This is a genomic window from Stenotrophomonas sp. YJH_SMC_53 (genome assembly GCF_059369995.1).
The window spans coordinates 1-55396 of the sequence record NZ_JCAFTF010000001.1; the positions used below are offsets into that span (position 1 = coordinate 1).

54 protein-coding genes, 2 tRNA genes and 1 pseudogene (1 of these 57 cut by a window edge) are annotated in these 55396 nt (G+C 66.3%); 29 read left to right on the forward strand and 28 right to left on the reverse strand.

Features of this window, described 5'->3' with window-relative positions; genetic code table 11:
- Positions 1–310 precede the first annotated feature (310 nt).
- Positions 311–2416 (reverse strand): phosphoglycerol transferase I, encoded by a 2106-nt coding sequence (locus AC5P7X_RS00005; protein ID WP_346607566.1) that lies wholly within the window; start codon positions 2414–2416, stop codon positions 311–313.
- Between the two features lie 245 nt (positions 2417–2661).
- A pseudogene (locus tag AC5P7X_RS00010) lies at positions 2662–4308 on the reverse strand (ABC1 kinase family protein); the annotation flags it as partial.
- 207 nt (positions 4309–4515) lie between these two features.
- On the opposite strand from AC5P7X_RS00010, the gene AC5P7X_RS00015 reads away from it, so the two are divergent.
- Positions 4516–5442, forward strand: coding sequence for a DUF808 domain-containing protein (locus AC5P7X_RS00015; protein ID WP_053497730.1), 927 nt, complete (start codon positions 4516–4518; stop codon positions 5440–5442).
- Positions 5443–5537: 95 nt separating this feature from the next.
- Here AC5P7X_RS00015 and AC5P7X_RS00020 read toward each other — a convergent pair whose 3' ends face one another.
- A complete protein-coding gene (locus AC5P7X_RS00020) occupies positions 5538–7076 on the reverse strand; it encodes a GGDEF domain-containing protein (protein ID WP_005419936.1) in 1539 nt (512 codons plus the stop codon).
- A gap of 105 nt (positions 7077–7181) precedes the next feature.
- Between AC5P7X_RS00020 and AC5P7X_RS00025 the strand changes: the two genes are divergently transcribed.
- Positions 7182–7817, forward strand: a complete 636-nt coding sequence (locus AC5P7X_RS00025; protein ID WP_346607568.1) for an NAD-dependent epimerase/dehydratase family protein — start codon at positions 7182–7184, stop codon at positions 7815–7817.
- On the forward strand, positions 7817–8524 hold the full coding sequence (locus AC5P7X_RS00030; protein ID WP_346607569.1) for a helix-turn-helix transcriptional regulator: 708 nt from the start codon (positions 7817–7819) through the stop codon (positions 8522–8524). Before AC5P7X_RS00025 ends, AC5P7X_RS00030 begins: the two co-directional genes overlap by 1 nt.
- Before the next feature lie 55 nt (positions 8525–8579).
- On the opposite strand, the gene AC5P7X_RS00035 is transcribed toward AC5P7X_RS00030, so the two are convergent.
- A complete protein-coding gene (locus tag AC5P7X_RS00035; protein WP_235642975.1) occupies positions 8580–9443 on the reverse strand; it encodes a S1 family peptidase in 864 nt (287 codons plus the stop codon).
- On the reverse strand, positions 9416–10051 hold the full coding sequence (locus AC5P7X_RS00040) for a hypothetical protein (protein ID WP_235642976.1): 636 nt from the start codon (positions 10049–10051) through the stop codon (positions 9416–9418). Before AC5P7X_RS00040 ends, AC5P7X_RS00035 begins: the two co-directional genes overlap by 28 nt.
- 339 nt (positions 10052–10390) lie before the next feature.
- On the opposite strand from AC5P7X_RS00040, the gene AC5P7X_RS00045 reads away from it, so the two are divergent.
- Entirely contained in the window at positions 10391–10777 is a 387-nt protein-coding gene (locus AC5P7X_RS00045; protein ID WP_053497723.1) for a VOC family protein, read from the forward strand.
- A gap of 36 nt (positions 10778–10813) precedes the next feature.
- Here the strand turns inward: AC5P7X_RS00045 and AC5P7X_RS00050 are convergent, their stop codons facing one another.
- The 5 genes from AC5P7X_RS00050 to pdhA form a co-directional block, all read right to left on the reverse strand.
- Entirely contained in the window at positions 10814–11578 is a 765-nt protein-coding gene (locus AC5P7X_RS00050) for a hypothetical protein (protein WP_235642977.1), read from the reverse strand.
- A gap of 449 nt (positions 11579–12027) precedes the next feature.
- Positions 12028–13422: a dihydrolipoamide acetyltransferase family protein gene (locus AC5P7X_RS00055; RefSeq protein WP_138952243.1), complete on the reverse strand. Its 1395-nt coding sequence runs from the start codon at positions 13420–13422 to the stop codon at positions 12028–12030.
- A complete protein-coding gene (locus AC5P7X_RS00060; protein ID WP_005411349.1) occupies positions 13419–13772 on the reverse strand; it encodes an SH3 domain-containing protein in 354 nt (117 codons plus the stop codon). Before AC5P7X_RS00060 ends, AC5P7X_RS00055 begins: the two co-directional genes overlap by 4 nt.
- A 1-nt stretch (position 13773) precedes the next feature.
- Positions 13774–14841 (reverse strand): alpha-ketoacid dehydrogenase subunit beta, encoded by a 1068-nt coding sequence (locus tag AC5P7X_RS00065; protein WP_005419896.1) that lies wholly within the window; start codon positions 14839–14841, stop codon positions 13774–13776.
- The gene (pdhA, locus tag AC5P7X_RS00070) at positions 14834–15916 is read right to left on the reverse strand and encodes a pyruvate dehydrogenase (acetyl-transferring) E1 component subunit alpha (protein WP_014038763.1); all 1083 of its coding nucleotides are present in this window, start codon (positions 15914–15916) and stop codon (positions 14834–14836) included. Before pdhA ends, AC5P7X_RS00065 begins: the two co-directional genes overlap by 8 nt.
- A 335-nt stretch (positions 15917–16251) precedes the next feature.
- On the opposite strand from pdhA, the gene AC5P7X_RS00075 reads away from it, so the two are divergent.
- From AC5P7X_RS00075 to AC5P7X_RS00090, 4 genes are all read left to right on the forward strand, one after another.
- On the forward strand, positions 16252–17127 hold the full coding sequence (locus AC5P7X_RS00075) for a tryptophan 2,3-dioxygenase (protein ID WP_005419892.1): 876 nt from the start codon (positions 16252–16254) through the stop codon (positions 17125–17127).
- Positions 17128–17308: 181 nt separating this feature from the next.
- Positions 17309–18808: a peptide MFS transporter gene (locus AC5P7X_RS00080; protein WP_005419890.1), complete on the forward strand. Its 1500-nt coding sequence runs from the start codon at positions 17309–17311 to the stop codon at positions 18806–18808.
- 19 nt (positions 18809–18827) lie between these two features.
- The gene (locus AC5P7X_RS00085) at positions 18828–19433 is read left to right on the forward strand and encodes a thioredoxin family protein (RefSeq protein WP_053497714.1); all 606 of its coding nucleotides are present in this window, start codon (positions 18828–18830) and stop codon (positions 19431–19433) included.
- A 231-nt stretch (positions 19434–19664) separates the two neighbouring features.
- Entirely contained in the window at positions 19665–20804 is a 1140-nt protein-coding gene (locus tag AC5P7X_RS00090; protein ID WP_053497713.1) for a hypothetical protein, read from the forward strand.
- A gap of 31 nt (positions 20805–20835) precedes the next feature.
- Here the strand turns inward: AC5P7X_RS00090 and AC5P7X_RS00095 are convergent, their stop codons facing one another.
- The gene (locus AC5P7X_RS00095; protein ID WP_235642978.1) at positions 20836–21891 is read right to left on the reverse strand and encodes a PDDEXK nuclease domain-containing protein; all 1056 of its coding nucleotides are present in this window, start codon (positions 21889–21891) and stop codon (positions 20836–20838) included.
- A gap of 379 nt (positions 21892–22270) precedes the next feature.
- Positions 22271–22762 carry a MarR family winged helix-turn-helix transcriptional regulator gene (locus AC5P7X_RS00100; RefSeq protein ID WP_005419884.1) on the reverse strand — a complete coding sequence of 164 codons (492 nt, stop codon included), beginning with the start codon at positions 22760–22762 and terminating at the stop codon, positions 22271–22273.
- 129 nt (positions 22763–22891) lie between these two features.
- Between AC5P7X_RS00100 and hppD the strand changes: the two genes are divergently transcribed.
- Positions 22892–24004, forward strand: coding sequence for a 4-hydroxyphenylpyruvate dioxygenase (gene hppD, locus AC5P7X_RS00105; RefSeq protein ID WP_181453257.1), 1113 nt, complete (start codon positions 22892–22894; stop codon positions 24002–24004).
- A gap of 85 nt (positions 24005–24089) precedes the next feature.
- Positions 24090–25388 carry a homogentisate 1,2-dioxygenase gene (gene hmgA / locus AC5P7X_RS00110; RefSeq protein ID WP_495214305.1) on the forward strand — a complete coding sequence of 433 codons (1299 nt, stop codon included), beginning with the start codon at positions 24090–24092 and terminating at the stop codon, positions 25386–25388.
- Positions 25389–25472: 84 nt separating this feature from the next.
- On the opposite strand, the gene AC5P7X_RS00115 is transcribed toward hmgA, so the two are convergent.
- Positions 25473–26006, reverse strand: a complete 534-nt coding sequence (locus tag AC5P7X_RS00115) for a hypothetical protein (protein WP_138952250.1) — start codon at positions 26004–26006, stop codon at positions 25473–25475.
- A 125-nt stretch (positions 26007–26131) separates the two neighbouring features.
- Between AC5P7X_RS00115 and AC5P7X_RS00120 the strand changes: the two genes are divergently transcribed.
- Together AC5P7X_RS00120 and AC5P7X_RS00125 are read left to right on the forward strand one after the other, a co-directional pair.
- Positions 26132–26788 (forward strand): hypothetical protein, encoded by a 657-nt coding sequence (locus tag AC5P7X_RS00120; RefSeq protein WP_138952252.1) that lies wholly within the window; start codon positions 26132–26134, stop codon positions 26786–26788.
- Positions 26789–26860: 72 nt separating this feature from the next.
- Positions 26861–27826 carry a sodium:calcium antiporter gene (locus AC5P7X_RS00125; RefSeq protein WP_138952254.1) on the forward strand — a complete coding sequence of 322 codons (966 nt, stop codon included), beginning with the start codon at positions 26861–26863 and terminating at the stop codon, positions 27824–27826.
- A 135-nt stretch (positions 27827–27961) separates the two neighbouring features.
- Here AC5P7X_RS00125 and AC5P7X_RS00130 read toward each other — a convergent pair whose 3' ends face one another.
- The 8 genes from AC5P7X_RS00130 to AC5P7X_RS00165 all read right to left on the reverse strand — a co-directional run bounded on the left by AC5P7X_RS00130 (position 27962) and on the right by AC5P7X_RS00165 (position 35763).
- Complete coding sequence (locus AC5P7X_RS00130; RefSeq protein ID WP_005419868.1) at positions 27962–28351, reverse strand: Na+/H+ antiporter subunit G; 390 nt, start codon at positions 28349–28351, stop codon at positions 27962–27964.
- Positions 28348–28632 (reverse strand): K+/H+ antiporter subunit F, encoded by a 285-nt coding sequence (locus AC5P7X_RS00135; RefSeq protein ID WP_005411334.1) that lies wholly within the window; start codon positions 28630–28632, stop codon positions 28348–28350. The genes AC5P7X_RS00130 and AC5P7X_RS00135 overlap by 4 nt, the downstream gene beginning before the upstream one ends.
- Complete coding sequence (locus AC5P7X_RS00140; protein ID WP_005419867.1) at positions 28629–29135, reverse strand: Na+/H+ antiporter subunit E; 507 nt, start codon at positions 29133–29135, stop codon at positions 28629–28631. The genes AC5P7X_RS00135 and AC5P7X_RS00140 overlap by 4 nt, the downstream gene beginning before the upstream one ends.
- Positions 29132–30667 (reverse strand): monovalent cation/H+ antiporter subunit D, encoded by a 1536-nt coding sequence (locus AC5P7X_RS00145; protein WP_495214307.1) that lies wholly within the window; start codon positions 30665–30667, stop codon positions 29132–29134. The genes AC5P7X_RS00140 and AC5P7X_RS00145 overlap by 4 nt, the downstream gene beginning before the upstream one ends.
- A complete protein-coding gene (locus AC5P7X_RS00150; RefSeq protein ID WP_005419863.1) occupies positions 30664–31056 on the reverse strand; it encodes a Na+/H+ antiporter subunit C in 393 nt (130 codons plus the stop codon). Before AC5P7X_RS00150 ends, AC5P7X_RS00145 begins: the two co-directional genes overlap by 4 nt.
- Positions 31056–33884, reverse strand: a complete 2829-nt coding sequence (locus AC5P7X_RS00155) for a monovalent cation/H+ antiporter subunit A (RefSeq protein ID WP_329841869.1) — start codon at positions 33882–33884, stop codon at positions 31056–31058. Before AC5P7X_RS00155 ends, AC5P7X_RS00150 begins: the two co-directional genes overlap by 1 nt.
- A gap of 331 nt (positions 33885–34215) precedes the next feature.
- Positions 34216–34701 (reverse strand): Mpo1 family 2-hydroxy fatty acid dioxygenase, encoded by a 486-nt coding sequence (locus tag AC5P7X_RS00160; RefSeq protein ID WP_053497697.1) that lies wholly within the window; start codon positions 34699–34701, stop codon positions 34216–34218.
- A 135-nt stretch (positions 34702–34836) separates the two neighbouring features.
- Positions 34837–35763, reverse strand: coding sequence for a phosphoribosylaminoimidazolesuccinocarboxamide synthase (locus AC5P7X_RS00165; protein ID WP_032954595.1), 927 nt, complete (start codon positions 35761–35763; stop codon positions 34837–34839).
- Positions 35764–35904: 141 nt separating this feature from the next.
- Between AC5P7X_RS00165 and AC5P7X_RS00170 the strand changes: the two genes are divergently transcribed.
- From AC5P7X_RS00170 to AC5P7X_RS00215, 10 genes are all read left to right on the forward strand, one after another.
- The gene (locus AC5P7X_RS00170) at positions 35905–36234 is read left to right on the forward strand and encodes a J domain-containing protein (RefSeq protein WP_005419845.1); all 330 of its coding nucleotides are present in this window, start codon (positions 35905–35907) and stop codon (positions 36232–36234) included.
- Positions 36235–36264: 30 nt separating this feature from the next.
- On the forward strand, positions 36265–36942 hold the full coding sequence (gene rpe / locus AC5P7X_RS00175; RefSeq protein WP_053497695.1) for a ribulose-phosphate 3-epimerase: 678 nt from the start codon (positions 36265–36267) through the stop codon (positions 36940–36942).
- Positions 36943–36954: 12 nt separating this feature from the next.
- A complete protein-coding gene (locus AC5P7X_RS00180; RefSeq protein WP_053497693.1) occupies positions 36955–37437 on the forward strand; it encodes a GNAT family N-acetyltransferase in 483 nt (160 codons plus the stop codon).
- Positions 37438–37691: 254 nt separating this feature from the next.
- Positions 37692–38627: a lipid kinase YegS gene (gene yegS, locus AC5P7X_RS00185; protein WP_346607575.1), complete on the forward strand. Its 936-nt coding sequence runs from the start codon at positions 37692–37694 to the stop codon at positions 38625–38627.
- A 200-nt stretch (positions 38628–38827) separates the two neighbouring features.
- Positions 38828–40303, forward strand: coding sequence for an anthranilate synthase component I (trpE, locus tag AC5P7X_RS00190; protein WP_065178876.1), 1476 nt, complete (start codon positions 38828–38830; stop codon positions 40301–40303).
- A 67-nt stretch (positions 40304–40370) separates the two neighbouring features.
- Positions 40371–41150: an SIMPL domain-containing protein gene (locus AC5P7X_RS00195; protein ID WP_053497688.1), complete on the forward strand. Its 780-nt coding sequence runs from the start codon at positions 40371–40373 to the stop codon at positions 41148–41150.
- A 2-nt stretch (positions 41151–41152) separates the two neighbouring features.
- Complete coding sequence (locus AC5P7X_RS00200; protein WP_053497686.1) at positions 41153–41740, forward strand: anthranilate synthase component II; 588 nt, start codon at positions 41153–41155, stop codon at positions 41738–41740.
- A 16-nt stretch (positions 41741–41756) separates the two neighbouring features.
- The gene (trpD, locus tag AC5P7X_RS00205) at positions 41757–42788 is read left to right on the forward strand and encodes an anthranilate phosphoribosyltransferase (RefSeq protein ID WP_005419829.1); all 1032 of its coding nucleotides are present in this window, start codon (positions 41757–41759) and stop codon (positions 42786–42788) included.
- A gap of 74 nt (positions 42789–42862) precedes the next feature.
- Positions 42863–43657: an indole-3-glycerol phosphate synthase TrpC gene (gene trpC, locus AC5P7X_RS00210; protein ID WP_005419828.1), complete on the forward strand. Its 795-nt coding sequence runs from the start codon at positions 42863–42865 to the stop codon at positions 43655–43657.
- Positions 43654–44370, forward strand: coding sequence for a haloacid dehalogenase-like hydrolase (locus AC5P7X_RS00215; RefSeq protein WP_005419826.1), 717 nt, complete (start codon positions 43654–43656; stop codon positions 44368–44370). Before trpC ends, AC5P7X_RS00215 begins: the two co-directional genes overlap by 4 nt.
- Before the next feature lie 118 nt (positions 44371–44488).
- Here AC5P7X_RS00215 and AC5P7X_RS00220 read toward each other — a convergent pair whose 3' ends face one another.
- A complete protein-coding gene (locus tag AC5P7X_RS00220) occupies positions 44489–45250 on the reverse strand; it encodes a sulfite exporter TauE/SafE family protein (RefSeq protein ID WP_206619933.1) in 762 nt (253 codons plus the stop codon).
- A gap of 134 nt (positions 45251–45384) precedes the next feature.
- On the reverse strand, positions 45385–46074 hold the full coding sequence (crp, locus tag AC5P7X_RS00225; RefSeq protein WP_010482649.1) for a cAMP-activated global transcriptional regulator CRP: 690 nt from the start codon (positions 46072–46074) through the stop codon (positions 45385–45387).
- Between the two features lie 149 nt (positions 46075–46223).
- Between crp and speD the strand changes: the two genes are divergently transcribed.
- Both speD and AC5P7X_RS00235 read left to right on the forward strand, forming a co-directional pair.
- Positions 46224–47018, forward strand: a complete 795-nt coding sequence (speD, locus tag AC5P7X_RS00230; protein ID WP_005411315.1) for an adenosylmethionine decarboxylase — start codon at positions 46224–46226, stop codon at positions 47016–47018.
- Positions 47019–47186: 168 nt separating this feature from the next.
- Positions 47187–47507 (forward strand): DMT family transporter, encoded by a 321-nt coding sequence (locus tag AC5P7X_RS00235; protein WP_005419816.1) that lies wholly within the window; start codon positions 47187–47189, stop codon positions 47505–47507.
- A gap of 82 nt (positions 47508–47589) precedes the next feature.
- Here the strand turns inward: AC5P7X_RS00235 and coq7 are convergent, their stop codons facing one another.
- Complete coding sequence (gene coq7, locus AC5P7X_RS00240) at positions 47590–48234, reverse strand: 2-polyprenyl-3-methyl-6-methoxy-1,4-benzoquinone monooxygenase (RefSeq protein WP_005419813.1); 645 nt, start codon at positions 48232–48234, stop codon at positions 47590–47592.
- Between the two features lie 196 nt (positions 48235–48430).
- Between coq7 and rplM the strand changes: the two genes are divergently transcribed.
- Together rplM and rpsI are read left to right on the forward strand one after the other, a co-directional pair.
- Entirely contained in the window at positions 48431–48859 is a 429-nt protein-coding gene (rplM, locus tag AC5P7X_RS00245) for a 50S ribosomal protein L13 (protein ID WP_005414692.1), read from the forward strand.
- A gap of 2 nt (positions 48860–48861) precedes the next feature.
- Entirely contained in the window at positions 48862–49254 is a 393-nt protein-coding gene (gene rpsI, locus AC5P7X_RS00250; protein WP_005411311.1) for a 30S ribosomal protein S9, read from the forward strand.
- Between the two features lie 325 nt (positions 49255–49579).
- Here the strand turns inward: rpsI and AC5P7X_RS00255 are convergent.
- Positions 49580–49654: transfer RNA gene (locus tag AC5P7X_RS00255), tRNA-Gln, on the reverse strand.
- A 55-nt stretch (positions 49655–49709) separates the two neighbouring features.
- Positions 49710–49786: transfer RNA gene (locus AC5P7X_RS00260), tRNA-Met, on the reverse strand.
- 121 nt (positions 49787–49907) lie between these two features.
- Here AC5P7X_RS00260 and AC5P7X_RS00265 point away from each other — a divergent pair.
- From AC5P7X_RS00265 to bfr, 3 genes are all read left to right on the forward strand, one after another.
- Positions 49908–50531: an RNA pyrophosphohydrolase gene (locus AC5P7X_RS00265; RefSeq protein ID WP_005419809.1), complete on the forward strand. Its 624-nt coding sequence runs from the start codon at positions 49908–49910 to the stop codon at positions 50529–50531.
- A gap of 204 nt (positions 50532–50735) precedes the next feature.
- A complete protein-coding gene (locus AC5P7X_RS00270) occupies positions 50736–50945 on the forward strand; it encodes a (2Fe-2S)-binding protein (protein ID WP_053497678.1) in 210 nt (69 codons plus the stop codon).
- Positions 50946–51087: 142 nt separating this feature from the next.
- Positions 51088–51558 carry a bacterioferritin gene (gene bfr / locus AC5P7X_RS00275; RefSeq protein ID WP_005419804.1) on the forward strand — a complete coding sequence of 157 codons (471 nt, stop codon included), beginning with the start codon at positions 51088–51090 and terminating at the stop codon, positions 51556–51558.
- 1 nt (position 51559) lies between these two features.
- Here the strand turns inward: bfr and AC5P7X_RS00280 are convergent, their stop codons facing one another.
- Positions 51560–53794, reverse strand: a complete 2235-nt coding sequence (locus tag AC5P7X_RS00280; RefSeq protein WP_495214309.1) for an ATP-binding protein — start codon at positions 53792–53794, stop codon at positions 51560–51562.
- A gap of 1 nt (position 53795) precedes the next feature.
- A protein-coding gene (locus AC5P7X_RS00285; RefSeq protein ID WP_032954585.1) for an EAL domain-containing protein crosses the window boundary here: on the reverse strand, positions 53796–55396 show its 3' portion. Its footprint extends 289 nt past the window's final position; 1601 of the gene's 1890 nt are visible here — the last part of the coding sequence; its start codon lies beyond the right edge, outside the window — the gene reads right to left on this strand; it ends in the stop codon at positions 53796–53798.

A 55396-nucleotide genomic window follows, 5' to 3' on the forward strand; every position in this document is an offset into this window, starting at 1 on the left:
GCTGCTTACATCCACGGCTTCTACAATCCAGCCCGGCTACACTCGGCGCTGGGCTACCACTCGCCTAACAACTACGCCCGGCAGCTCCGGGCTGCCGCCTGAAACGGCTTCATGGCGTCCGTTTTCAGGGGGCCAGATCAGTCAGCCGCATGGATGCGGCTGCCAAGCCTCCAGGGACGGATTTACGGCGTCCCCGCACTCCGACACCGCACCACCCAACCACGGAATGCACGCTGTTGCTGTTGCTTCTGAGGTTGCCGGCCAGCGGCCGGCACTACTGCGGGTGCAGGGCGCAGCCCTGCAAAGAACCCTATCCTCGTGGTCGGCTGCGCGAGGGCACCAGTGCGAACGTATCCACCGCCAGCTTCTCGGCGTGGTTCAACCACGCGCGGATCTCCAGATCGTCCACTTCGTGATCCAACCCGAACGACACGTTGATCTTGCCGTTGGCATCGGGCTGTACCCACTGCTGGGCCAGTACCACCTTGCGCTGCGAGGACACCGCTTCGATCCAGAAACCGCGGTCCGGGCGCGTGCTCGCCACCAGTTGCAGCATGTACTGGCCGGCACGCGTACGGCGTCCCTTCTGGGTGATCATGTGTGCCTGGCGCACGCTCGGGCGCGGGCCCTGGAGCGTATCCAGCGGTGCATCCACCGCGATGCCACCGCGCAGGTCGTTGTCGCGGTACAGCTTGAAGCCGTTGTCGCGGTTGACGAGCAGGGCGCACCAGTCACCATCGGCCGAGCCGTCCTCGAACGCGGTGCAACGGTCGACGTAGGCCAGGGTGTTGTCCGGGTCGGCATCATCGAACTGGCGCGAGGTGTTTTCCAGGTACACCGACTTCAAGCCCCACTCCTTGTCGTACTCCAGCAGCACCGGCGGCTGCACGTGCTGCAGGCCAACGACCACCTGATCATCGCCATCGATCTTCAGTTCGCGGGTCGGCTGGCCCAGCCACAGCGAACGGGCGAAGGCCAGGTACTGCGGGTAGTCGCGGCCATCATCGCGCCGCGCGGCCACGCTGGCACTGGGCGCGCGCTGCGGGTCGATCAGCGAGCGGCCAAAGCCCATCGTCTTCAGGTTCGGGTCCAGCAGGCCGAGCAGGGTCGCACCGGAATCCAGGGTGGTGCCAGCGTCGGCACTGAGCTGCTGCGGGGCAATGCCGTCGCCGAGGAACAGCAGCAGGTTCTCGCGCTTCTGCTTGGCCAGCACGTGGCTGAGGTCGTTGGGCATCGCCAGGTGGTCGGAGGCGATCACGATCAGCGTGTCCTTCCCATACGGGCTGGCCTGGATACGCTCGACCAGCTGTGAGATCAGGCGGTCGGTGCACTTGAGTGCATTGAGCAGGCCGATGTTGCCGTACCCGCTCCGGTAGCGCTCGCCCTTGCACGACACCGGCAGGTGGCCCGCCGGGTGGTGGGTGTCCATGGTCAGCGTGGTCAGCATGAACGGTGAACCGGCGCGTGAGAGCTGCTCGAAGCGCTGGTAGGCGGTGTCCAGCAGCACGTCGTCGTGCACGCCCCAGGCCGAGTAGTGGATGCGGCCGATCTTCTTCTGCTGCTTGAACCATGCCAGGTCATGCACTTCGTCAAAGCCATGGCTGGCCAGGAACTGGCCCTTGCCGGCGAACTGGCCGTTGGCGCCGCCCAGGTAATGGTTGGTGTAGCCCTGCTGCTTCAGGTAGTCGCCCAGGCACACCGCCTTGGGCAGGAAACTGCCCATGCGGTCCATGCTGTTCTCGTCGCCCTGCGAGGTGGTCAGCGGCACGCCACACATTGACGACACCAGGCCGGCGATGGTCCAACCGCTGCCTTCGGCCGAGGCCAGGCCACGCACGTCCAGCGACTCGGACGCCAGGCGGTTGAGGTTGGGCATCAGGCCGGGAAACACGGCCTCGTCCAGATAGGTGCGTTCCAGGCTCTCGCCGTAGATCCATACGATGTTGCGCGGGCGCTGCAACGGCTGCGTCGGCACCTGGTACTCGGGGGCGATGCGGGCGAAATCGACCGGGCGCAGCTGCTGGTAGAGGCGTTGGCCGTCACGGGCCAGCGGACTGATCAGGATCGTGGCCACCCACACGGTCGCGAAACCGGCAAACAGCGCACCACCGTGGCCGGGCCGGCGCCAGCGCTTCACCCGCGTGGCAAACAGCGGCAGCAGCGAGACCAGCGCCAGCACGATGAAGCCGGCGATGTAGCCCTTGAAGTCGGAGACACCAGCGCCTTCCATGTCGGCGCCGAGGTGATAAAGCGTGGCGGCGTTGAGCCCATCCCCGGACAGCTTGTCGATCAGCCACCACGCGCTGAGCATCAGCAGTAGCAGCGAGAATGCACCGGCCTTCCACCACACCCACTTGTCGGACGCGAGGAACAGCCAGCACAGCAGCAACAACGACAACAGCAGTATCCAGAGCATAGGCAGCTTCGGCAGTGACGGGGTGGTGGTGATGGACGTCGTACCGACGCGTGTCCATCCGACCGGCGCTGCTGCAAGCACATCCACATGACAGGCCGATGACCCGATAGTGCATGCACGAACCTGACTGAAATGTTTGTTGGAATGACGCGCGCGCGATCACGCCGCGAAGGTAAAACGAGCGTGAAAGGCTTCATTGGATTGCATTAAAAACCGCATGAATACGCGGCTTTTTCGCCAATGCATCAGCGGTGCCCGCGTTCCTCGCGTGCCCGCGCGCGGCGATCGAACAGCAATGCACTGGTGACGATGCCCAGTCCCAGCACCACGCCGATCAGCAGCAGTATCAGTGCGATCAGGGGATAGCCGAACAGGTGCCAGCCGGTGTCGATCTTCATCATCATTGCCGCAGCCATGATCAACGCGGCGCTGATGATGCCGGCCGCCACGCGGTTGGCGATCTTCTGCAGGTTCTCCATCAATCGCGATTCTTCCAGCCCGGTCACCTTCATCTGCAGGCGGTTCTCGGCCAGCAGCGCCATGATGTCCGACAGCTTGCGCGGCCCATCGCGCAGTAGCTGCTGCAGCTCCATCGCCTCGCTGGCGATGTTGGCCGCCGACAGGGATTTCTTCAGGCGCGCGCGCATCACGTGCTGCAGCTGGCGCTCGACGATGCGGCGCGTGTCCAGCTCCGGTGCCAGCAGCCGGCACACGGTTTCCAGGTTGAGCAGGGCCTTGCCCAGCAGGCTCAGTTCCGGCGGCGTGCGCAGGCCGCAGGCGGTGGCGATGCGCACCATGTCCAGCACCACGCGGCCTTCGGAGAAGCTGCCACTGGCGGCGTAGCGCGCGATCAGCTGGCCGGTCTCGCGCAGGTAGCGCTCTTCGTCGAAGGCCTCCAGCCGCGTGCTGATGCTGATCAGATCGTCGGCCACTTCTTCGCCGCGGCCATCGACGGCGGCGAACAGGATCTTCAGCAGCCGCTCGCGCAGGCGCGGCGGCATGTGCGCGACCATGCCCAGGTCGAAGATCGCCAGCCGGCCATCGGACATCACCCGCAGGTTGCCCGGGTGCGGGTCGGCATGGATCTCGCCATGCACGAAGATCTGGTCCAGATAGCCGCGGATCAGCGCCGCTGCCAGCGGATCCATGTCCTGCTCGGTGCGGCGCACGCCAGAGATCGCATCCACGCGCACGCCGGTGGCGAGCTCCATGGTCAGCACGCGCTGGCTGCTGTAGTCCCAGATCGGCTGCGGTACCCACAGGCGGCGGAAGGGCCGCAGATGCCGTCCGAAGCGTGCCAGGTTCTCGGCCTCGGCGTGGTAGTCCAGCTCCTGCATCAGGGTCTTTGCGAACTCGTTGAGCCAGTCGCGCAGGCGCACGCGGCGGCCCACCTGGGTCAGGTGATCGGCGGCCAGCGCAAAGCTGCGCAGCGCCTCCAGATCCGAGCGCAGCTGCGCGGCCACCTCGGGCTTCTGCACTTTCACCGCCACCTGGCGGCCATCGTGCAGTACCGCGCGATGTACCTGCGCGATCGACGCACAACCCAACGGCTCGGGATCGAACGAGGCAAACAGCTTGCTAACCCCCACGCCCAGCTCCTGCTCGATGATGGCGTGGATGCGCTCGACCGGGATCGGCGCCACCTTCTCTTGCATGCGCTCCAGGGCGGTGGCGAACTCCACCGGCACCATGTCCGGGCGGGTGGACAGCATCTGGCCCAGCTTGACGAAGGTCGGCCCCAGGGCCTCCAGGTCACTGACGAACTGTTCCGGGTTGCCATCGGCGGGCACGTCGGCCTGGTTGCTGGCGGCGTCCAGGTTCATGCCGGAGAACACGCCCGAATGGCGGTAGCGCAGCAGCAGGCGCAGGATCTGGCTGCGCCGGTTCATGCCTTTGACCAGCGGAGGATTGCCATTGGCGGTGGGCGGATTGCTCAAGCGGAACTCCCATGCGGCAAGGACGGTAGTGCCGGCCGCTGGCCGGCAATGTCCGGATTCGGCAGTGTCGCCGGGGGAAGGTGGGCATGCGGTGAACCCCGCAGCTATCGCAGAGGCCGGCGGATCGGTCAGAATCCGCTCATTCCCATTCTTGGACGCCCCATGGCCGGTGCCAGCCTGTTTGCCCTGCTCGACGATATCGCCTCCCTGCTCGACGATGTCTCGGTGCTCACCAAGGTCGCCGCGAAGAAGACCGCCGGTGTGCTGGGCGACGATCTGGCGCTGAACGCGCAGCAGGTGACCGGGGTCAACGCCAACCGCGAGCTGCCAGTGGTGTGGGCGGTGGCCAAGGGCTCGCTGGTCAACAAGGTGATCCTGGTGCCGGCGGCCCTGGCGATCAGTGCGTTGGAAGCCTGGCTGCGCAGCCGCGGCTGGAACGTGCCGCTGATCGTGCCGCTGATGATGATCGGCGGTGCCTTCCTGTGCTTCGAAGGCGTGGAGAAGCTGGCGCACCGCTTCCTGCATTCCTCCGACGACGATGCCGAGCGCCAGGCCGAACGCCGCAAGGCGCTGGCTGACGCGCAGGTGGACATGGTCGCGTGGGAGAAGGACAAGGTGAAGGGCGCGATCCGCACCGACTTTATCCTTTCGGCCGAGATCATCGTGCTCACCCTGGGCGTGGTCGCCACTGCGTCGTTCACCAACCAGATCCTCACGCTGAGCGTGGTCGCGCTGGCGATGACCGTGTTCGTCTACGGACTGGTGGCGGGCATCGTCAAGCTCGATGACGTTGGGCTGTACCTTTCGCGCAAGGGCGGTGCCATTGCCGCCTTCGGTCGAGGCCTGGTGGCGTCGGCGCCGTGGCTGATGAAGTTCCTGTCGGTGGCCGGCACCATCGCCATGTTCCTGGTCGGCGGCGGCATCCTGGTGCACAACGTGCCGGCCCTGCACCACGCGGTGCAGGCGCTGGGCGGCGAAGGGCAGTGGGGCTGGCTGATCAGTGCTGCGGCCAACATGGTGGTCGGCATCATCGCCGGTGCCGTCGTGCTCGCGGCGGTGACCGGCTTCCAGAAGCTGCGCGGGAAGTAATCTGTAGAGCCGAGCCCACGCTCGGCTGCTCTACGGCGCTCCGCGCCGCCGCCCGAGCATCGGCTCGGGCGCTACAGAGTCCGCACGCTGGATCATCACCCCGCCTGCACCCGGTTCTTGCCCTGCCGCTTGGCGGCATATAGCGCGTCATCGGCGCGCCGCAGCAGGGTCTCGGTATCGTCGCCGGGCTGCCACTGCGCCAGCCCGGCGCTGAAATGCACCGGCACGCGCTGGTCCTGCACGGTCAGCACGCGATGGGCCAGCGAGCGCTGCAGGCGCTGCACGGTGGCCATGCTGTCGGCGCCCTGGGTTTCCGGCAGCACGAGCACGAACTCGTCGCCGCCCAGCCGTGCGATGCCGTCGGTGGCGCGCAGCAGCAGCTTGCACACGGCCACCAGGTGCTGCAGCAACGCATCGCCACCGGCATGCCCATGCGCGTCGTTGGTCTGGTGGAAATCATCCAGGTCGATCACGGCCACGCCCAAGGGTGAGTTGTTGCGTGCGGCGCGGGCCAGCTCGCGCTCCAGCAGTTCGTCCAGGCCACGGCGGTTCAGCGCCTGGGTCAGTGGATCGATGCGTGCCAGGTCACCAGCGGCGCGCAGTTCCTGCTCCAGCTCGGCAATGCGCTGCTCTGCGCGCTCCACTTCCTGCCGCGCATTGGCCAGGTGATCGCGGGCCTGTGCGGCCTGCTGCTGCACTTTGCCTGTATCGCGCATCACCTCCTGCAGCAGCTGGTTGAGGTCGGCGATGCTGCGCGCCTCGCGCAGCTGCAACGCGTAGCTGCCGATGCGGTCGTGGTATTCGCCGGTGCTGGTGGCCATGCCATCCATGCGCTCGATGAACTCGCCCATCAACCCGCGCATCGCCGCCTTCGAATCGTCGATGCCCTGGCGCAGCAGCCCCTGCTTGTAGATCACTTCGCGCAGTTCGGCCCGGGTGCGCTCGACCGCTTCCGCTTCCAACGGACCGTCCAGCAACTGGCGTACCGCCGCGATCTGGCCCTGCAGCCAGCTGCGGTCGTCCAGCAGCTCGCTGACGTTCTCCAGCAGCAGCGCGAACAGCTCCAGCAGCAGCGCCTGCTGCTCCTGCCAGCTTTCGGCACGCACGCCGACCTGGTGGCCGAGCTCGCGCACGCCCTGTTCGATGGGCTCCAGGGCCGTGCCCGGCTGCCATTGGCGCAGGCGCAGCGCCAGCGCCTGCGCTTGCTCGCGCAGGTCCGGGTCGTGCTGCAGCAGGGCCACCACCGCACCGCCCAGCAGCAGCCGCAGCTGCTCGGACAGGCGCAGGCTTTCCGGCTGCCCGTCCGGCGAATGCTGCTCGATGGTGCGGATGTACTTGTCGATCAGCTGCCGCATCGCGCGCCCATAGCGCGGCCAATCGGCGCTGGCCTGTGCGGACTGCAGGCGGTCGCCCATGTCGCCCAGTTCGCCGGGCAGGGTGGCCATGCCGTTGGCGAACGCCGCCAGCAGCGGTTCCGGCGCATCGGCGCCTGCGAACAGCTGCTGCAGCGCCACGCCACCGCCGCCCTGCAGCACTACGCGGTCACCCCGCCCATCGTCCACCACCGCGCGCACGCGTGCCGGCGGCCCAAGGGCGGTACCGGGGGCAGGGCGGTGGTCGGGCTGGTCCGTCATGGAGCGAATCCTGGGGCTGGCAGGGACTGGTTCCAGCATATCGGCGCGGCCGCCGAGGGCTTGAACGGCTAGGATGGGCGACAGGATGCCGCAGTGGAGGTGGTGATGCGCGTGATGTTGCTGGGGGCGACCGGCATGGTCGGTCGGCTGACCCTGCGCAGGCTGCTGGACGACCCGCGCTGCAGCGCCGTGGTTGCCCCGACCCGCCGCCCCGTGGCGTTGACTCACGGGAAGCTGGAGAACCCGGTACTGGCATTCGACGCGTTGCCCACTTCGCCAGAATGGGCCTGCGTTGACGCGGTCATCTGCGCGCTGGGCAGCACCATCGCCCAGGCCGGCAGCCGCGAGGCCTTCCACCGTATCGACCACGACTATCCGCTGGCGTTCGCCCGCCTGGCGCAGGCGCAGGGTGCGCAGGCCTTTGTGCTGAACTCCGCAGTCGGCGCCAATCCACAGTCGTCGATCTTCTACAGCCGGGTGAAGGGCGAGCTGGAGCGTGACCTGCGCGCGCTGGGATTCAACTCGTTGACCCTGGTCCGCCCAGGGCTGATCGGGGGCGAGCGCAACGAGGTGCGTCGCGGCGAACGCCTGGCACTGACGGTGCTGGGTGCTTTGGGACCGGTGTTGCCGCGTGCGTGGCGGATCAATCCGGCCACCGAGATTGCCAGGGCGCTGGTCGAGGCTGCGTTGGCCCCGCAGCCGGGCGAGCACGTGGTGGCGTCGAGCACGCTGGTCGGCTGATGTCGCGAGCGCTGCGCCTGACCCAGCTGCTGCAGCTGCTGCGCCGTCATCGACGGCCGGTGGCCGGGCAGGCGCTGGCCGAAGCGCTGGGCATCAGCCTGCGCACGCTGTACCGCGATATCGAGACCCTGCGCGAGCAGGGCGCCGACCTGCGTGGCGAGGCCGGGGTCGGCTACCAGCTGGCACCCAGCGATACCTTGCCTCCCATGACCCTGCCACCGGCCGAAATCGACGCGCTGGTGCTGGGCCTGCGCTGGGTCGCCGCGCGCACCGAGCCGGCGCTGGCCGAGGCCGCACGTGATGCCCTGGCGCGTATCGCGCATGTGCTGCCCGCAGCACGCCGGGAAGCCTTGCGTGATAGCGGCCTGCGCGTTGGCCCTTCGCGCGCTGTGGCCAAGGTACCTGCTGAACGCCTGCAGGCTGTGCGCGAAGCGGTGAGCGCGCAACAACGCCTGCAGTTCGGCTACCAGGATGCGCAGGGCCAACGTACCGAGCGCATTGTCTGGCCGTTCGCGCTGGGCTACTTCGATGAAGTGCCGATGCTGGCGGCGTGGTGCGAAGGCCGCGAGGACTTCCGCCATTTCCGCCTGGACCGCATCCGCCAGGTGCGCGTGCTGGAGGATCGCTACCTCGTGCCGCGCGCCACGCTGCTGCGGCGCTGGCAGAAGGCGCAGGGCATCGCGCCGGACTGGTTGGACCGCTCGTAACCACATCGAGGAATGGCGCTGTGCGTCAACGCGGTGGGCTTACACAGCTGGTGGGCTATGTGCCGGGGGAGGCCGGGGTGGTACAGGTAATCGTCGACTCTATGGCCTGGGTTACGAGGCCCGACGCATCTTCCAAGAATGTCCTGACTCTCGAAACTTGAGGTTCACCAGGTTTACTTGGTGTACAACCCCAAGTGAAGGTGATGGGGGATGGGATGTTCCTGTCGACTTTGGCGCGGCCACCGCTGCAGATCCATCCGGCAGGACAAGTCAAGATCTCGAGGTTGATATATACCGGAAACCTCGGATACCCACTGAAGTTCATCGTGGCAGTAACACTGGCGCCTGTTCCAGACACGTTCGGAACGCTGTCCAGCTGAAATGGCTTCGTCAAGGTAGCCACGCCCAGGGTGGACATCCTCTCTATGGGCATGAAGAAAAGGTCATTCGCCCAAGGAGAGCCGTCGTTTCCCCTGCCATGAACAAGGCCGTAGGCCGAGTTGCCGGCATAGACGGGGCCACCACTATCGCCGCCTTTGTTCATCACGGTTCCATCAAGGCTGACGACTTGGACGTAGGTGCCGGCTTCCCCATTCCAGTTGGCTGCGAACTCTGCGTCTTTGATGGATCCGCATGTGCGACCGGTCGTTACGCCGAACTTGCAGACCGTTGTGCCTGGTGTCATGTCGGCAAGTGATGCCTCATCGGTTATCGTCAGTTTTTCCCCATCGACAATGATTTCGTTCGACTGGGAGAAGATGACGCCGCCACGCTGCTGTGCACCCCACTGAACGTCGTAAGATCCTTTGTTGCGTTCACTCTTGAACAGAATGCGAGCGGTTGGATTGCGCTGATAATTGTCATTGTCACAGTGACCGGCAGTGGCCAAGCCTAGTTCGCGAGTTGCAGTTTCGACCACGTTGAAGCCGGCTGTGCAGAGCTGCTGCTGGTAGCCTCCAGTCGCCGCCCGCCCGCTACGGTGTTTGTTGGCTCTATGAAACCTGTGGTCTCTTTTATGTGGATGAAGTCGGCGACAGAGAGAAGTTTGGAAAGTCTGGCGCGTACGGCATCGGGATCACGTACATATACCTCTACGATAGAGATCTTCGTGTTTACCGTGGCTGCAAACTCAATGCCGGCCTTGACGAGCTGATCGGACACCTCCTCTTGGGTGGCGCGGAGAAGCTCGAGAGAACGTGGCGCGGTTTCTGCGACGTAGAGGCGGTCCTTGGTGTAAGCAGAAAGTTGGCGTGAGGCATCGCCGGTGAACCTCACCACGATCCTGAATTCAGGGGGGTGCTCGATGTAAAGGCCGGCGAACGTCTCCGGCTTCTCCCTCTGAAGCCGTGCGCTGAGTTTACCTGCGGCCCGTTCCGCATCCATTCGTTGCGCGGCTTCGAACGTGCCTATGTGCATGGTTTCCGCGTAGTGCTGTATTGCTACATCCTTGGGGGCGTCGTCCGCAAGGGCGGGAGAGGCGGTGAGGATGGCTGCCAACAACGGGAGATAACTGCGTATTGTGGTCATGAACTTTCCTTTTCATGTGTATTACGTGAAGTGGCGTTCCATCTGCATTTGAATCTAAATCACTTCTGTCTGTTGCAACTGGTAACTGCGTCTCCCTTTGATTGGTCCGAGCGAAGGTTCATCGCCGACGACAGCTCCCATCATGACTTGGCTTTGCGATATATCGCGAGATCACAGCGGGTCGCCTGTTTTTCCATCCGATGGCGGAAGTGCCCGAAATACGCGAGATGTTCGAACGACGATCGGCTCTACCCGATCGATTTCATCCGCTTGATCTACTGACAGAGTATGTCAGCAGGCGTGTTCCACCATGAACGCTCCCAACAACGGAGGTTCCCCATGTTCATACCCAGCACCCTGCTGCAGTACGTGCGCGACGTCGCCACCAGCGCCACGTTCTACAGCGGCATTCTCGGCAAACCACCGGTCGAGCAGTCGCCCGGCTTTGCCCTGTTCCTGCTCGGCGATGGCGCCGCACTCGGCCTGTGGCAGCGCGATGACGTGCAGCCGCCGGTGTCCGCGCAGGCCGGCGCCGCGGAACTGGCGATGGTGGTGGCCAACCCGGAGGCTGTGCAGCAGATGCACGATGCGTGGCGCGCACTCGGCGTGCAGATCCTGCAGGCGCCGGTGACGCTGGAGTTCGGCCACACCTTCGTCGGTGCCGATCCGGATGGGCACCGCCTGCGCGTGTACAGCCGCGCCGAGGGCTTGGTCGCGCGCGATTGATTCAGGGAGGGAGCCGGTATGTTCCGGCTCCTGGACCTAGCCATGCTTCTGTGCGGCTTCGATGACGATTGAAAATGTCTCGTCGTCTTCCGAATTCCATGCAATGGCCAGCTGGGCCAGTTCTCCGACCACATCGCGCTCGGGGTTGCACCGCCTGAGCTCCTTGATGAACTGCCGGACCTGACGTGGCGTCAATTCACAACCTGGATAATTGAAGAGATTGAGCGCGGCATCTGAAGAGACGTCCAAGAGGTCAGGCGCGAGGATGGAGTAGGCTTTGATGTAGCGGGAGAACGGAATATCCGACAGGAAGTTCTCAGCTGAGCTCATGATCGACGCATCATGTGGCGGGTTCCGAAGGAACTCCCTCATGACCGCCAGGATGACTTCTACTGACGCTGGTTTCGTCAGAGCCCTGTAGAAGTGGTCGGCGTATGCACAGCAAGCTTCGTGAGTGACCGCAGCATCCGATAGCGTTGCCAGCGTTGAGATCCAGACGTCAGCATCCAGCGGCGTAGCCGGTTTGGCATGTCCTTGTTGATCAGCATTGGGGATGACCGCGCGGACGATTGGCTCGCCGTTGCGCCATGACCGCAGGCGGGAGTCGATAATTGCGTACACCTGCTCCTGTTTGTCCCACATGGCGTCCGGAGAAGGCATGGCGTCTTCGGGGAACAACGAGAAGAAGTCCGAAAAGTAGGGAGCGGCCATGCAGAAGTAGCGAACGGTGAACTCCAGCAATTCCGGGTCGAACGCAGCGCCGGGGATTTCGTCCTGGAAGGCGCCTTCGATGCATGCCAAGGCATCTGCTGGCGAGGGGGCGGCTGCCACCGTAGAGCCGACCGATGCGTCAAGGAAAGCGTGATTTCGGGCGAGCCAGCGCAGGAAGATGATGCCAAGGACCCAGTTCGTGTCTGACGGATCCTCATCCCTCGTCAACCGTAGGAAGAATGGAGAGGCGCGGAAAAATCATTGCCCGCCTTCATGAATTCTTCGAGTGTGGGTGGTGTCTCAATCACGGAAGTTCGACGTCTGCAGAGAGGCTCAATGCTATTGAGCTGCTCTTGGGAATCCATGCAACTATTCTCAAAATGCTTCGTTGGGCTTTCAACCGACGGTCGGAGAGCCCAGTGGATCCCCGCCATGCGTGGACGGAGCGCGACGGAGCAGGTACAAAAAAACGCCGGGCAGTGCCCGGCGTTTTTCCAATTCATGTGCCAACCGAGGTTGGCACCCACCGATCATCTGGATCAGCTGGCCAGCGCCAGGTCGTCCATCATCGCGCGCAGGAAGCGGGCGGCTTCACCACCCGTAGCCGCGCGGTGGTCGAAGGTGACCGACAGCGGGATTACCTTGTGCGCTTCCACGCCGCCCATCACCGGGGTCATCTGGTGGCGGGCACGGCCGGCACCGACGATGGCCACGCACGGCGGCACCACGACCGGGGTCGCGTAGCGGCCGGCGAACATGCCGAAGTTGGACAGCGAGATGGTGTAGCCGCTCAGTTCCGAGGCGGCGATCGAACGCGATTCCACCTGCTCGCGCAGGCGATTGACGCCTTCGCGGATGCCGCGTGCATCGAGCATGTCGGCATTGCGCAGGGCCGGCACGAACAGGCCGTCGTCGGTGTCCACGGCGATGCCGATGTCCACCTGGGCGTGCAGGGTGCGGGTCAGCGCTTCACCGTCGAACCAGGCGTTCATGGCCGGCACCTTCTGTGCGGCAACGACGATGGCGCGAACCAGGCGGGCGGTGACGTCGTTGCCCGGCAGCCAGGCGTGGATGTCGGCGTCGTCGTTCAGCGTGGTCGGCACGACCTTGCTGTGCGCGTCGGCCATGACGCGGGCCATGTTGCGGCGCACGCCCTTCAGCGGTTCCGGCTGGCCCTTGGCGACCACGCCCGGCGGCTGGGTGCGCATCGGCTTGCCGGCGGCGGACAGCGGAGTGCGGGCTTCGCTCTGCACCGGGGCAGGTACCTGCGCCGGGGCCGGCGCGGCATACGCGGCGGCAACCGGTGCCGGGGCGGCGCCGAGTTTGGCGGTGCCGTTGGCGGCGGCCTGCTTGACGTCGGCCATGGTCACCGCGCCATCGGTGCCGGTAGCGGCCACGCGGCTCAGGTCCACGCCCAGCTTGCGCGCCATCGCACGCACGGCCGGCACGGCCTTGACGCCACCGACGGCCAGCGCCTGCTCGGCGTGCACCGCATTGGAGCTCTGCATCGCGCCGACCACGGTACCGGCGTCATCGCGCTCGGCTGCGGCGGGCTTGGCGTCCTCGGCGGCAACCGGAGCGGCCGCAGCCGGCAGCGGCGGCGGGGTCGGTGCGGCAGCCGGCGCCGCCGGTGCGGCGTGACCATGGCTGTGGCCGGTGTCCTGGCCATCAGCGCGCTGCGGCAGGTTCGGGTCCAGTTCGAAGCTGGCCAGCACCGAACCGGTCGGGATGATGTCGCCGGCAGCGCCGGACAGCTTCAGCACCTTGCCGGAGAACGGCGAGGGCACTTCCACCACGGCCTTGGCGGTCTCCATCGACACCAGCGGCTCGTCCAGCTTGATCACATCGCCTTCCTTGACGAACCACTCGACGATGGTCGCGTCCGGCAGGCCTTCGCCCAGGTCGGGCAGGTTGAAGTTCTTGGTCTGGCTCATTTGCAGTTCTCTTCCAGCAGTTCCAGTTCGCGGGCCGGCAGCCAACCCGTCGCGCCATTGGCGCGCTCGGACCACCACCACCCGCCGTGTTCGTGATGAAGCTTCACCATCTCGCCGCTTTCCACATCCAGCTCGCGGGCGTCGTAGTCGCACAGGGCTTCGGCGCGACCCTCGTCCAGCAGCTGCAACCAGGCGATGGGCGCCCATCCAGCGCGCCCATCGTTGGTGCGTACCCAGGCAAACGCCGGCCATTCCTCGTCACGTACACCTACTTCGACGATCTGGCCGGTGTGGAACCGGAGCGGGTTGGGATACTGGCTGCGGTAAGCCCCCAGAAGGCGGGCCCGCATGTCAGCCGGCCGCCACCGCGCGCTTGGCCGCCGCCACGATCCGCTCAACGCTAGGCAGGTACTTCATTTCCAGGCGGAACAGCGGAATGTGGGTGTCGTAGCCAGTAACGCGTTCGACCGGGGCCAGCAGGTCGTAGATCGATTCCTCGGCCAGGCGCGCGGCGATCTCGGCACCGAAGCCCGCGGTCTTCGGGGCCTCCTGCACGATCACGCAGCGGCCGGTCTTGGCCACCGATTCGGCGATGGTGGCGAAGTCCAGCGGGCGCAGCGTGGCCACGTCGATGACTTCGGCGCTGATGCCTTCCCCGGCCAGCTTGTCGGCCGCTTCCAGGGCTTCCTTCACCTGCGCGCCCCAGGTCACCAGGGTCACGTCGGTGCCGTCGCGCAGCACGAAGCAGACGTCCAGCGGCAAGGCTTCGCCGTCGTTGACGACCACTTCCTTGTACTGGCGGTAGATGCGCTTGGGCTCCATGTAGATCACCGGATCCGGCTCGCGGATCGCGGCCAGCAGCAGGCCATAGGCACGCTGCGGCGACGACGGCAGCACCACGCGCAGGCCCGGCACGTTGGTGAAGATCGCCTCGTTGGCTTCGCTGTGGTGTTCCGGCGCGCGGATGCCACCGCCCCACGGCACGCGCAGCACCATCGGGCAGTGCAGGCGGCCACGCGTGCGGTAACGCAGGCGTGCGGCGTGGCAGACGATATGGTCGACCATCGGGTACATGAAGCCATCGAACTGGGCTTCGGCCACCGGCTTCATGCCTTGTGCGGCCAGGCCGATGGTCAGGCCGGCGATGGTGGTTTCGTCCAGCGGGGTGTCGAGGATGCGGTCCGAGCCGAAGCGCTGCTGCAGGCCGGCAGTGGCGCGGAACACGCCGCCGTTGACGCCCACGTCCTCGCCCAGCACCAGCACCGACGGATCGTGTTCCAGCTCCCAGGCCAGCGCCTGGGTGATGGCTTCGATGAGGGTGATCGGGGTGGTGGTCATGCTGTCATCTCCGCGCGCGACTGCAGCGCTGTCGGCGGCGTTGGTGTGCGCGCCGGGCGCGCCGTTCTTGATCTCATCCATGGCGCTTCTCCAGGGCGATCGCCTGGGCACGCTGGGCCAGCAGGTCCGGCGGCGGATCGGCATACAGGAAGTCGAACATCGCCTCGACCGGCTGCACCGGCGTGTTGAGGTACAGGTTCACTTCCTCGTCCACGCGCGCGCCGCACTCGGCGGTCCAGGCGGCTTCTTCTTCCTCGCTCCACACCCCGGCGTTGATCAGGTACTTGCGCAGGCGCAGCATCGGCTCGCGCTGCCAGGCATCCTTCACTTCGGCATCGTCGCGGTAGCGGCGCGCGTCATCAGCGGTGGTGTGGTCGGACAGGCGGTAGGTCATCAGTTCCAGCACGGTGCCACCGTCGCCGGCCAGCGCACGTTCGCGCGCCTGTTCCATTGCCGCCAGCACCGCGATCAGGTCGTTGCCGTCCACCTGCAGGCAGTGCAGGCCGCCCGCCAGGCCCTTCTGCGCCAGCGTTTCGGCACCGGTCTGGGCCGAACGCGGCACCGAGATGGCCCAGCCGTTGTTGACGATGCACAGGATCAGCGGCAGCTTGTAGGCGCCGGCCGAGTTCAGTGCCGCGTAGAAGTCGGTCTTGGAGCTGCCACCGTCGCCGCACACGGCCACGGCGATCTGCGGTTCCTTGTTGAGCTTGAACTTCAGCGCGGCACCTGCCGCATGCAGGCACTGGGTGGAAATCGGCACGCAGAACGGGAAGTCCTTGGCCGCGTTGCCGCCGTAATCGTTGCCGCGTTCGTCGCCGCCCCAGTACATCAGCACGTCGTGCGGGCGCACGCCACGCATGAACATCGCGCCATACTCGCGGTACGAAGGCGCGAACACGTCGTCCTTCTGCATCGCCGCGCCGATGCCCACGTGCGCGGCTTCGTGGCCCAGGCAGGCGGCATAGGTGCCCAGCTTGCCGGTGCGCTGCAGCGCGATGGACTTGCTGTCGAACGTGCGTACGAACAGCATCTGCTTGAACAGCGGTACCAGGACCTTGGGGTCGCGCAGCGACGCGGGCAGGTCATCGCGGACGAGCTTGCCGTCCGCGTCCAGGTACTGCAGGTATTCGATCTTGAATTCAGCGGCAACCGTCATTGCGTACTGCACCTTCGACAGAGAAGTTACAAATGATATGAATCGCCATGTTAAGGAACGCGTACGGAATAGCCTTCCTGCGCCGCAACACGGCAACGCCCTGTTTTACCCCTGCCGGCGGGTGGGGGGCCAATAACAACAACGTATTCAGTCGTTGCTGCAAAGCATCAGAATACGCCTCTGGCTGACTGCCGGTACAACGGCGCGGACGGTTCCACGCGCAGGCCGGTGGTCGGCCGATGCTCCACGGCCAGCCGCACGCCCCGGTATGGACCGGGCGGCTGCCAGCGCGGCGGCAACGCGCTACCCTTGCCGCCCCCGATCTGGTCCCGCCCATGTCCGTCGACAACAACCAACGCGATCTCGAAGCCGGCATCCACACCGACCTGCAGGGACGCCTGACCTACGGCGGCTACCTGCGGTTGGACCAGCTGCTCAGCGCGCAGCAGCCGCTGTCCAGCCCGCCGCACCATGACGAGATGCTCTTCATCATCCAGCACCAGACCTCGGAGCTGTGGCTGAAGCTGCTGGGCCATGAGCTGCGTGCCGCAATCGGCTTCCTGCAGCGCGATGAAGTCTGGCAGTGCCGCAAGGTGCTGGCGCGCAGCAAGCAGGTGCTGCGCCAGCTGACCGAGCAATGGTCGGTGCTGGAAACGCTGACCCCGTCCGAGTACATGGGCTTCCGCGACGTGCTGGGCCCGTCGTCGGGCTTCCAGTCGCTGCAGTACCGCTACATCGAGTTCCTGCTGGGCAACAAGAACGCGCAGATGCTGCAGGTGTTCGAGCATGACCCGGCCGGGCAGGCGCAGCTGCGCACCGTGCTGGAGGCGCCCAGCCTGTACGAGGAATTCCTGAAGTACCTGGCCCGCTTCGGCCATGCCGTGCCGGCGGTCTACGAGGCCCACGACTGGACCCAGCCACACGTGGCCGACGACGCATTGCAGCCGGTCTTCGAGCGCATCTACCAGGACACCGACCGCTACTGGCGCGAGTATGCGCTGTGCGAGGACCTGGTGGACCTGGAGACGGCTTTCCAGCTGTGGCGATTCCGACACATGCGCACCGTGATGCGGGTGATCGGCTTCAAGCGTGGCACCGGCGGTTCGTCCGGCGTGGGCTTCCTGGCCAAGGCGCTGGAACTGACCTTCTTCCCCGAGCTGTTCCAGGTGCGCACCAGCCTGCAGGCCGCGCCCCCGGCAGCGCTGGGCTGATCCCCATTCAGCTTGGTTCCCGGCCCGCGGCTGGATCGTTTCAGATGCAAGTTCAGGGAGCAGGCTGCCACCTGCCTCAAACGGCGTGTATTTGACGTGAACGCCAGAAGTCGGTGATCCTCGCGCGTTGCTCCAACTGCACAGCGGACGTGCTCGTCATCCACCGAACCAGGAAATCCGCATGAGCGTAAACGCCACTGCGAACACCCCAGAGCCGGCACTGCCGGACTTCAAGACCACGCTGGGCCACCCGCGCCCGTTGTGGATGCTGTTCATGACCGAGTTCTGGGAACGCTTTGCGTTCTACGGCATCCGCTGGGCGTTGGTGCTCTACATCGTTGCCCAGTTCTACAACGGCAGCGCTGCCGGTGAAGGCGACGCCAGCCGCATCTATGGCGCCTACCTGGCCCTGGTGTACGCCGCGGCCATCTTCGGCGGCTACGTGGCCGACCGGGTACTGGGCTACCAGCGCTCGATCCTGACCGGCGCGATCATCATGGCCGCCGGCCTGTTCATGATCTCGCTTCCGCAGGAGCACATCTTCAAGCTCGGCCTGGCCACGATCATCGTCGGCAACGGCCTGTTCAAGCCCAACATCTCGACCATGGTCGGCAAGCTGTACGGCCTGAAGGACGAGCGCCGCGATTCGGGCTTCACCATCTTCTACATGGGCATCAACATCGGCGCGATGATCGCCCCGGTGCTGACCGAGTACCTGGCCCGCAAGGTGTTCGGTACCGATGCGATGCCGTCCTACAAGGTCGTGTTCATCGCCTCGGGCGTGGGCATGCTGATCTCGCTGGTGTGGTTCTACATCGGTCGTGCCGGCCTGAAGGGCATCGGCGCACCGCCGGCCGGCGCGGAAGGTTTCGGCCGCATCATCATGGTGCTGGCCGGTGCGGTGGTCGCCATCCCGGTCGCGTACTTCCTGCTGGCCACCGGCGCCACCGCGCTGGCCTGGATCCTGGGCGCGATGTTCACCGCGCTGGCCGTACTGCTGCTGGTCGAGGGCATCCGCGAAGGCAAGGTGCAGCGCGACCGCGTGATCGCCATGCTGATCATCTTCGCCTTCAACGTGATGTTCTGGATGTTCTTCGAGCAGGCCGGCAGCTCGTTCACCTTCCTGGCCGAGAACATCGTCAACCGCCAGTTCGGCAGCTGGACCTTCCCGACCGCGTGGTTCCAGTCGGTCAACTCGGTGGCGATCATCACCCTGGCCCCGGTCATCGCCTGGATCTGGGTGGCGATGGGTCGCGCCAATCCGTCCATCCCGCGCAAGTTCGGCCTGGGCCTGCTGTTCAACGGCGCCGCCTTCGCGCTGCTGATGTTCGCCCTGTCGCAGATGGTGGTGGACGGCAAGATCCCGTTCTGGACCCTGTTCATGGTCTACGTCATCCAGTCGGTGGGCGAGCTGTGCCTGTCGCCTATCGGCCTGTCGATGGTGACCAAGCTGGCCCCGGTGCGCTTGGTCGGCTTCGGCATGGGCGGCTGGTTCCTGTCCACCGGCATCGGCAACAACCTGTCGGGCATCTTCGCTGGTGTGGTCAGTGGTGAAGGCGGCATGACGGTCGAGTCGGCCCTGAAGGGGTATACCTTCGGGTTCTGGGCCCTGATCGGCTCCGGCGTGGTGCTGTTCCTGATCGCCCCGCTGATCAACAAGCTGATGCACGGCGTCAAGTAATGAAGCGAGGGTAGAAAGCATGCGCAGCAAGCTCGGTGGTGCAATGGTGGTGGTCTGTGCGGCGCTGATCGGCGCCTGTTCCCAACCGCAACCGCCTGCCACCGCCGAGCCCACGCAGCCCCTGGATACCCGGCCCACCGAGCCACCGGTCGCTGACCCCAGCGAACCGGTGGCCTCGGGCAACACCCCGGTGGCGGCGGACATTGCCGCCATCGCCGGGCTCGGCGCGCAGTTCGACCCGGCCCGCGACCCCGCCGATGACCTGGCCACCGCCAAGGTGGAAGCCCAGCGCGGCAAGAAGCGCATCCTGCTCGAGATCGGCAACGCCGCCTGCGAGCGCTGCCGGGCGCTGGACGAAATGGTCGAGGGCAACGGCGACCTGCGCCGCTTCCGCGACGCCCACTACGTGTGGGTGAAGGTCAACGCGAGCGACGAACAGCCCAACACCGCCTTCTTCGCCCAGTTCCCGGTGATGGAGCGCGACTACCCGCACCTGCTGGTACTGGACGCCGATGGCAGCCTGCTGGTCTCGCAGGCCACCGGCGAACTGCGCAGGGGCGAAGCCTTCCAGCCTGCGCGGGTGAGCGCGTTCCTCAAGCAGTGGGCACCTGATAAACCGGAGTAGGGTAGTGCCGGCCGCTGGCCGGCAGCTGTGGTGGGGGCCGACCGTGGCCGCCTACCCCGGTGGGTGCCGACCGTTGGTCGGCACTGACGTCGGGTCGCATCCACGCATGGCGTGGATCTACTGTGGTTGCGGTCACATTCCCGAAATCGGCATCTCAATATCGCAACGCGCTCGCCGTTACCGGCAAGGACTTCAGTCGACGCCCCGTCGACGCAACCTACCGGAACGCCCATGCACAGCGACCACGCCGAACGATTGCCCGAACCTGCCAGCCACCTGGCCGAGGGTGGGGCAGGCGAAGGCGTGACCTTGCCGGCGCAGGAAACCTTGTTGGACGACGCCGGCACCGGCGAGGACACCGTCGAACTGGCCCCGCCCCGTCACCGCCTGCCGCAGATCGCGTTGCCCGACAACGTGGTGTTGAAGGGCGCGGTACAGAAGCTGGTCGAGCAGAAGGCGCGGCTTGATGCGCTGGCGGCCGAGGGCCAGCTGGCCGGGCTGCTGCCGCCGGAATGGCAGGGCCATGGCGCGCGCGCGATCGAGCTGTCCACCTTCATCCAGGGCGTGCTGCCGTTCCTGCAGACCGGGGAGCGTGGCGAAACTGCGCCTGCCCGCCTGCCGGTGCGGCACGTGCTGGGGGATGACAGCCGATGGGGCCTGGAGGATGTCGCCGAGCCGAAGTCGTTGGCGTGGTACCTGGCCAGTGATGAGCGCGCCACTGCGGGCAGCAAGGACGTGGCGGAGGCGTACCTGGTGGGTGCGCTGGGCCTGGCGTGGATGCAGGAAGGGCGCAGCCGCCCGGGCTTCCTGCGTGCGATGGGCCAGGACAGTCTGGCGGCGCGGGTGACCATGCTGGGTTATCCGCCCGCCAACGAACTGGCGCTGTACAACGTCACCGCGCATGGACAGCCGCAGATCTGGTGCGTGCATGGCCGCCGCCGCATGCGCCCGCTGGTGGCGCCGTGGCTGAGCGTGCCGCTGCTGACCGCTTACGGCGTGCCGGCCCCGGTGGCGTGGCCGTCCAGCTTCCCACCGGTGGAGGCGGTGGCCGAACTGCTGGCGACCGTCCGCCCGGGGCGCGCGCTGCCGGAAGTGGATCTGGGCAAGGTAGTGGCGAAGATCGCCGAGGATGCCGCGTCCGACACCTGGCAACCGGTCAGCCTGCTGCAGCTCAATACATGGTCACCGCGCTGGCATTTCTTCCTGGGCACCTTCGTCGGCCTGCCGTCGCTGCTGCTGGTGGCTGCGGCGCTGGCGCTGCCCGGGGCCGTCGAAGCCGCCACGGTTGCCGCCTCGCTGGGCTTCGCCGGCGGCGCCATCGCAGCACTGGCCGTGCCGTGGATCCACGCACGGCGCAAGCACCTGAGCTGAGGCGCGGGCGCCATCCACGCACGGCGCGGATCTACAGGGGGCTGGGTGCCGCAGTCTGCAGCTGTTGCCGGGCCCGCTCCATGGCGGTCTGCAATCTTTGCTCGAGGACCTCACGAGAGGGCAGGGTGGTCAGGTATTCCGCAACATGGATGCCTGAGCGGTCCAGCTCCAGCAATTCGATCTGGCCGGCCTTCTTCCCTGTGCAGAGGATGATGCCCAACGGCGCCTGCTCGCCGTCCTCACGTTCGTAGCGGTCCAGCCATCGAAGGTAGAGTTCCATCTGCCCTTTGTAGGCGGGCTTGAACTCGCCGATCTTCAGCTCGATGGCGATCAGCCTGCGCAGACGCCGGTTGTAGAACAGCAGGTCCAGGTGGAAGTCATCACCATCGATCTGGATGCGCTTCTGGCGGGCGACGAAACTGAAACCCGTGCCAAGTTCGAGCAGGAAGCCCTGCATCTCGCGAAGGATCGCGCTTTCAAGGTCCTGCTCATCCCAGCTGTCCTTCAGGCCAAGAAAATCCAGTACGTAGGGATCACGCAGTACCAGCCCCGGAGACAGCTGCTGGTTGCCGCGCAGTGCTGCCAACTCTTCGGCGATGGTCTGCTCGGGTTGACTGGAAAGCGCCGTGCGCTCGTACAGCATCGAATCGATGCGTTGGCGCAATGTGCGCATGCTCCAGCCCTCGGTGGCGGCCATCTGCGCATAGAAGTCGCGCTTGAGCGGATCCGCCAGTGGGATCAGCGCGATGAAGTGAGTCCAGCTCAATTGTCGTATCAGCGATACGACAATCTGCTCATCTGCAAATGCGGTGGAGAACTGCACCATCCTGCGCAAGCTCTTCTCACCGAAGGAGGTACCGAACTCGGCGGACAGCGCCTTGGCTATCCGTGGGAAGAGGACCTCTCCGTAGCGCGCACGTTGCCCAGCCATCTGGTCAACATGGATGCGACGCCCGATTCGCCAGTACAGCAGGGTCAGTTCGGCGTTGATGGTTCTGTGCATCCTGCTGCGCGCGGCACAGATCAGCGCTCTGAGATCGGCCAGCAATTCCTGGCCATGCGGCAGCGTTGAACGCGAGTCATCCATGAGGGAGCCCGTCCGATGTGGATCCATGGCCGGGCTGGTACCCGTTGAACGCTTACCGTCAGGCCGTACACACGGACAGTCCAATAGGAGAACTCACTGGATCAGCCTGTTTCGATACACCAGCCTCGCGGAAACGGGCCGTATCGGGCCAATGCGGAAATGCCGCCGGGCGAGGGCGACACTTCAGGACGGGTTCCGCGGGAAGTGAATGTGTCCGATGGCCTTGTTTGTGGCCGGCCCACAGCCCGCCAAAGAGCGGGTCCCGTCAGATCAAAGGTGGCGGACGACAATCGCCCAGCCGCTGTTCCGCTACCGGCCAGGGTCGGCACCCGCGACTTGGGGCCCAAAACGACTTAATCCCCTCCGTCCCCTTTTTCTTTCAGACCCCTTCGCCCATCCGCTCCAGGCCTTCGCCGGCCAGGCGCAGGATCAGCTTTTCCAGCACCTGCTCTTCCTCCTCGCTCAGCACCGACATCAGCTTGCGGGTGATCTCGATCACCATCGGCGCGATGGTCTCGTACACCTCGAAACCGGCGGCCGACAGCGCCAGTACCGAGCGGCGGCGGTCGTCGCCATGCGTCTCGCGCTTGATGAAGCCGCGCTCCAGCAGGCGGGCCACGGCGCGGCTGACCGCCACCTTGTCCATCGCCGTGCGGTCGGAGACCTCGCTGGCCGAGGAGCCCGGGTACAGCGCCAGGATGGTGATCACCCGCCACTCGGGGATCGCCAGACCGTAACGATCGCCGTACAGCTTGGCGATGTTGCCGCTGACCCGGTTGGACAGCACGCTCAGCCGGTACGGCAGGAACTGTTCCAGGTCGAGCAGGACGTGCGAGGCACGCAGGCGGGTCGAGGCGGGATCGGGGCTCATGTTGCGGTGCACCTTGCTGGTGGTTTCAAGTGTAACTATAAGGGGTAGGTCCAGACCCTGCATTCTCGCCGGGTCCCTACCTGCCCGCACCTGGTTTGTACCGATGCGGTACCGATTCGGAGCCACGCCATGAATACCGCAGTCCCGACCGCCTCGCACCCCAACCCCGGCATGCAGGTCACCACCTTCGAGAACCCGATGGGCATCGACGGTTTCGAGTTCGTCGAATTCGCCGCCCCGGCCGGCCGCGGCCAGGAGCTGCACGAGTACTTCCGGAAGATGGGCTTCAGCGCGGTGCTCAAGCACAAGCAGCGTCCGATTACCGTCTATCGCCAGGGCGACGTCAACTTCCTGGTCAACGAAGACCCCGATTCGTTCGCCGCCGACTTCGCCGAAAAGCACGGTCCGTGCGCCTGCGGCTTCGCCATCCGCTTCAAGAAGCCGGGCCAGGAGGTCTACCAGGCCGCGCTGGGCAACGGCGCCGAAGCCATCGCCTTCAAGCCGGACAGCAAGGCGGTCAGCGCGCCGGTCATCAAGGGCATCGGCGACTGCATGCTGTACCTGGTCGACCGCTACGGCGCGGCCGGCAGCGTCTACGACGGCGACTACGAGCCGATCGCCGGTGCCGACCTGCACCCGGTGGGCTTCGGCCTGACCTTCATCGACCACCTGACCCACAACCTGTACTTCGGCAACATGCAGCAGTGGTCGGACTACTACGAGCGCCTGTTCAACTTCCGCGAGATCCGCTACTTCGACATCAAGGGCCTGAAGACCGGCCTGGTGTCCAAGGCGATGACCGCGCCGGACGGCATCGTGCGCATCCCGCTGAACGAATCGTCCGACCCGAAGAGCCAGATCAACGAGTACCTGGACGCGTACAAGGGCGAGGGCATCCAGCATATCGCCTGCTTCACCGAGAACATCTATGAGACCGTTGAAGCGATGCGCGCGCAGGGCGTGGACTTCCTCGACACGCCGGAGACCTACTTCGACGTGATCGACCAGCGCGTGCCGAACCACGGTGAAGACGTACCGCGCCTGGCCAAGAACAAGATCCTGATCGATGCCGATCCGGAAACCCACCAGCGCAAGCTGCTGCAGATCTTCACCCAGAACTGCATCGGCCCGATCTTCTTCGAGATCATCCAGCGCAAGGGCAACGAGGGCTTCGGCGAAGGCAACTTCACCGCGCTGTTCGAGAGCATCGAGCGCGACCAGATCCGCCGCGGCGTGCTGTAAGGTCTGCAGGCCATGTCGGCTTACGGTCGACATTGCCTGTCCGAATGGTAGTGCCGGCCGCTGGCCGGCCATCTCTGGAGTTCCCATGTCCCCCGCCATCACCGCCCGCGGCTACCAGTCCGGCTTTGGCAACGAGTTCGCCACCGAGGCCGTCGCCGGCGCGCTGCCGGTCGGGCAGAACTCGCCGCAGAAGGTGGCCCACGGCCTGTACGCCGAACAGTTGACCGGCACCGCCTTCACCGCGCCGCGCGGCAGCAATCGCCGCAGCTGGCTGTACCGGATCCGTCCGGCGGTGACCCATGGCGAGTTCACCCTGTTCGCGCAGTCGCAGCTGCAATGTGATTTCGGCGCACAGCCGGCCTCGCCGAACCAGTTGCGCTGGAGTCCGCTGCCGCTGCCGGAGCTGCCGACCGACTTCGTCGAAGGCCTGTACACGATGGGTGGCAACGGTTCGCCCGACGCGCATGCTGGCGTGGGCATCCACCTCTACGCTGCCAACCGCGACATGGTCGGCCGCTACTTCTACGATGCCGACGGTGAGCTGCTGATCGTGCCGCAGCTGGGCGCGCTGCGCCTGCTGACCGAGCTGGGCGTGATCGAGATCGAGCCGCAGCAGATCGCGGTGATCCCGCGCGGCGTGCGCTTCCGCGTCGAGCTGCCGGACGGCCCCAGTCGCGGCTACATCTGCGAGAACTACGGTGCGCTGCTGAAGTTACCCGACCTAGGCCCGATCGGTTCCAACGGACTGGCCAATCCGCGCGACTTCGAGACCCCGCACGCAGCGTTCGAGGACATCGACGGTGACTTCGAGCTGATCGCCAAGTTCGAGGGCCGCCTGTGGCGTGCGCCGATCGACCATTCGCCGCTGGACGTGGTGGCCTGGCACGGCAATTACGCGCCGTACCGCTACGACCTGCGCCGCTTCAACACCCTCGGTTCGATCAGCTACGACCACCCGGATCCGTCGATCTTCCTGGTGCTGCATTCGCCCAGCGACACGCCGGGGACCAGCAACATGGACTTCGCGATCTTCCCGCCGCGCTGGCTGGTGGCGCAGGACACCTTCCGCCCGCCGTGGTTCCACCGCAACATCGCCAGCGAGTTCATGGGCCTGGTGCATGGCGCCTACGATGCCAAGGCCGAAGGCTTCGTGCCGGGTGGCGCATCGCTGCACAACTGCATGAGCGGCCACGGCCCGGACGCGCCGACCTTCGACAAGGCGTCCAATGCCGATCTGTCCAAGGCGGACGTGATCAAGGACACGATGGCCTTCATGTTCGAGACCCGCGCGGTGATCCGCCCGACCGCACAGGCGCTGGCCGCCGGCCACCGCCAGGGCGACTACCAGCAGTGCTGGAACGGCCTGCGCAACAACTTCCGCTGACCCGAAAAAGGGGACGGAGGGGATTAAGCCGCAATCAGCACACGTGTGCTTGAAACGACTTAATCCCCTCCGTCCCCTTTTTCTTCAGGCCACCTCGGCGAACGCGTCGCAGTGCTCCAACGGCAGCGCTTCCAGCAGGCGTTGGCGTACACGCTGGCAATAGCCTTCCGAAGTCAGCCCGGGCAGCATCCGCATCGCCGAGTGCAGCACCTGCAGTACTTCACTTTCGGCGCGTGCCTGCTGCAGGTCGCGGAACAGCGCCGCCGCCTGCGGGTGGCGCTGCATTTCCAGGATGCCCAGCACATAGATGCGCGCGGACACCAGCGAGCGGCGGCGTTCGACCGCTGTGGCAGCAGCTGCGGCAGGTCTCGCGGGCTGCGGCTCTACCGTGGCTGCCGGCGGCGGTGGCGGGGCTGCGGCACCGGTGCCGGTGCTCAGGTAGCCGGCCTGCACCAGCTGGATGACCATCGCGGGCGCATCCTGGCCGAGCAGACCGGTCAGGTCGGTGATGCTGCGTTGGCCGTCGCACAGGATCAGCAACCGGCGCTGGCGCATGTCCAGCGGCGCGCGATGGGCCTGCAGCGCGGTTCGGGCGAGTTCGGTCTTGCGCGGTAGCATGGAAGGGACAGCCAGGTCGGTGCATGCCGAGCCTGAACGAGGGCGATGAAACCGCGATGACAATGCAGCGCCTGCACGCGCGCTGCGCTAGCGTGCAGCTACCTTCGTGCCAGGGAACCGCACCGATGAAGCACCTCCCGATTGCTGGTCTGTTGCTCCTTTCGCTCGCCGCATGCAGTGGCGGCCCCGACAAGCAGGGCGCCGCCGGCAGCGGCAGCGATACCCCGGCGGAAACCGCCTCGGCGACCGGTCCGGCCCAGTCGACGGATCCTGATCTGGCGGCCCGCCCGGCGAACGACCTCCGCAAGGACAGTCCGGCCCGCCTGGACGGCTTCGCGGGTGCGAAGCTGGGCACCGGCATCGCCGAAGTCCGCAGTGGTTTTGGCACGCCACTGCAGGGGCTGGGCACCGATGCCGCCGGCAAGCCGCTGTCCACCGACGACGGCAACGACGGCTGCTACTTCCTTCGCCCGCAGGATGCCGAGGACCCGCGGCTGATGATCGAAGGCCGCAAGCTGGTGCGCTACGACGTGCGCAGCGCCGCCATCACCGCACCGGGCGGCGGCAAGGTCGGCATGACCCTGGGCGAGCTGCAGGTGCTGTATCCCGAGCGCGCAGACGTCGGTCCCGACAAGTACGACGAGAAGGCCCAGCACCTGCGCGTGCGGCCGGCGCAGGAGGGCGGGGCAGTGATCGACTTCGCGCTCGGTGCCGATGGCCGGGTGGGGGCCTGGCGGGTCGGGCAGACCCCGCAGGTCGACTATGCGGAAGGCTGTGGCTGATCCTTGATCCATCGCCCAGCCATGCGCTCGGGCCAAGCGTAGAATCGCGCCACCACTGCTGGGGAGTGCTCGATGATCGCCATTGCCATTGCCTGGTTCCTGCTCGGCCTGCTGCTGCTGGCACTGGGCGGGGACTCCATCGTCAAGGCCGTCTCTGGCCTGGCCCAGCGCTTCGGGGCCAGCCCGTTCACTGCCGGGCTGCTGCTGCTCGGCGTGACCACCTCGTTGCCGGAACTGGCGGTCAACGCACGCGCGCTGGCGGTGGGCCAACCAGAGCTGGCGCTGGGCAATGCGGTCGGCAGCAGCATCGTCAATCTGGGCCTGACCTTGGCCGTGGCCGCCATCGCCGCGCCCCTGCTGCTGCGCGCGCGCCTGCAGGCGGTGCTGTGGTGGTCGCTGCTGGCGGCCGCCGTGCTGCTGATCCTGTTCGGCCTGGATGGTCGCCTGGTGCGCTGGGAAGGCGGCGTGCTGGTGGCGGGCTTCATCGTCGTGCAGGTGCTGCTGCTGCGCCGCGGCCGCGTCGAGAGCGCCGAGGTGCAGGCCGCCATCGCCGAATCCGCGCTGAGCCGCACCAGCCTGCCGTTGAACGTGCTGCGCGTGTTGATCGCCGCACTGACCCTGTACTGGGGCGCGCGCCTGGTGGTGGGGGCTGCCGCCGACTTCGGTGCCGCACTGGGCTGGACGCCGTTGCTGGTCGGCCTGTTGCCGGTGGCGATCGGCACCGCACTGCCCGAGGTGGCCACCGCCATTGCCGCCTCGCGTCGCGGGCATGGCGACATGGTGCTCGGCCACGTGCTGGGTTCCAGCGTGGTCAACCTGCTGCTGGTGATCGGCGCGATGGCGGTGTTGCAGCCGTTGGCCTTGCCGGCCTCGTTCGTGCGCCTGGAACTGCCGGCGCTGTTGGCGTTCGCGCTGGTGCTGTACCCGATGCTGCGCGGCGACCTGAAGATCAGTCGTGGCGAAGGCGGGATCCTGCTGGTCGCGTTCGTAGGCTGGTTCGTGCTGGAGCTGCTGCTGGTGGGCGCACCGGCGTTGTAGATCCACGCCATGCGTGGATGCGGTTGATTTCGTGCCGACCAACGGTCGGCACCCACCACCGATCACCCGGTGGGTGCCAACCTTGGTTGGCACTCGCGCAAACAATGCGCCGACCAAGGTCGGCCGCTACCGGATTTACCGGTTCTGCGTGGTTTCTTCTTCCCGCACCGGTTCCGGCGGCGGCAGCTGCTCCTCGGCGGCCGGCTCGTTGCCCGGCAGGCTGGGGCGGGTTTCCATCAGCAGCGACAACGCCGCCTTGGCCATCATGTGCGCGCTGATCGGTGCGGTGATGAACAGGAACACGGTGATCAGCAGCTCGCGTGGCTGCGGGTCCTGGCCGAGGAAGATGTGGTAGCACACCGAGCACACCAGCACGCAGCCCACGCCCAGCGTGCTGGCCTTGGTCGGTGCGTGCAGGCGCTTGAAGAAGGTGGACAGCTTCACCAGGCCCAGTGCGCCGACCAGGATGAAGAAGCAGCCGAACAGCAGCAGGATCGACAGGACGATCTGGATCGCGGTGATCATTCGACGATGTCCCGGCGCAGCACGAACTTGCTCAGCACCACGGTGCTGCCGAAGCCGAGCATGGCGATGATCAGCGCCGCCTCGAAGTAGATCGGCGAGTTGAGGTACATGCCGAACAGCATCAGCTCAGCGATCGCGGTCACCGACAGCGTGTCCAGCGCGAGGATGCGGTCGGGCACGGTCGGCCCGCGCAACAGCCGCCAGGTGGCCAGCAGCATCGCCAGGCCGACCACGTGCATGCACACCACCAGGGTGGTCTGGATGACTTCAAAACCGGTCATGGGAAGATCTCCATCAACGGCGCCTCGTAACGGCGCTTGATCGTATCGATCAGGTCCTGCGGGTCCTCCAGGTGCAGCACGTGCACCAGCAGGTACTTGCGGTCGTCGCTGAGCGCGGCCGAGACCGTGCCCGGGGTCAGCGTGATCATGCTGGTCAGCGCAGCGATGCCATGGATGTTGGCAATGTCCAGCGGCAGCCAGATGAAACCGGGGTGGATGTTCTTCTCCGGCCCCAGTACCTGCAGGGCGACACGGATGTTGGACATCAGGATGTCCCACAGGGTCACGCACAGCAGTTTCGGCAACGGGCGCAGGGTGCCGATGCGGGCGAACTCGCGGTCCAGGCGTGCGGCGAACAGCGGCACCACCACGCCCAGCAGCAGGCCCAGCACGATCTGGCCAAGGGTGAAGCTGTCGGACATCAGCAGCCAGAACGCCACCACCATGATGCTCAGCATCGGCGACGGAATCAGGCGACGGAACAGGGAGCGCTGGGCGGTCATGGCTGGCGGATCTCCGGTGCAGTCGCACGCAGCTGCTGCACGTACTCGCTGGGGTGCAGCAGCTGCGCGGCGGTGGCGTCGGTGTAGCGCATCAGCGGTGCTGCGGCCAGGGTCATGCCGATGCCGTAGGCCAGCAGGATGCAGGCCGCGTACAGCTCGACCCGGCGCAGCCGCGCCTTGCGCGGTACCGGCGCTTCCGGATCGACCGGGGGCACGCGCCAGAACAGGCGGATGCCCCCCCGGGTCAGGCCCATGATCACCAGCAGGCTGCTGACCAGAACGGCGGTCCAGACCGGGCCGGTGTACTGCGCCGGCATGCCGGCCAGCAGCGCAGCCTTGGCCAGGAAACCGGACAGCGGCGGCAGGCCGGCCACCGACACCGCGCCGATCAGGAACAACACGGCGGGCGTCTCCTTGCCTGGCATCGGCGCGACCACTTCCTTGCGGTCGCTGGCGCCACCGCGACGGCGACGGATCAGATCGGCAACCAGGAACAGCGCGGCAGCGACGAAGCTGCTGTGTGGCAGGTAGTACAGGCCAGCCGAGAGCACCTGTGGCGTGCCCACCGAGAAGGCGATGAACAGCGTGGCCGCCGACACGATCACCAGGTAGGAGATCAGTACGCGCAGGCGGGTCGCGGCCAGCGCGCCGAGGCCGCCCAGCACCAGCGTCGCGACGCCGGCCCACAGCAGCCAGTCGCGGCCATAGCCGGCCATCGCGCCGGCATCGTCGCCGAACCACAGCATCTGGATGCGCAGCACCGAGTACAGGCCGACCTTGGTCATGATCGCGAACAGCGCCGCCACCGCCGCCGGTGCGCGCGAATAGGCTTCCGGCAGCCACAGGTACAGCGGCATCAGCGCGGCCTTGGCGCAGAACACCAGCAGCAACAGGCCCATGGTCGCCTTCACCAGGGTCAGCTGTGCCGGCGGTACCTCGGCGATGCGCTGCGACAGCTCGGCCATGTTCAATGAGCCCAGCGAGGCATACAGCAGGCCCAGCGCGACCAGGAACAGGGTCGAGGCGGTGACGTTGAACACCACGTAATGCAGGCCGATGCGCATGCGCAGGCCGCGGCCACCACTGAGCAGCAGGCCGTAGGAGGCGATCAGCATCACTTCGAAGAACACGAACAGGTTGAAGATGTCGCCAGTCAGGAACGCACCGTTGAGACCGACCAGCTGGAACTGGAACAGCGCATGGAAGTGCGGCGCGCGGCGGTCCCAGCCCGAGCAGGCGTGCAGCAGGCAGGGAATGGCCAGCAGCAGGGTGGTCAGCAGCATCCACGCCGACAGCCGGTCGGCCACCAGTGCGATGCCCAGCCGCGACGGCCAGTCGCCGAGCAGGTAGACGTTGATCTCGCCACTGGCCGTGCTGGCGAACAGCAATCCGACCGCCAGCGCCAGCGCCGACAGCGAGGTCCAGGCCACCGCGCGCTGCACCCTGGGGCCATAGCGGCGGTGTTCGACGAACAGCGACAGTGCCGCACCCAGCAGCGGAATCAGGATCGGCAGGATCACCAGGTGGTTCATGCGCGGTCCTCGCCCTGGCGCGGCGGCACGCGCTCGTCCTGCAGGTCGTCATCCGGCTCGTGGGCATCCACGTGGTCGCTGTGGTTGTCGCTGCGGCTGCGCATGGCCAGCACAATGCTCACCGCGGTCATCGCAAAGGCGATCACGATCGCGGTCAGCACCAGCGCCTGTGGCAGCGGGTCGGTGTAGTTGCCCAGGTGGCTGTCCACGCCTTCCTGCAGCACCGGCGCCTTGCCCAGCACCACGCGGCCGCCGGCGAAGATCAGCAGGTTGGTGGCGTAGGACAGGAAGGTCATGCCGAGGATCACATCGAAGCTGCGCGCACGCAGCAGCAGGTAGATGCCGATGGCGGTCAGCACGCCGATCGCGGTAGCCAGGGCCAGTTCCATCAGTGCATCTCCCCGGTGCGTGCCGAGCGGCGTTGCAGGTCGATCTCACCCTTGCGGGCGGTGCGGGTTCGCGACGGCTTGATCGTGCCCATCATCGACAGCATCAGCATGGCGCCGCCGAACACCACCAGATAGACGCCGATGTCGAAGCCGATTGCGCTGGCCAGCGGTACGTCGCCGATCAGCGGCAGGTGCAGGTCGAGATGGCCGCTGGTCAGGAACGGCACGCCGAACAGCATCGAGGCGCTGCCGCTGAGCAGGGCGATCAGCAGGCCCATGCCGATGCAGCGGATGTAGTCGAAGCCAAAGCGCGACTCCACCGATGCAGTGCCCTGGATCACGTACTGGATCAGCAGTGGCACTGCCAACACCAGGCCGGCGATGAAGCCGCCACCCGGTGCATTGTGCCCGCGCAGGAACAGGAAAATCGACACGGTCAGGGTCAGCGGGAACATGATCTGCGCCAGGTCGGCCGGCACCGGCAGCTTGATCGGCGGGCCGGGCATGATCTGCTCCGGTGCCATCCGCGTACGCCGCAGCAGCGCATGCACCACCAGCGCGGCGATGCCGAACACGGTGATCTCGCCGAAGGTATCGAAGCCGCGGAAGTCGACCAGGATCACGTTGACCACGTTCTGGCCGTAGGCCTCGGGCAACGCGCGGGCGAGCAGCTCGCCGGCCATGGTGTTCGGCGGCAGGGTCATCGCCGAATAGGCCAGCGCGCCAAGCCCGGCACCGGCGATGATCGCGATCACCGCGTCGCGGCGCTTGCGCCAGCGCGGCCGCTCAGGCCCGGACTGCGCGGGCAGGTAATTCATGCCCAGCAGCATCAGCACCAGCGTCACCATCTCCACCAGCAGCTGGGTGAGGGCCAGGTCGGGCGCGGACAGGAACACGAAGGTCAGCGCCACCATCAGGCCGACGCCGCCGACCAGCAGCACCGCCAGCAGGCGCTGCTTGTAGATGCGCAGGGTGGCGACCGCGCAGGCCATCATCACCAGCCACAGGGCCCAACCCAGCAGCGGAATCGGCTGCGGCGCGGTCCAGTTCGGCGAGGCTGGGTTGGCCACGAACGGCGCAGCGGCAACCACGATCGCCACCAGCACCAGGCCCAGCAGCATGCGCTGCAGGCTGCCATTGGCGATGCCATTGGTCAGGCGCATCGCCAGCGCGGACACGGCGTCCAGCTGGGCGTGGAACACATTGCGGCCCGTGCTGACATTGGCCACGGCATGCAGGTTGATCAGCCTGCGCAGGCCGAAGTACAGCGCCACGCCACCGACCACGCCGATCGCGCTCATCGCCAGCGGCAGGTTGAAGCCGTGCCACACCGCCAGGCTGTATTCGGGCATGGCGGTGCCGAGGATCGAGGCCGCAGCGGCGTGCAGCACCGGCGCGACGGTCAGTGCGGGTGCCACGCCCACCGCCACACAGATCACCACCAGCAGCTCCACCGGCACCTTCATCCAGCGCGGCGGCTCGTGGGGCACGCGGTCCAGGTCGTGCGGGCCAGCGCCGAAGAAGGTGTCGTGCACGAAGCGCAGGCTGTACGCCACGCCGAACACGCCTGCCAGCAACGCAGCGATCGACACCGCCGTGCGCATGATGCCCGGGCCGCCGGCCGTAATCGCTTCGGCGAACAGCATTTCCTTGGACAGGAAGCCGTTGAGCAGCGGGATCCCGGCCATCGCCAGCGAGGCGATGATCGCCAGCGCGCTGGTGAACGGCATCAGCCTGCGCAGCCCCCCCAGCTTGCGCATGTCGCGGGTGCCGGTTTCGTGATCGATGATGCCGGCGGCCATGAACAGCGAGGCCTTGAAGGTGGCGTGGTTGAGGATGTGGAACACGCCGGCGACCACCGCCATCGGCGTGGACAGGCCGAACAGCAGGGTGATCAGGCCCAGGTGGGAAATGGTCGAGTACGCCAGCAGGCCTTTCAGGTCGTGCTGGAAGATCGCGTTCCAGGCACCGATCAGCAGGGTCAGCGCGCCGATGCCGCTGACCGTATAGAAGAACAGGTCGCTGCCGGCCAGCGCCGGATGCAGCCGCGCCAGCAGGAACACGCCGGCCTTCACCATGGTGGCCGAGTGCAGGTAGGCCGAGACCGGGGTCGGCGCTGCCATCGCGTGCGGCAGCCAGAAGTGGAACGGGAACTGCGCGCTCTTGGTGAAGATGCCGGCCAGCACCAGGAACAGGGCGTACGGGTACAGCGTGCTGGCGCGGATCTGCTCGCCGGCGGCCAGCACCACATCCAGGTCGAAGCTGCCGACGATGCGGCCGATCAGCAGCACGCCACCGAGCAGGGCCAGGCCGCCGCCGCCGGTGATCACCAACGCCATGCGCGCGCCTTCGCGTGCGTCCTGGCGGTGCGACCAGAAGCCGATCAGCAGGAACGAGCTGATGCTGGTCATTTCCCAGAAGATCATCAGCAACAGCAGGTTGCCCGACAGCACCATCCCCAGCATGGCGCCCATGAACAGCAGCAGGTAGCAGTAGAAGCGGTGCGCGTTGTCCTGCTGGCTCAGGTAGTAGCGCGCATACAGCACCACCAGGGCGCCGATGCCGAGCACCAGCCCGGCGAACATCCAGGCCAGCCCGTCCAGGCGCAGGGTGAAGTCCAGCCCGATCTGTGGAAGCCAGGGGACCAGGGTGCGGACCACCTGGCCATCGAGTACTGCCGGGGTCAGCCAGCCGAGGATGGCCAGCCCGCCCAACGGCGCCAGTGCCGCCAGCCAGGCAGCAGTCGAGCGCGAACTACGGGGGAAGGCCGCAACAGCCGCTGCCATCAGGAACGGCAGGGCCAGCAGCAGGGGCAGGCTGGGGAGCATGCAGGGAATCCATGATTCACGAGCAGGTCAGGGAGAATAACAGGCTGCGAAATGTCGCCGAAACCCATCGAACAGCGATCAATTGCATGTAACGTTCGCTGATTCATTTTTTCTGCGGCGCAACATCACGTTCCTGCAGTCCCTCCCGGGTTGCTCTCGGGGACCCCCTACGCCCACGCAGGGAGACCGCAGGCCCTGTCGCACAGGGGCTGCCGTCAACGGACGGGAAGCGGGGAGCGAGTCACCGGCGCAGGCTGGCAGGGCCGCCGTGGAGCGTGGGTGATGGAATTCGCCCGTTCAGGAAACGACGGCCGCTGTCGGCCGCCCGCGATCAGTAGCGCCAGTCGAGCTTGCGATAGAACTTGGCCATCACCCAGGCCGGGCCGATCAGCAGGTAGGTCAGGTCGGTCAGGAAGCTGGGCTTGCGACCCTCGAACGTGTGGCCGATGAACTGCGCGATCCAGGCCACCACGAACACGCCCACCGCCAGCCAGCGCAGCGCATGCAGGCCGATCTCGGCCTCCAGCAGGCGGCACAGGCAGCCGAATACGAAGAACTGGACGAGCATGCCGATGCCCAGGGGGCGCGACAGCTTGTTGTAGAAGCACCAGGCGCTGAACATCGCGAACGCCGACCAGATGCCGTACTGGAACCAGGTGATCAGCGGCGGCAGGCACCACAGCAGGGCCACCACCGACCACAGGATCGCCGGCACCGCCACCACGTGGATGCGCTGGTTGATCACGTTGCGGTGGTCGTCGGAGTAGCTGGCGAAATAGCGGTCGATCGGCCGCGCAAGCTCGGTGGATGTCTGCATGCGGCCAGCATACTCCCGCCGGGCCCGTCAGTAGAGCCAGGCCATGCCTGGCTGCAGGTGTTCGTCGACGTTGCCGGCCAGCGGCCGGCACTACCGAACGCGCCCCCAGCCTTTCCGGCTGGGGGCGCAGGCGGGTCAGTCGACGCTGATCCCGGCCAGGCGCTGCAGCGCCTCGGCGTACTTGGCGCGGGTGCGCTCGATGATGTCGGCCGGGATGTTCGGACCCGGGGCGGTCTTGCCCCAGTCCAGCGTCTCCAGGTAATCGCGCACGAACTGCTTGTCGTAGCTCGGCGGGCTGGTGCCCACTTCGTACTCGTCGGCCGGCCAGTAACGCGAGGAATCCGGCGTCAGCATCTCGTCCATGATGTACAGCCGACCATCGGCGTCGGTACCGAACTCGAACTTGGTGTCGGCCAGGATGATGCCGCGCTCGCGGGCGTAATCGGCGGCGAACTTGTAGATGCGCAGGGTGGCGTCGCGCACCCGCTCGGCCAGTTCCGCACCGACCTGCTTCACCATCGCGTCGAAATCGATGTTCTCGTCATGGTCGCCGACCGCGGCCTTGGTCGAGGGCGTGAAGATCGGCTCGGGCAGCTGTTCGGCCTGGCGCAGGCCATCGGGCAGGTCGATGCCGCTGACCTTGCCGGTGCGCTGGTAATCCTTCCAGCCGCTGCCGATCAGGTAGCCGCGGGCGATCGCTTCCACCGGCACCGGCTTCAGCTTGCGGGTGACCACCGCGCGCTTGGCGTACAGGGCCGGATCCACGCCTTCGGGCAGCACGCTGGCCACGTCGATGCCGGTCAGGTGGTTGGGCATCAGGTGCGCAGTCTTGGCGAACCAGAAGTTGGAGACCTGGCAGAGCATCTCGCCCTTGCCCGGGATCGGGTCGGGCAGGACCACGTCGAACGCCGACAGGCGATCGGTGGCCACCATCAGCAGGTAGTCGCCCGGCGGGGTCCCTGCGGGCAGCCGCTCGCGCGGGATATCGAACACATCACGCACCTTGCCGCGGTGGCGCAAGGGCAGGCCGGGGAGATCGGATTGCAACAGCGTGGTTGGCACGGGCACTCCTGGGGCGTTGTCGATACGGCTGCCCAACGGACCCGGCGGGCCCGCTGACCAGCGGGCGGCCTAGTGTAAAGCCCTCCGGGCCCGCTGTGACGTAAAATGAGCGTCCATTTCGTCGGTCGACCCCGGAGCGCCATGCGCTGGTACGGAAAACTGCTCGGATTCATCGCCGGCGCCCTGCTGTTCCGGCCCAATCCGCTGTTCGGCGCGGTGGTCGGCCTGCTGATCGGCCATGCCTTTGATTCGGACTGGTTCCGCCTGAACAAGGAGAACCCGTACCGGGAGCTGGGGCTGACTTCCGAAGCCACCGATGCCGAGATCGAACGCGCCTACCGCAAGCTGATCTCGCAGTACCACCCCGACAAGCTTGGCGGCGCCGCCCCCGAGCTGCAGCAGCAGGCCGAGCAGAAGTCGCGGCGGATCAATGCCGCCTACGACCGCATCAAGTCCCTGCGCAAGCGCTGACCCACTTTCCCCTCGTTGCAAGGCCCGGCCATGTCCCACTGCCTCATCGCCCCCTCCATCCTGTCCGCCAACTTCGCCCGCCTCGGCGAGGAAGTCGACAACGTCCTCGCTGCCGGTGCGGACTGGGTCCACTTCGACGTGATGGACAACCACTACGTGCCGAACCTGACCATCGGCCCGATGGTCTGCCAGGCCCTGCGCAAGCACGGCATCACCGCGCCGATCGACGTGCACCTGATGGTCGAGCCGGTGGACCGCATCATCCCGGACTTCGCCGAGGCCGGTGCCACCTACATCAGCTTCCACCCGGAGGCGAGCCGGCACGTGCACCGCACCATCCAGCTGATCCGCTCGCTGGGCTGCAAGCCGGGCATCGTGCTCAATCCGGCCACCCCGGTGGACATCCTCGACTGGGTGCTGGATGACCTGGACCTGGTGCTGCTGATGTCGGTCAACCCGGGCTTCGGCGGCCAGGCCTTCATCCCCTCGGCGCTGGACAAGCTGCGCGTGGTGCGCAAGATGATCGATGCCAGCGGCAAGGACATCCGCCTGGAGATCGACGGTGGCGTGAAGGCCGACAACATCGGTGAGATCGCTGCCGCCGGCGCCGATACCTTCGTCGCCGGCTCGGCCATCTTCAACGCCAGGACCAGCTACCAGGACGTGATCGCGCAGATGCGCGCGAACGTCGCTGCGGCACGGGGCTGAGCCATGAGTACGGTGGCCGTGTTGAACATCCGCCCGGCCACCGTGGCCGATGCTGGCCTGATCCTGCATTTCATCCGCGAGCTGGCCATCTACGAGAAGGCCGAGCATTCGGTGCAGACCGATGAGATCGGCATCGCCGAAAGCCTGTTCGGACCCGATGCCACTGCACGTGCACTGATCTGCGAAGCCGGTGGTGAAGCGATCGGCTATGCGGTGTATTTCTACAACTACTCCACCTGGCTGGGCCGCAAGGGCATCTACCTGGAAGACCTCTATGTCAGCCAGGAAAAGCGTGGCGCGGGCGCCGGCAAGGCGCTGCTGAAGTACATCGCACGCCAGGCCGTGGCCGAAGGCTGCGGCCGTTTCGAATGGTCGGTGCTGGACTGGAACACTCCGGCCATCGAGTTCTACACCGCCGCCGGCGCCAAACCGCAGGATGAGTGGACCGTGTACCGGCTGCAGGGGCAGGCGCTGCACGATTTCGCCAACGGGTGAGGCGTGTGGTGGGTGCGAACCGCAACCCGGTGGGTGCGAACCTTGGTTCGCACTCCCTGGGTACCCGCCCCCAAAAAAAAGCCACGCCAATCACTGGCGTGGCCTCGCTGCATGCGTGGGAGGCTGATCCTGCCTCCATCCGTCGTCCCTGCTATGGCCTTCCATTCTCCAGCAGCTGAATGACACGTGCGTGACATTCACTGCGGGCAAACAGTGCATTGCTAGCCTGTGCCGCCCTGACCTGGAAGTACCGCATGACCACCCCGCGCTGGCGCCTGATCCTCAACGGCAAATCGGCTGGCAACAATGAACTGCGCGACGCCGTGGGCCATTGGCGCGGGCAGGGCGTGCAGCTGGAGGTGCGGGTGACCTGGGAAGACGGTGACGCTGAACGCTACGTTGCCGAGGCCATCCATCATGGCGTGGACGTGATCGTGGCGGCCGGTGGCGATGGCACGCTCAGCGCGGTGGCCGAGACGTTGGCCCATCGTGAGGAACCGGCAGAAGCGCTGCCTTCGCTGGCGTTGATTCCGATGGGGACCGCCAACGACTTCGCCACGTCGGCAGGCATTCCCACCGAGCCCGGCGATGCCCTCGCGCTGATCGGCCAGGTGCCGGCACGGCCCATCGACCTGTTGCGTGTGGATGCCGATGGCACGCCCTGGTGGTGCGCCAACCTCGCCAGTGGTGGCTTCGGCACGCAGGTGACGGTGGAGACCGATGCCGGCTTGAAGAAGATGCTCGGTGGGCTGGCCTACGTGATCACCGGCATCGCCAAGCTGGGCCGCATCGAGCCGATCGCCGCGCGCCTGTCCGGCCCGGACTTCGCCTGGGAAGGTGACTTCATCGCGCTCGGCATCGGCAATGGCCGGCAGGCCGGCGGTGGCCAGCAGCTGTGCCCGCAGGCACTGATCGATGATGGACTGCTGGATGTGACCGTGCTTCCGGAACTGGAAGGGGAGGTCGCCGCCACCCTCGGCCAGATGCTGAAGTCCGGTACCCAGGCCGCACTGGAACAGCTGGCCACACGGGCGCGGCTGTCGTGGCTGCAGATCGATGCGCCCAAGGCGCTGACCCTGAATCTGGACGGCGAACCGGTGCAGGCCCGTCACTTTCGCGTCGAGTGCGTGCCGGGCAGGGTGCGGATGCATCTGCCGACCGGATGCCCGTTGCTGGAGGGGCAGGGGTAGAGTCATCAGTCCCCGTGGCCACCGCGGGCGTCCGGTGGTTCAGTTTCCCAGGGTTCCCCTGCCGCGCAAGCTGCGATACAGTCAAAGGGTGTCCAGCCTGACGACCCCGCATACTCTTTCTTCCGCACGCCGTTGGTGGCGATGGTGGCCCGTTGCCGTCGTCCGCCCCCATAACGCTGTGTCCCGGAAGGAAAGTCGTCTTGAACTCGCACGCTCAGTTTCAGCAGCAGGCCGCTGAAGGCCACACCCACATTCCCGTCGTCCGCGAAGTGCTGTCCGACCTGGACACGCCGCTTTCGGTCTATCTGAAGCTCGCCGACGGCCCCAATACCTACCTGTTTGAATCCGTCGAAGGCGGCGAGCGCTTTGGTCGTTACTCGATCATCGGCCTGCCGGCGCGCCGCGTGTATGCCTTCCACGGCCACACGCTGACCGTGCGCGAAGACGGCCAGGTGGTGGACACCCGCGAGGTAGCCGATCCCTTCGCCGAAGTCGAGGCGCTGCGCAGCGCCCACTCGGTGCCCAAGCTGGAAGGCCTGCCGGGCTTCACCGGCGGCCTGGTCGGCTGGTTCGGCTTCGAATGCATCGGCTACATCGAGCCGCGCCTGGCCCCGCCGGCTGGCCGTGATGAGCTGGGCACGCCGGACATCCTGCTGCTGGACTCCAACGAGCTGGCGGTATTCGACAATCTCAAGGGCCGGCTGTACTTGATCGTGCACGCCGACCCGCGTGTCGACGGTGCCTTCGAGCAGGCGCAGGCGCGCCTGGATGCCCTGACTGCGAAGCTGCGTGCGCCGGGTGCCGGCTATCCGGCGCCGCTCAACAGCGACGTGCTGGACGAATCGGATTTCGTCTCCGGCTTCACCCGCGAAGGCTTCGTCGATGCGGTCCAGCGCAGCAAGGAATACATCCGCGCCGGTGACATCTTCCAGGTGGTGCTCAGCCAGCGCCTGAGCGTGCCGTTCAAGGCGCGCCCGGTGGATGTGTACCGCGCGCTGCGCGCGTTGAATCCCTCGCCGTACATGTATTTCCTCGATGTCGGCGACCTGCAGGTGGTTGGTTCCTCGCCGGAAATCCTGGTGCGTTTGCAGGATGGCGAAGTGACCGTGCGCCCGATCGCCGGCACCCGCCCGCGTGGCGCCACGCCCGAGCTGGACCTGGCACTGGAAGCCGAGCTGCTGGCCGATCCGAAGGAACGTGCCGAGCACCTGATGCTGATCGACCTCGGCCGCAACGATGCCGGGCGCGTCTCCAGGGCCGGTACCGTGGAAGTGGGCGAGCAGTTCGTGATCGAACGCTACAGCCATGTCATGCATATCGTCAGCGAAGTGACCGGCCAACTGCAGCCGGGCCTGAGCTATGCCGACGTGCTGCGCGCCACCTTCCCGGCCGGCACGGTCAGCGGCGCGCCAAAGATCCGCGCGCTGGAAGTGATCCGCGAACTGGAACCGATCAAGCGCAACGTCTACGCCGGCAGCATCGGCTACATCGGCTGGCACGGCGATGCCGATACCGCGATCGCGATCCGCACTGCGGTCATCAAGGATGGCCGCCTGTACGTGCAGGCCGGCGCCGGCATCGTCTACGACTCGGACCCGGACAAGGAATGGGACGAGACGATGAACAAGGGCCGTGCGCTGTTCCGCGCCGTCGCCCAGGCCGCCAAGGGCCTGTGAGTTTCCCCGTGCCGTGGCCTGCGCCACGGCATCGTCCGCTGTTCCCATTCAAGACAAGGAGTACCGCATGAAGCTGCTGAGCGCATTGCTGTGGTCGTCACTGCTGGCCACGATGGCCCCGTCTGCCTGGGCGCAGGCCAACACGATCCCCTCTCAGCCGCACCTGCTGGTGAAGGGGCAGGGCACCCGCACAGTGATGCCCGACCGCTTCGGCCTGCAGTTGAACATCGAAGAGACCGACATGGATGCCGACGCCGCGCGGCGCCGCGTGCAGGGCAACGTGGCCCGCGTGCTGGCGCTGTTCAAGCAGCACAAGGCGGTGGAGGGCAGCGTGCGTGCGGACAACCTGCGGATCGGCCCGGCGACGCGCTATGAGCAGAACCGGCAGGTCTTCATCGGTACCCGCGTGTCGCGCCAGCTGCGCGCCAGCTTCGCCAGCGTGAAGGCGATGCAGGACGTGCTGGGTGCGTTGAAGGCCAACGAGAACGTGCAGGTCAGCAGCATGGCGCCGACCTACTCGGGCGAAGCGGCGTTGCGGCGCGAACTCAAGGGCGAGGCCGCAGCCCAGACCCGCCAGTCCGCGCAGGGCCTGGCCAAGGCCTACGGCACCCGGCTGCGCGGCCTGTACAGCATTTCCGACGTAGCGCCGAACTTTGCTTATGGCATCCAGGCCGGCAGTTGGCCGAGCAGTGGGGATCTGGTGACGCCGCCTTCGCCGCCCGCGCCCGAGGCACCGATGAACAGCATCGAGACCACGGGCTCCCGCCTGCCCGAGTCGGTCGAAGCCGGCCCCATCACCTACACCGAAAACGTGTACGCCATTTTCCTGATAAGCGACGGAACCTGACCATGTTGTGGATGATCGACAACTACGACAGCTTCACCTACAACCTCGTGCAGTACCTGCAGACGCTGGGCGCCGAGGTGAAGGTGGTGCGCAACGATGCGATGAGCGTGGACGAGATCGCCGCGCAGAAGCCCGAGCGCATCGTCATTTCGCCCGGCCCGTGCACCCCCAACGAAGCGGGCGTGTCGCTGGAGCTGATCCAGCGGCTGGGCCCGACCACGCCGATCCTCGGCGTGTGCCTTGGCCACCAGGGCATCGGCCAGGTCTACGGCGGCACCGTGATCCGCGCCGGCAACATCATGCACGGCAAGACCTCGCCGATCCGCCACGAAGGCAAGGGCGTGTTCGCCGGCCTGCCGGACCGTTACCAGGCCACCCGCTACCACTCGCTGGTGGTGGACAAGAACAGTCTGCCGGACTGCCTGGAAGTGACCGCCTGGACCGAGAACGAGGACGGCTCGATCGAAGAGATCATGGGCCTGCGCCACCGCCAGTTCCCGGTGGAAGGCGTGCAGTTCCACCCCGAATCCATCCTCACCGAACACGGTCACGCCCTGCTGCGCAATTTCCTGCAGCGCCCAGTGGCCTGATCCAAGGAGCATTCCCATGAGCTTCTCCCCCCAGGAAGCCCTGCAACGCACCATCGAGCACCGCGAGATCTTCTTCGACGAGATGGTCGACCTGATGCGGCAGATCATGCGCGGCGACGTGTCGCCGATGATGACCGCCGCCATCCTCACCGGCCTGCGGGTGAAGAAGGAAACCATCGACGAGATCGCCGCCGCCGCCACGGTCATGCGCGAATTCGCGCTGGCGGTGCCGGTGGTCGACAGCACCCACCTGGTCGACATCGTCGGCACCGGTGGCGATGGCTCGCACACCTTCAACATCTCCACCTGCGCGATGTTCGTGGCGGCTGCGGCCGGTGCGCGCGTGGCCAAGCACGGCAACCGCAGCGTGTCGTCCAAGTCCGGCAGCGCCGATGCGGTGGAAGCACTGGGCGCGGCCATCGAGCTGCAGCCAGCGCAGGTGGCCGCTGCCATCGAGCAGACCGGCATCGGCTTCATGTTCGCGCCGATCCATCATCCGTCGATGAAGGTCGTCGCGCCGGTCCGCCGCGAGATGGGGGTGCGCACCATCTTCAACATCCTCGGTCCGCTGACCAACCCCGCCAGCGCGCCGTCGGTGCTGATGGGCGTGTTCCATCCTGATCTGGTGGGTATCCAGGCGCGCGTGCTGCGCGAGCTGGGCACCGAGCGCGCCATGGTGGTCTGGGGCCGCGACAACATGGATGAGATCTCGCTCGGCGCCGGCACCCTGGTGGGCGAGTTGCGCGACGGCAAGGTGCGCGAGTACGAGATCCACCCGGAGGACTTCGGCATCGCCATGTCGGCCAGCCGCAACCTGCGCGTGGACAGCCCGGAGCAGTCCATCCAGATGCTGCGCGCGGTGCTGGACAACGAGCCCGGCCCGGCGCTGGACATCGTCGCGCTCAATGCCGGCGCCGCGCTGTACGTGGCCGGCGTGGCCAGCGACATCGGTGATGGCCTGGCCCGCGCCCGTGCCGCCATCGCCAATGGCAGCGCGCGCCAGCGCCTGCAGCAGTATGTGGAGACCACCCGCGCGCTGGTTGCCTGAGCGCGCGGTTCAGCCTGACCCCATCGATGGCCGATAATGGCCGTCCTCAGCGCCCCCGCACCGAATCGAAGACGATGAGCGACATCCTGCAGACGATCCTGGCCCGCAAGGCCGAAGAAGTGGCCCAGCGCCGCGCCCAGCGCCCGCTCGAGGAGCTGCAGGCCGCCGTGGCCAGCGCCCCGCCGGTACGTGGCTTCGTGCGCGCGTTGCAGGCGGCCGTGGCCAACGGCGACCCGGCGGTGATTGCCGAGGTGAAGAAGGCCAGCCCGTCCAAGGGCGTCATCCGCCCCGACTTCCGACCGGCTGACATCGCGGTCAGCTACGAGTTCGGTGGTGCCAGCTGCCTTTCGGTGCTGACCGACGTGGACTTCTTCCAGGGCGCCGATACCTACCTGCAGCAGGCCCGTGAAGCCTGCACGCTGCCGGTGCTGCGCAAGGACTTCGTGATCGACGCCTACCAGGTGTACGAGGCACGCGTGCTGGGCGCCGACTGCATCCTGCTGATCGTCGCCGCGCTGGACGACACCCAGCTGGCCACGCTGTCGGAACTGGCGCTGTCGCTGGGCATGGACGTGCTGGTGGAAGTGCACGACATCGACGAACTGGAGCGCGCACTGCAGGTGCCGGCGCCGATGATCGGCATCAACAACCGCAACCTGCGCACCTTCGAGGTGTCGCTGCAGACCACGCTGGATATGCAGCAGGCCGTGCCGCGTGACCGCCTGCTGGTCACCGAAAGCGGCATCCTCGGCCCGCAGGACGTGGCGCTGATGCGCGACGCCGGCATCCATGCCTTCCTGGTCGGCGAGGCCTTCATGCGCGTGGAAGAGCCGGGCGAGGGCCTGCGTCAGCTATTCTTCGCAACATGACAACGCACTATCCGACGCCGCGCGAGGATGCGCCGCTGGTGGTCTTCGACTTCGACCACACCCTCTACGACGGCGATTCGGGTACCCACCTGTTCGCCTCGCTGATCAAGCGCAACCCGCTGCGCATGCTGGCGGCGCTGCTGGTCACGCCGATCGCCGGGCCGATGGTGGCGATGCTGCCGACCCGTCGCGCGGGCATCTCGGTCTATGTGTGGATCGGCAGCTTCGGCCTGCACCGTGCGCGCGATTTCAACAAGGTGATCGACGCCTACGTGCTGCGCAACCAGGCGCAGATGCGCGCCAAGCTGCTGCCGCAGGCGCTGGAAGTGTTCGCCGCGCACCGCGCCAAAGGCGATCGCGTGGTGGTTGCCACCGGCGCGCCGCCGGAGCTGGCCCGCGCGATCCTGGCCTTCGTGGCCCATCAGGATGTGCCGGTGATCGGCACCGAGGTCGGCCCGCGGCTGGGCGGCGTCGGTCCCACCCGTCACTGCCACAACGAAGAGAAGATGCGCATGCTGCGCGAGCGCGGCTATGGCGACATCGATATCGCCTATTCCGACAGCACCGCCGACCTGCCGCTGCTGCTGGCGGCCAAGGCGCCGGTGGTGGTGAACCCGAAGCCGGGGCGGGTGGCGTTCTTCCGCCGCGTGCTGCCGGCCGGCACCCGCATCCTCAACTGGGGATGCGTGGATCGCGGCGGCGACAAGGCCTGATCCAGGGGTCAGATCCCCGAAGGGGCTCTGACCCCATCTCACGGTGAATGATCCGCCGGGCATGGCCCGGCGCTACCGGAACAGGCGCGGGTAGTGCCGGCCGCTGGCCGGCAAGCGCTCAGCGCCCCAGGTACCCGTACGCCGCATGCCCGATCTGGAACAGGCTGATGCCCAGTACCAGCACGCCCACGGCCACCAGCACCCAGCGCTCCTTCACCCGCTTGACCAGGATCGCCGCCACCGGAGCGGCCATCATGCCGCCGATCAGCAGGCCGGCAACGATCTGCAGATGCTGCACGCCCATCGACAACAGGAAGGTCGCTGACACCGTCAACGTGACCACGAACTCGGCTGCGTTGACTGTTCCGATGGTGGTGCGCGCCTGGCCGCCGCGGGCGAGCAGGGTGGACGTCGCGATCGGCCCCCAGCCACCGCCGCCGCTGGCGTCGAGCAGGCCGGCGAAGAAGCCCAGCACCGGCACCCGGCGGATCTCGCCCTGGGGCATCCAGCGCCCAGCGGCGCGGGCCAGGATGATGATCGCCAGCACCAGCAGGTACAGGTAGATCAGTGGCCGGATGATCTCGCCCGGGATCTGCGTGAGCACGTACGCGCCCACGGCACCGCCCACTGCGCCGGGCAGGGCCAGGCGCAGGAACAGGCGTTTATCGACATTTCCGGCTGCGAGGTGCGACACCCCCGAGGCGCCCGTGGTGAACACTTCAGCGGTGTGGATGCTGGCGCTGACCTGCGCCGGGGGCAGGCCCATGCTCAGCATCACCGACGAGGACACCAGGCCGAACGCCATGCCCAATGCACCGTCCACCAGCTGTGCGCCGAGGCCGATGAGGATGAACCACCAGAATTCGCTGCTCAGCTCCATGCACCGAGCCTAGCCCAGCGGGCCGCGCAGGGGCCGTGTAGAGCTGAACCCATGCGCGGCTGCCTTCGACGGACAGCAGCCGAGCGTCGGCTCGGCTCTACAGGATGGCTCGCCAGCCTTGGGTTGCCTTGCAATCAACGGGTGCCGTACAGCACCACGGTCTTGCCGCGGGCATGCAGCAGGCCGTCGGTCTGCAGTTTCTTCAGCACGCGGCCGGCCATTTCGCGCGAGCAGCCGACCAGTCGCGCCAGTTCCTGTCGCGATACGCGCAGCTGGCTGCCCTGCGGGTGGCTCATTGCCTCCGGTTCCTGCGCCAGGTCGTGCAGGGTGCGCACGATCCGGTCGGTCACGTCCAGGAATGCCAGGCGGCTGGCCTTGCGGCTGGTGTCGAGCAGGCGCTTGGAAATCTGCTGGCCCAGCGCGTACAGCAGGCGCGGGGCATCGGCCGACAGCGGGCCGAGGAACAGCTGATGCAGGCGCTCGTAGCTGATTTCAGCCAGCTCGCAGGCGGTACGGGTCCGCAGGATCACCTCCCGGCGGTCCGATTCGACGAACAGGCCCATCTCGCCGACGAACTCGCCGGCACCGAAGTAGCCCAGCACAAGCTCGCGATCGTCATCTTCCTCGGCCATGATCGAAACCGAGCCGCTGATGACGTAATACAGGGTTCCCGCCGGGTCTCCGGGCCGGAAGACGTCGGTACGGGTGGGATATCGCCGCCTGTGGCTGTGCGCCAGGAAACGATCGATTGTGGCGATATCCAGGGCCAGTGGACTGCTAGCTAGGCGCACGGTTGACACGATAGGAGCGCTCCCTCTGCGCATGAACGGATTCACGGGGTCGATAGCGGAGCTTAACCAGCGCAATTGTTAAGGGCAAACAGTGTGCCAGAACTCTTGCGTCTTCACGTTCCCCCCGGGGGCAGTTTGCCCCATAATTCCCCCTTTCCCTTCTTACACAGGAATCGACCGCCGTGGTCAAGCCGTTGCCTCGCCTGAGGCTGCAGGGTTTCAACAACCTCACCAAGGCGCTGAGCTTCAACATCTATGACGTGTGTTACGCGCGCACCGAAGAGGAGCGTCAGCGTTACATTGAATACATCGATGAAGAGTACAACGCCGACAGGCTGACTCAGATCTTGACCGATGTCGCCGAGATCATCGGCGCCAACATCCTGAACGTGGCCCGCCAGGACTACGATCCGCAGGGTGCCTCGGTGACCATCCTGATCTCCGAAGAACCGGTGATCGACAAGAAGCTGGCCGGCAAGGAGCTGATCTCCGACGCCGTGGTCGCGCACATGGACAAGAGCCACATCACGGTCCATACCTACCCGGAAACCCATCCGCAGGAAGGTATCGCCACGTTCCGCGCGGACATCGACGTGGCCACCTGTGGCGTCATTTCCCCGCTGAAGGCCCTGAACTACCTGATCGAGAGCCTCGAGTCGGACATCGTGATCATGGACTACCGCGTCCGTGGCTTCACCCGCGATGTGAAGGGCAAGAAGCACTTCATCGACCACAAGATCAACTCGATCCAGAACTTCCTGGCCAAGAACATCAAGTCGCGTTACGAGATGTTCGACGTCAACGTCTACCAGGAGAACATCTTCCACACGAAGATGCACCTGAAGGACTTCGACCTGGACCAGTACCTGTTCGAGGAAAAGGCCAAGAACCTGTCGTTCAAGGAACGCATGAAGATCGAAGCGCTGCTCAAGCGCGAGATCGAAGAGCTGTTCCACGGCCGGAACCTGTCCGAGTAAGCCCCATGTGCGATGCCCGCAGGCATCGCCACCCAGGCGGGACGACCCGCCCCGTGGAACCAGTGCCTCGCACGCGTTACAGTTCCACGGTGATGTACCGACCCACGGCCCGGTGTGAAAACACCGGGCCGTTTCGTTTTTCTCAAAAAAGGTAAGGAGCCCCCACCCATGCCCTGGATCTACCTGCTGCTGGCCGGCCTGTTCGAGATCGGTTTCGCCCTCGGAATGAAGTACTCCGAAGGCTTCAGCAAACCCCTGCCCACCGTTGCCACGGTGGTATCGGCCCTGATCAGCCTGTACCTGATGAGCCAGGCGATGAAGAGCATCCCGGTCGGTACGGCCTACGCGATCTGGACCGGCATCGGTGCCATGGGCGTGGCTGTGCTCGGCATCTACCTGTTCAATGACAGTGCGTCGCCGGCCCGCCTGGCCTGCGTGGGCCTGATCGTGGCCGGCGTGATCGGCTTGAAGCTGGTCTCGCCCAACTGATTGATGGCCCGACCAACGGTCGGGCCCCACCGTCGCCCCCCGCACCTCCTGGTAGGCCCGCACCGTTGGTGCGGGCGACCCTTCAAATGCGGTAGGCGATGGTCTTCATCACCCTGGAGGCCAGCGCCATCACGCCCGGGATCGGGAACGGCAGGCGGCGTGCGCCGGCCTGCTCGGCGTGCTCCGCATGGCGGGCTTCGTCTTCCTTCATCACCTCGATGACCGCACGGCTGCGCAGGTCGCCGGCCGGCAGATCGACCAGGTGCTCGTCCAGATGGGCTTCCACCTGGCGCTCGGTTTCGACCACGAAGCCGAGGTTCCAGCCGTCGCCGCGCAGCCCGGCCAGGGTGCCGATGGTGTAGCTGCCGGCGTACCACAGCGGGTTGAACAGGCTCGGGCGGCTGTCCAGCTCGCCCAGCCGGGTGGCACACCACGCCAGGTGGTCGGTCTCCTCCTGGGCCGCTTCCAGCAGGTGTTCACGCGTGGCAGGGTCGCGGGCCACGGCGGCCTGCCCGAAATACAGGCCCTGTGCGCAGACTTCGCCGACGTGGTTGATCCGCATCAGCCCGGCCGCGTGGCGGCGTTCAGCGTTGTCCATGCCCGGCTCGCTGGTGTCCGCGGCCGGGTAGGGGCGGGCTGCCGGCGGGTTGCCGAACACCGTGTCCAAGGCGCGCTGCGCTTCGGTCAGCAGATGGTCCAGCGGTGTGGTCTGGCGGAGCACGGTCATGGCGGTACGCGGTGGGACGGAAGACCCCTCGATTCTCCCCCGGCTCCGGCCCCCTGCCAACCCGGGACATGGCCGGCTTGCACCGGGGGCTTGACCTGCGTACAATCCCGCCTCTTACGCTTCACCTTTCACAACGCGTGGCAGAGTTCCGGCGAGCCGTTCGCCGCAATGAGCCCGACCTAACATAGAGTTCTTCATGAGCACTTTCACTGCCAAGAACGAGACCGTCCAGCGCGACTGGTACCTCGTCGACGCCGAGGGCAAGACCCTGGGCCGTCTCGCCACCGAGCTGGCCCGCCGTCTGCGTGGCAAGCACAAGCCGGTCTACACCCCGCACGTTGATACCGGCGACTACCTGGTCGTCATCAATGCAGAAAAGATTGCCGTCACCGGCAAGAAGCTGCAGGACAAGATGTATCACCGTTTCACCGGTTACATCGGCAACCTGAAGACCGAGTCCCTGGCCCAGGCGCTGGAGCGCCACCCGGAGCGCGTGATCGAGATCGCCGTCAAGGGCATGCTGCCGAAGGGCCCGCTGGGTCGCCAGATGTACCGCAAGCTCAAGGTCTACGCCGGCACTGAGCATCCGCACGCCGCACAGCAGCCGCAGGTTCTGGATATCTAATCATGGCTATCACTCAAAACTACGGCACTGGCCGCCGCAAGTCCTCCACCGCTCGCGTGTTCCTGCGCAAGGGTTCGGGCAACATCACCGTCAACGGTCGTCCGCTGGACGAGTTCTTTGGTCGTGAGACCGCGCGCATGATCGTGCGCCAGCCGCTCGAGCTGACCAAGAACACCGAAAGCTTTGACATCCTGGTCACCGCCGCTGGCGGCGGCACCACCGGCCAGGCCGGTGCGATCCGTCTGGGCATCGCCCGTGCTCTGGTCGAGTACGACGAAACCCTGAAGTCCGAGCTGCGCAAGGCTGGCTTCATGACCCGTGACGCCCGTGAAGTCGAGCGTAAGAAGGTTGGTCTGCACAAGGCCCGCCGCGCCACCCAGTTCTCCAAGCGCTGATCTACCGCGCCTGGTTGGGCTCCTTCGGGAGCCCGCTGGATGGGAAAGCAAAAGCCCGGCTTCGGCCGGGCTTTTGTCGTTCTGGGGGTCATCGATGTCCTGGTTGCCGGCCAGCGGCCGGCACTACCCGGGGCGTCGCATCTCGGAAGGGGTGGGGTGGTGCCGTTTCCTGCGGAGCAGGGTCCGATCCCGCGGGTGCCTCTCTGGAGAAGAGCCCCCTTGTTGTTCAAGGGGGCGCGCCGACAGGCGCAGGGATCAGGTGGAATGCGCGACCAAATTAAAAGCAAAAGGCCAGATCTTTCGATCTGGCCTTTTGCTTTTAATTTGGCTGCCCCGGATGGATTCGAACCACCGAATGCCTGAGTCAGAGTCAGGTGCCTTACCGCTTGGCGACGGGGCAAAACGTGCAACTATTTTCTCACTTTTCACACTGAAAAACAACTTGATTTTCAGTGTGGTGGCTATGGGTGGACTCGAACCACCGACCCCAGCATTATGAGTGCTGTGCTCTAACCGGCTGAGCTACATAGCCTTGGTGAGCCCGCTATTCTGCGGATGTGTATCGGCCCTGTCAACACTTTTGTGCCGTGCTTGTGGGCCGACAGAGGGCATGGGATAGTCCCGACCAGTAGATTTTCTTAGGAGTCCGCATCGTGATCGATCCGGACGGCTATCGACCGAACGTCGGCATCGTGTTGATGCGGCAGGACGGCCAGGTGTTCTGGGCACGACGCGTGCGCCGGGACGGCTGGCAGTTCCCGCAGGGTGGCATGAACACCGACGAGACGCCTGTCGAGGCCATGTATCGTGAACTGCAGGAAGAGACCGGCCTGCTGCCTGAGCACGTGGAAGTGCTCGGGGCGACGCCCGGCTGGCTGCGCTACAAGCTGCCGGCGCGGGCCATCCGCCGCAATGAACGGCAGGTCTGCATCGGGCAGAAGCAGGTCTGGTTCCTGCTGCGCCTGACCGGCGATGAATCGCATGTGCAGCTGGACCATACCGACTCGCCCGAGTTCGACCACTGGCGGTGGGTGGACTTCTGGTACCCGGTGGAGCACGTAGTGATGTTCAAGCGTGGCGTCTATGCGCGCGCGCTGCGACACCTGGCGCCGTTGGCGCGTGGGGTGGCCGGGCAGGGCGTCAGCGCCATGCCCAAGAGTGCCGCCGAGGCCTGGATGCCGGGCCACGCGGCCGGCCACGACAGGCCCCGGAAGCGCACTCCCAAGCGCGGCGGCTACTGGCCGCGCAAGGCCAAGGGGGAGTCCGGGGCGGTTTGAATGGGAAGCCACGCAGGCTGCGGGCCGATCCGTCACAACGCGTCCCCGCCGGCTGTTTCCACGCAGGACCGGGCTGTCAGGCGGGCCGGTCAATCCGACTGTGAACGGTATCGAGAATGGTTCAGGTCTCTGATTGACAACCATTCTCGTTTCCATTGGAATAGGCAACAGGCCGCTTCTGGCCTGCCAGCCCGGTTCCCGCCTGTGTACGTCTGCATCTGCAACGGAGTCACCGACCACCAGATCCGCGAAGCCGCCAACCATGGTGTCAGCACGGTGGCCGAACTGACCATGCGTACCGGTTGCGGTGCCACCTGCGGTTCCTGCCTGGACATGGCCGGCGACCTGCTGGCCAAGGCACGCGCGACGCACGATCTGCCGCTGCCGGTATTGGGCCTGGCCCAGGTTGCCTGATCGTTTCCTCGCGGCGTGTTGACGCCGCGCTTTCGCGTCCTTCACCTGCAGCCGCGCAGGCCAATGCGCACGATTCGCGTTCCTTCACCACCGCACGCAAGGCGGTACAGTGCCTGCGTTTTCAGCGTGCAGGAGCATCCCCATGAAGGGCGACACCAAGGTCATCGAATTCCTCAACAAGGTCCTCTACAACGAGCTGACCGCGATCAACCAGTACTTCCTGCACGCCAAGATGCTGAAGAACTGGGGCATCAAGGAACTGGCCGAACACGAGTACAAGGAATCGATCGACGAGATGAAGCATGCCGACATGCTCGCCGACCGCATCCTGTTCCTCGAAGGCCTGCCGAACTTCCAGGCACTGGGGAAGCTGCGCATCGGCGAGAACCCGACTGAAATCCTGCAGTGCGACCTGTCGCTGGAACGCGATGGCGTGGTCACCCTGCGCGAGGCGGTGGCCTATTCCGATTCGGTTGGCGACTATGTCAGCCGCCAGCTGTTCGTGAAGATCCTCGACTCGGAGGAAGAGCACATCGACTGGCTGGAAACCCAGCTCGACCTGATCGAGCGCATCGGCGAGCCGAAGTACCTGCTGAGCAAGCTGGAAGAGTGAATCAGCGGTCCTGGCCGGCGCGATGCTGTGCCAGGTAGCCCGTCAGTGCAACGCGCGCCCGGGCGAATTCCGCAACCAGCAGCGCCACCGCGACTGCGGGGCGCTGCAGGCTGCCACTACGGGCCTCGTGCTCGATCCGCTGCGCGATCGCCGACAGCGACAATGCCCCCACGTTCGCGCTTGATGATTTCAGGCTGTGCGCGACGGCCTGCAGGCGCGGTTCATCGCTGTTCCGCGCCGCCAGCTGCAACTGCTGCACCATCGCCGGCGCATCTTCAAGAAATACCGTGACGATCTGGGTGGCAGCATCGCCGATCACCGCGTGCAGTTCATCCAGCACATCGCGGTCGAGCACCGGTTGTGGCTTGGAGCCGACCCGGCTGTCATCGTCCTGTAGATCCGAGCCGTGCTCGGCTGAGGGAGCGCGACTGCTGTTGGCCGTCAGCCGAGCATCACCCGGCTCTACAGAAGGCCGTGCAGGTGCTGCGGCTTTACCGCCACCCCAGCGCTGCAGCAGCGCATGCAGCGTGGCGCGTGCGATCGGCTTGGACAGGTAATCGTCCATGCCGGCCTGCAGGCAGCGCTCGCGGTCGCCGGCCATCGCATTGGCGGTCATCGCGATGATCGGCAATCGCGCATGCCCGGTTTCCGCTTCTTCGGCGCGCCAGCGGCGCGTGGCGGCGTAGCCGTCCAGCACTGGCATCTGGCAATCCATCAGCACGATGTCCAGCCCGCCTTCGCGGAGGGCGGCCAGGGCCTGTTCGCCATCGGCGGCGTTGCGCACCTCGCACTGGAACACCCGCAGCAGCTGCTCGGCCACCATCCTGTTCACCGTATTGTCCTCCACCACCAGCACGCGCAGATGCAGCGGCGGCAGCGTGGCAGCCGGTTGCTCGTGTTCCGCGCTGGCCAGCAGCGCAGCGGGGCGGGCAGAGGCGACCGGTGCCGCCAGCAGTGCATGCAGGGCGGCGTCGTCGAAGTGGGAGGGCAGCTGGCGCTGGCGGGGGCGTTGCGCAATCGCATCCTCCTGCAGCCACAGTACCTGCAGTGCATCGTCGTCGCCGCGTTCCCCCAGTGCGAGCTGCAGCGTGGCCTCGCCGTTGCGGCGTGCGCGCGCATCGACCAGCAGCCAGGCGGGTGCCGGTTTTCCGGGCCGCGCGGGAGCGCGCAGGCGCTCGACCACGCTGTCCAGTTGCGCCAGCACCTCCACCTGCAGTCCATGGTGGGCAGCGATGCGCTCGATGCGTGCCTGCAGCGTTGCATCGGCACTGAACAGCAGCAGCGGTGCCGGCGCGCGCGTCATCGCAGGCAGGTCGCCAGGAACCTTCAGCAGCGGGATCTCGAACCAGAACGTAGCACCCTGCCCGGGCGTGGACTGCACACCAATACGCCCATGCATCAGGTCGATGATGCGCTTGCAGATGGCCAGGCCCAGGCCGGTGCCGCCGTAGATGCGCGTGGTGGATGCGTCGGCCTGGCTGAAAGACTGGAACAGGCGTGCCTGCAGCGCGTCGTCGATGCCGATGCCGGTATCGATGATCTCGAAGCGCAGCTGGTGCTGCGCGGCACCTTCGCCCAGGCGCAGCACGCGCAGCTGCACCTGGCCGCGGGCGGTGAACTTGATCGCATTGGCCAGCAGGTTGCTCAGCACCTGGCGCAGGCGCACCGGGTCGCCGCGCACCGGCAGGCGCACCGATGGATCCAGCTGCAGGCCCAGTGCCAGGCCCTTGGCGTCGGCGGCGCGCTGCATCAGCTGCACCACGCCATCGAGCAGATCGCGCAGGTTGAAGCTGGTGATTTCCAGCTCCAGCGCCTGTGCTTCCAGCCGGGAGTAGTCGAGGATGTCGTCGACGATGCGCAGCAGCTGCTGCGAGCTGGCCGAGGCGGTGGCCAGCATCTGCCGCTGGTCCTCGCCCAGTGGCCCGCGTGCGATCAGCTCCAGCATCGGCAGGATGCCATTGAGCGGGGTGCGGATCTCATGGCTCATCGTGGCCAGGAACTCGCCCTTGGCCAGCACGGCCGCCTCGGCGGCCTGCTTGGCCTGCAGCAGCTGTTGTTCCAGCTGGCCCTGGCGTTCAGTGGTATGGCGTAGCTGGTCCCGTTCAGCGGCCAGCGCGCCGTGCGTGCGCTGCAGCTGCGCCAGCGCACGGTCGCGCGCGCGAAGCCGCAGGCCCAGCACCATCAGCGCGATGGTGGCCGCGGCGAGGGCAACCAGCAGCACGCCCCACAGCGGCACGTCAGAGCACCGCGTTGTGGAAGTCGAAGTTCAGGTCGCTGCCGGCCGACTGCACCATGTTGCCCTGGATGTAGTCGACGCCGCCGACCCACATCGCCGCCGCAGCCTGCGGATCCTCGATCTGCTGGCCGATGATCTGCAGCCCGGCGGCATGGGCCTGATCGATCGCCTTGCGCAGCTCCTCGCGCGTGGCCGGATTGGCATGGCTGCTGGAAAAGCGCGCAGCCATGCGCACGAACGACAGCGGCAGCTGGTTCAGCAGGGCATCGGCCTCGCCGCTGGGTTCGAACTGGCTCAGGCAGAAGCGCACCCCGGCACTGGCCATGCGCTGGCAGAACTGCTGCAGCGGCACGGTGTGGATCAGTGCGTCCGGCAGGCGCACGTCGATCACCAGTGCACTGCCCGGCAGGTCGCGCTGCTGCAGTGATTCCAGCAGCCAGTCGGCGAAGGCGTCGCGCTGCAGGGTGCGCAGCGACTGCGAGACGAACAGGTTCAGTGGCTGCGTCGCGTGGCGGTACAGGTCCAGCAGCCCCAGCGCGTGATCCATCACCTGCTGGTCGAGATCGGCGATGCGGCCTGCGGCTTCCGCTGCCGGGATCACCTGCCCGGCCGCCAGCACGGTGCCGTCGGCCTGGCGAAGGCGCAGCAGCAACTGGTACTGCGCGGTGTTGCCGCCGGCAACAGCGACGATCGGCTGATAGGCCAGTTCCAGCTGTCCTTCCAGCAGCGCCAGGTGTTCCTGTTCGGTGACTGCCTGGCGGTGCACATGGCCGGCCACCCCGGCGCTGAGCAGGCGCGCCTGCAGGGTGGTGCGCTCGACGGCTTCCAACGCACTGTTGGCATCCTCGAAGCCCGGTGACAGCGGTGCATAGCCAACTACGCCGCGCAGGTGCACGGATTCGTCGTCGCGGATCACGAAGGCACGTGCCGACAGCTGCTCGCGCAGGCTGGCAGCGATGCTTTCAAGGGCGTCCTCGTCGGCGCTGCGGGCCAGCAGCAGGAAGCTGTTGTCGTTCAGGCGTGCCAGCAGGTGCGGATGGCCGGCTTCGGCCAGGCGCTGCCCGGCCTGCACCATCAGCCTTTCAAATGCGGCGTAGCCATAGCGTTCGCGCAGGCCCAGCGCGCTGGCCACTTCGATGAAGAACACGCCGCCCTGATCGCGGTGGGCGAGTGCGGTGTTGAGCTGCTGCAGCACGTGGTGGCGCGTCGGCAGGCCGGTTTCCGGATTGCTGGTGGCCGGTGCGCCGGTGGCGCCGGGCAGGGTCGCGGCCTGGGCTCGTGCGCGGCGGATGCGGTTGGCCACCGCTGCGATCAGGTGGCGGGGCCGGATCGGTTTGCTCAGGTAGTCGTCCGCGCCGCTGTCGAGGACTTCGAACTGGCGCTCCGGATCCGGATCACCGCTGAGGAACACGATCGGAAGCAGCTGCAGGCCGGGCTGCTGGCGGATCAGCGCGGTCAGGCGCATGCCGTCCAGGCCGGGCAGGTGAAGATCCATCAGGATCAGGTCGGGGCGGTGCTCCTTGATGGCCTGCAGCGCGGCATCGGCATCGTTGTGGACGATCGCCTGCATGCCGGCGCCGTGCAGCACGCTCTGCGCGAACA

Excerpts from the sequence above, each read along its gene's own strand:
- AC5P7X_RS00005 (WP_346607566.1), bottom strand. The coding sequence starts at position 2,416 with ATGCTCTGGATACTGCTGTTGTCGTTGTTGCTGCTGTGCTGGCTGTTC.
- AC5P7X_RS00015 (WP_053497730.1), top strand. The coding sequence starts at position 4,516 with ATGGCCGGTGCCAGCCTGTTTGCCCTGCTCGACGATATCGCCTCCCTG.
- AC5P7X_RS00020 (WP_005419936.1), bottom strand. The coding sequence starts at position 7,076 with ATGACGGACCAGCCCGACCACCGCCCTGCCCCCGGTACCGCCCTTGGG.
- AC5P7X_RS00025 (WP_346607568.1), top strand. The coding sequence starts at position 7,182 with ATGCGCGTGATGTTGCTGGGGGCGACCGGCATGGTCGGTCGGCTGACC.
- AC5P7X_RS00030 (WP_346607569.1), top strand. The coding sequence starts at position 7,817 with ATGTCGCGAGCGCTGCGCCTGACCCAGCTGCTGCAGCTGCTGCGCCGT.
- AC5P7X_RS00040 (WP_235642976.1), bottom strand. The coding sequence starts at position 10,051 with ATGACCACAATACGCAGTTATCTCCCGTTGTTGGCAGCCATCCTCACC.
- AC5P7X_RS00045 (WP_053497723.1), top strand. The coding sequence starts at position 10,391 with ATGTTCATACCCAGCACCCTGCTGCAGTACGTGCGCGACGTCGCCACC.
- AC5P7X_RS00055 (WP_138952243.1), bottom strand. The coding sequence starts at position 13,422 with ATGAGCCAGACCAAGAACTTCAACCTGCCCGACCTGGGCGAAGGCCTG.
- AC5P7X_RS00060 (WP_005411349.1), bottom strand. The coding sequence starts at position 13,772 with ATGCGGGCCCGCCTTCTGGGGGCTTACCGCAGCCAGTATCCCAACCCG.
- AC5P7X_RS00065 (WP_005419896.1), bottom strand. The coding sequence starts at position 14,841 with ATGGATGAGATCAAGAACGGCGCGCCCGGCGCGCACACCAACGCCGCC.
- pdhA (WP_014038763.1), bottom strand. The coding sequence starts at position 15,916 with ATGACGGTTGCCGCTGAATTCAAGATCGAATACCTGCAGTACCTGGAC.
- AC5P7X_RS00075 (WP_005419892.1), top strand. The coding sequence starts at position 16,252 with ATGTCCGTCGACAACAACCAACGCGATCTCGAAGCCGGCATCCACACC.
- AC5P7X_RS00080 (WP_005419890.1), top strand. The coding sequence starts at position 17,309 with ATGAGCGTAAACGCCACTGCGAACACCCCAGAGCCGGCACTGCCGGAC.
- AC5P7X_RS00085 (WP_053497714.1), top strand. The coding sequence starts at position 18,828 with ATGCGCAGCAAGCTCGGTGGTGCAATGGTGGTGGTCTGTGCGGCGCTG.
- AC5P7X_RS00090 (WP_053497713.1), top strand. The coding sequence starts at position 19,665 with ATGCACAGCGACCACGCCGAACGATTGCCCGAACCTGCCAGCCACCTG.
- AC5P7X_RS00095 (WP_235642978.1), bottom strand. The coding sequence starts at position 21,891 with ATGGATGACTCGCGTTCAACGCTGCCGCATGGCCAGGAATTGCTGGCC.
- AC5P7X_RS00100 (WP_005419884.1), bottom strand. The coding sequence starts at position 22,762 with ATGAGCCCCGATCCCGCCTCGACCCGCCTGCGTGCCTCGCACGTCCTG.
- hppD (WP_181453257.1), top strand. The coding sequence starts at position 22,892 with ATGAATACCGCAGTCCCGACCGCCTCGCACCCCAACCCCGGCATGCAG.
- hmgA (WP_495214305.1), top strand. The coding sequence starts at position 24,090 with ATGTCCCCCGCCATCACCGCCCGCGGCTACCAGTCCGGCTTTGGCAAC.
- AC5P7X_RS00115 (WP_138952250.1), bottom strand. The coding sequence starts at position 26,006 with ATGCTACCGCGCAAGACCGAACTCGCCCGAACCGCGCTGCAGGCCCAT.
- AC5P7X_RS00120 (WP_138952252.1), top strand. The coding sequence starts at position 26,132 with ATGAAGCACCTCCCGATTGCTGGTCTGTTGCTCCTTTCGCTCGCCGCA.
- AC5P7X_RS00125 (WP_138952254.1), top strand. The coding sequence starts at position 26,861 with ATGATCGCCATTGCCATTGCCTGGTTCCTGCTCGGCCTGCTGCTGCTG.
- AC5P7X_RS00130 (WP_005419868.1), bottom strand. The coding sequence starts at position 28,351 with ATGATCACCGCGATCCAGATCGTCCTGTCGATCCTGCTGCTGTTCGGC.
- AC5P7X_RS00135 (WP_005411334.1), bottom strand. The coding sequence starts at position 28,632 with ATGACCGGTTTTGAAGTCATCCAGACCACCCTGGTGGTGTGCATGCAC.
- AC5P7X_RS00140 (WP_005419867.1), bottom strand. The coding sequence starts at position 29,135 with ATGACCGCCCAGCGCTCCCTGTTCCGTCGCCTGATTCCGTCGCCGATG.
- AC5P7X_RS00145 (WP_495214307.1), bottom strand. The coding sequence starts at position 30,667 with ATGAACCACCTGGTGATCCTGCCGATCCTGATTCCGCTGCTGGGTGCG.
- AC5P7X_RS00150 (WP_005419863.1), bottom strand. The coding sequence starts at position 31,056 with ATGGAACTGGCCCTGGCTACCGCGATCGGCGTGCTGACCGCCATCGGC.
- AC5P7X_RS00155 (WP_329841869.1), bottom strand. The coding sequence starts at position 33,884 with ATGCTCCCCAGCCTGCCCCTGCTGCTGGCCCTGCCGTTCCTGATGGCA.
- AC5P7X_RS00160 (WP_053497697.1), bottom strand. The coding sequence starts at position 34,701 with ATGCAGACATCCACCGAGCTTGCGCGGCCGATCGACCGCTATTTCGCC.
- AC5P7X_RS00170 (WP_005419845.1), top strand. The coding sequence starts at position 35,905 with ATGCGCTGGTACGGAAAACTGCTCGGATTCATCGCCGGCGCCCTGCTG.
- rpe (WP_053497695.1), top strand. The coding sequence starts at position 36,265 with ATGTCCCACTGCCTCATCGCCCCCTCCATCCTGTCCGCCAACTTCGCC.
- yegS (WP_346607575.1), top strand. The coding sequence starts at position 37,692 with ATGACCACCCCGCGCTGGCGCCTGATCCTCAACGGCAAATCGGCTGGC.
- AC5P7X_RS00195 (WP_053497688.1), top strand. The coding sequence starts at position 40,371 with ATGAAGCTGCTGAGCGCATTGCTGTGGTCGTCACTGCTGGCCACGATG.
- AC5P7X_RS00200 (WP_053497686.1), top strand. The coding sequence starts at position 41,153 with ATGTTGTGGATGATCGACAACTACGACAGCTTCACCTACAACCTCGTG.
- trpD (WP_005419829.1), top strand. The coding sequence starts at position 41,757 with ATGAGCTTCTCCCCCCAGGAAGCCCTGCAACGCACCATCGAGCACCGC.
- trpC (WP_005419828.1), top strand. The coding sequence starts at position 42,863 with ATGAGCGACATCCTGCAGACGATCCTGGCCCGCAAGGCCGAAGAAGTG.
- AC5P7X_RS00215 (WP_005419826.1), top strand. The coding sequence starts at position 43,654 with ATGACAACGCACTATCCGACGCCGCGCGAGGATGCGCCGCTGGTGGTC.
- AC5P7X_RS00220 (WP_206619933.1), bottom strand. The coding sequence starts at position 45,250 with ATGGAGCTGAGCAGCGAATTCTGGTGGTTCATCCTCATCGGCCTCGGC.
- crp (WP_010482649.1), bottom strand. The coding sequence starts at position 46,074 with ATGCGCAGAGGGAGCGCTCCTATCGTGTCAACCGTGCGCCTAGCTAGC.
- AC5P7X_RS00235 (WP_005419816.1), top strand. The coding sequence starts at position 47,187 with ATGCCCTGGATCTACCTGCTGCTGGCCGGCCTGTTCGAGATCGGTTTC.
- coq7 (WP_005419813.1), bottom strand. The coding sequence starts at position 48,234 with ATGACCGTGCTCCGCCAGACCACACCGCTGGACCATCTGCTGACCGAA.
- rplM (WP_005414692.1), top strand. The coding sequence starts at position 48,431 with ATGAGCACTTTCACTGCCAAGAACGAGACCGTCCAGCGCGACTGGTAC.
- rpsI (WP_005411311.1), top strand. The coding sequence starts at position 48,862 with ATGGCTATCACTCAAAACTACGGCACTGGCCGCCGCAAGTCCTCCACC.
- bfr (WP_005419804.1), top strand. The coding sequence starts at position 51,088 with ATGAAGGGCGACACCAAGGTCATCGAATTCCTCAACAAGGTCCTCTAC.